This is a genomic window from Nonomuraea guangzhouensis (genome assembly GCF_019396345.1).
GTDB lineage: Bacteria > Actinomycetota > Actinomycetes > Streptosporangiales > Streptosporangiaceae > Nonomuraea > Nonomuraea guangzhouensis.
The window spans coordinates 227,306-275,112 of the sequence record NZ_JAHKRM010000018.1; the positions used below are offsets into that span (position 1 = coordinate 227,306).

45 protein-coding genes and 1 tRNA gene (1 of these 46 cut by a window edge) are annotated in these 47,807 nt (G+C 70.1%); 13 read left to right on the forward strand and 33 right to left on the reverse strand.

Annotated features, from left to right (window positions below; genetic code table 11):
- A protein-coding gene (locus tag KME78_RS34510) for an ANTAR domain-containing response regulator (protein WP_219533667.1) crosses the window boundary here: on the reverse strand, nucleotides 1-504 show its 5' portion. 63 nt of this gene lie to the left of the window's left edge; the window shows 504 of its 567 coding nt (coding positions 1-504); the start codon lies at nucleotides 502-504; its stop codon lies beyond the left edge, outside the window.
- Between the two features lie 134 nt (nucleotides 505-638).
- Between KME78_RS34510 and KME78_RS34515 the strand changes: the two genes are divergently transcribed.
- Nucleotides 639-712: transfer RNA gene (locus KME78_RS34515), tRNA-Leu, on the forward strand.
- Nucleotides 713-803: 91 nt separating this feature from the next.
- On the opposite strand, the gene KME78_RS34520 is transcribed toward KME78_RS34515, so the two are convergent.
- A complete protein-coding gene (locus KME78_RS34520) occupies nucleotides 804-1,205 on the reverse strand; it encodes an ACT domain-containing protein (protein WP_219533609.1) in 402 nt (133 codons plus the stop codon).
- Nucleotides 1,206-1,441: 236 nt separating this feature from the next.
- Here KME78_RS34520 and KME78_RS34525 point away from each other — a divergent pair, with 236 nt between their 5' ends.
- From KME78_RS34525 to KME78_RS34535, 3 genes are all read left to right on the forward strand, one after another.
- Entirely contained in the window at nucleotides 1,442-1,627 is a 186-nt protein-coding gene (locus tag KME78_RS34525; protein ID WP_219533610.1) for a hypothetical protein, read from the forward strand.
- A gap of 249 nt (nucleotides 1,628-1,876) precedes the next feature.
- The gene (locus tag KME78_RS34530; protein ID WP_219533611.1) at nucleotides 1,877-3,109 is read left to right on the forward strand and encodes a hypothetical protein; all 1,233 of its coding nucleotides are present in this window, start codon (nucleotides 1,877-1,879) and stop codon (nucleotides 3,107-3,109) included.
- A gap of 114 nt (nucleotides 3,110-3,223) precedes the next feature.
- Nucleotides 3,224-3,667 (forward strand): hypothetical protein, encoded by a 444-nt coding sequence (locus KME78_RS34535; RefSeq protein WP_219533612.1) that lies wholly within the window; start codon nucleotides 3,224-3,226, stop codon nucleotides 3,665-3,667.
- A 239-nt stretch (nucleotides 3,668-3,906) separates the two neighbouring features.
- On the opposite strand, the gene KME78_RS34540 is transcribed toward KME78_RS34535, so the two are convergent.
- From KME78_RS34540 to KME78_RS34550, 3 genes are all read right to left on the reverse strand, one after another.
- Nucleotides 3,907-4,503, reverse strand: coding sequence for a helix-turn-helix domain-containing protein (locus KME78_RS34540; protein ID WP_219533613.1), 597 nt, complete (start codon nucleotides 4,501-4,503; stop codon nucleotides 3,907-3,909).
- 240 nt (nucleotides 4,504-4,743) lie between these two features.
- On the reverse strand, nucleotides 4,744-5,340 hold the full coding sequence (locus KME78_RS34545) for a TIGR03086 family metal-binding protein (RefSeq protein WP_219533614.1): 597 nt from the start codon (nucleotides 5,338-5,340) through the stop codon (nucleotides 4,744-4,746).
- Nucleotides 5,334-6,077, reverse strand: a complete 744-nt coding sequence (locus KME78_RS34550) for an SDR family oxidoreductase (RefSeq protein WP_219533615.1) — start codon at nucleotides 6,075-6,077, stop codon at nucleotides 5,334-5,336. Before KME78_RS34550 ends, KME78_RS34545 begins: the two co-directional genes overlap by 7 nt.
- A gap of 70 nt (nucleotides 6,078-6,147) precedes the next feature.
- Between KME78_RS34550 and KME78_RS34555 the strand changes: the two genes are divergently transcribed.
- Both KME78_RS34555 and dapD read left to right on the forward strand, forming a co-directional pair.
- Nucleotides 6,148-7,065, forward strand: coding sequence for a LysR family transcriptional regulator (locus KME78_RS34555; RefSeq protein WP_219533616.1), 918 nt, complete (start codon nucleotides 6,148-6,150; stop codon nucleotides 7,063-7,065).
- Between the two features lie 171 nt (nucleotides 7,066-7,236).
- On the forward strand, nucleotides 7,237-8,199 hold the full coding sequence (dapD, locus tag KME78_RS34560) for a 2,3,4,5-tetrahydropyridine-2,6-dicarboxylate N-succinyltransferase (RefSeq protein ID WP_219533617.1): 963 nt from the start codon (nucleotides 7,237-7,239) through the stop codon (nucleotides 8,197-8,199).
- Between the two features lie 559 nt (nucleotides 8,200-8,758).
- Here dapD and pyk read toward each other — a convergent pair.
- From pyk to gltB, 8 genes are all read right to left on the reverse strand, one after another.
- On the reverse strand, nucleotides 8,759-10,186 hold the full coding sequence (gene pyk, locus KME78_RS34565) for a pyruvate kinase (RefSeq protein WP_219533618.1): 1,428 nt from the start codon (nucleotides 10,184-10,186) through the stop codon (nucleotides 8,759-8,761).
- 35 nt (nucleotides 10,187-10,221) lie between these two features.
- Nucleotides 10,222-10,572, reverse strand: a complete 351-nt coding sequence (locus KME78_RS34570; protein WP_219533619.1) for a DUF2784 domain-containing protein — start codon at nucleotides 10,570-10,572, stop codon at nucleotides 10,222-10,224.
- Nucleotides 10,569-12,329 carry a S8 family peptidase gene (locus tag KME78_RS34575; RefSeq protein WP_219533620.1) on the reverse strand — a complete coding sequence of 587 codons (1,761 nt, stop codon included), beginning with the start codon at nucleotides 12,327-12,329 and terminating at the stop codon, nucleotides 10,569-10,571. The genes KME78_RS34570 and KME78_RS34575 overlap by 4 nt, the downstream gene beginning before the upstream one ends.
- A 127-nt stretch (nucleotides 12,330-12,456) precedes the next feature.
- The gene (locus KME78_RS34580; RefSeq protein ID WP_219533621.1) at nucleotides 12,457-12,669 is read right to left on the reverse strand and encodes a hypothetical protein; all 213 of its coding nucleotides are present in this window, start codon (nucleotides 12,667-12,669) and stop codon (nucleotides 12,457-12,459) included.
- Complete coding sequence (locus KME78_RS34585) at nucleotides 12,651-13,727, reverse strand: MDR family MFS transporter (protein ID WP_219533622.1); 1,077 nt, start codon at nucleotides 13,725-13,727, stop codon at nucleotides 12,651-12,653. Before KME78_RS34585 ends, KME78_RS34580 begins: the two co-directional genes overlap by 19 nt.
- Before the next feature lie 174 nt (nucleotides 13,728-13,901).
- Nucleotides 13,902-14,483 carry a TetR/AcrR family transcriptional regulator gene (locus KME78_RS34590; protein ID WP_219533623.1) on the reverse strand — a complete coding sequence of 194 codons (582 nt, stop codon included), beginning with the start codon at nucleotides 14,481-14,483 and terminating at the stop codon, nucleotides 13,902-13,904.
- Between the two features lie 284 nt (nucleotides 14,484-14,767).
- Nucleotides 14,768-16,237, reverse strand: a complete 1,470-nt coding sequence (locus KME78_RS34595) for a glutamate synthase subunit beta (protein ID WP_219533624.1) — start codon at nucleotides 16,235-16,237, stop codon at nucleotides 14,768-14,770.
- 14 nt (nucleotides 16,238-16,251) lie between these two features.
- A complete protein-coding gene (gltB, locus tag KME78_RS34600; RefSeq protein WP_219533625.1) occupies nucleotides 16,252-20,760 on the reverse strand; it encodes a glutamate synthase large subunit in 4,509 nt (1,502 codons plus the stop codon).
- A 211-nt stretch (nucleotides 20,761-20,971) separates the two neighbouring features.
- Between gltB and KME78_RS34605 the strand changes: the two genes are divergently transcribed.
- Nucleotides 20,972-22,504, forward strand: a complete 1,533-nt coding sequence (locus tag KME78_RS34605) for a bis-aminopropyl spermidine synthase family protein (RefSeq protein ID WP_246652570.1) — start codon at nucleotides 20,972-20,974, stop codon at nucleotides 22,502-22,504.
- 157 nt (nucleotides 22,505-22,661) lie between these two features.
- Here KME78_RS34605 and KME78_RS34610 read toward each other — a convergent pair whose 3' ends face one another.
- The 14 genes from KME78_RS34610 to KME78_RS34675 all read right to left on the reverse strand — a co-directional run bounded on the left by KME78_RS34610 (nucleotide 22,662) and on the right by KME78_RS34675 (nucleotide 37,967).
- Nucleotides 22,662-23,255, reverse strand: coding sequence for a hypothetical protein (locus tag KME78_RS34610; RefSeq protein ID WP_219533626.1), 594 nt, complete (start codon nucleotides 23,253-23,255; stop codon nucleotides 22,662-22,664).
- Nucleotides 23,255-24,073 carry a hypothetical protein gene (locus KME78_RS34615; protein ID WP_219533627.1) on the reverse strand — a complete coding sequence of 273 codons (819 nt, stop codon included), beginning with the start codon at nucleotides 24,071-24,073 and terminating at the stop codon, nucleotides 23,255-23,257. Before KME78_RS34615 ends, KME78_RS34610 begins: the two co-directional genes overlap by 1 nt.
- Nucleotides 24,070-24,774, reverse strand: coding sequence for a VIT1/CCC1 transporter family protein (locus tag KME78_RS34620; protein ID WP_219533628.1), 705 nt, complete (start codon nucleotides 24,772-24,774; stop codon nucleotides 24,070-24,072). The genes KME78_RS34615 and KME78_RS34620 overlap by 4 nt, the downstream gene beginning before the upstream one ends.
- A complete protein-coding gene (gene lgt, locus KME78_RS34625; protein ID WP_219533629.1) occupies nucleotides 24,771-25,982 on the reverse strand; it encodes a prolipoprotein diacylglyceryl transferase in 1,212 nt (403 codons plus the stop codon). The genes KME78_RS34620 and lgt overlap by 4 nt, the downstream gene beginning before the upstream one ends.
- Before the next feature lie 26 nt (nucleotides 25,983-26,008).
- Nucleotides 26,009-26,758, reverse strand: coding sequence for a DsbA family protein (locus tag KME78_RS34630; RefSeq protein WP_219533630.1), 750 nt, complete (start codon nucleotides 26,756-26,758; stop codon nucleotides 26,009-26,011).
- A gap of 23 nt (nucleotides 26,759-26,781) precedes the next feature.
- The gene (locus KME78_RS34635) at nucleotides 26,782-27,369 is read right to left on the reverse strand and encodes a MauE/DoxX family redox-associated membrane protein (protein ID WP_308127243.1); all 588 of its coding nucleotides are present in this window, start codon (nucleotides 27,367-27,369) and stop codon (nucleotides 26,782-26,784) included.
- Nucleotides 27,370-27,500: 131 nt separating this feature from the next.
- Entirely contained in the window at nucleotides 27,501-31,361 is a 3,861-nt protein-coding gene (locus KME78_RS34640; protein WP_219533631.1) for an endo-alpha-N-acetylgalactosaminidase family protein, read from the reverse strand.
- Nucleotides 31,362-31,499: 138 nt separating this feature from the next.
- On the reverse strand, nucleotides 31,500-32,300 hold the full coding sequence (gene trpA / locus KME78_RS34645; protein WP_219533632.1) for a tryptophan synthase subunit alpha: 801 nt from the start codon (nucleotides 32,298-32,300) through the stop codon (nucleotides 31,500-31,502).
- Nucleotides 32,301-32,412: 112 nt separating this feature from the next.
- Complete coding sequence (trpB, locus tag KME78_RS34650) at nucleotides 32,413-33,618, reverse strand: tryptophan synthase subunit beta (protein ID WP_219533670.1); 1,206 nt, start codon at nucleotides 33,616-33,618, stop codon at nucleotides 32,413-32,415.
- A gap of 38 nt (nucleotides 33,619-33,656) precedes the next feature.
- Nucleotides 33,657-34,496, reverse strand: a complete 840-nt coding sequence (gene trpC / locus KME78_RS34655) for an indole-3-glycerol phosphate synthase TrpC (protein WP_219533633.1) — start codon at nucleotides 34,494-34,496, stop codon at nucleotides 33,657-33,659.
- A gap of 119 nt (nucleotides 34,497-34,615) precedes the next feature.
- Nucleotides 34,616-35,047, reverse strand: coding sequence for a DUF2752 domain-containing protein (locus tag KME78_RS34660; RefSeq protein ID WP_219533634.1), 432 nt, complete (start codon nucleotides 35,045-35,047; stop codon nucleotides 34,616-34,618).
- On the reverse strand, nucleotides 35,047-35,640 hold the full coding sequence (locus tag KME78_RS34665; protein ID WP_219533635.1) for a CD225/dispanin family protein: 594 nt from the start codon (nucleotides 35,638-35,640) through the stop codon (nucleotides 35,047-35,049). The genes KME78_RS34660 and KME78_RS34665 overlap by 1 nt, the downstream gene beginning before the upstream one ends.
- A 126-nt stretch (nucleotides 35,641-35,766) precedes the next feature.
- On the reverse strand, nucleotides 35,767-36,333 hold the full coding sequence (locus tag KME78_RS34670) for a DUF4190 domain-containing protein (protein ID WP_219533636.1): 567 nt from the start codon (nucleotides 36,331-36,333) through the stop codon (nucleotides 35,767-35,769).
- A gap of 89 nt (nucleotides 36,334-36,422) precedes the next feature.
- Complete coding sequence (locus KME78_RS34675; protein ID WP_219533637.1) at nucleotides 36,423-37,967, reverse strand: MFS transporter; 1,545 nt, start codon at nucleotides 37,965-37,967, stop codon at nucleotides 36,423-36,425.
- A gap of 62 nt (nucleotides 37,968-38,029) precedes the next feature.
- Between KME78_RS34675 and KME78_RS34680 the strand changes: the two genes are divergently transcribed.
- Nucleotides 38,030-38,395: a MerR family transcriptional regulator gene (locus KME78_RS34680; RefSeq protein WP_219533638.1), complete on the forward strand. Its 366-nt coding sequence runs from the start codon at nucleotides 38,030-38,032 to the stop codon at nucleotides 38,393-38,395.
- 52 nt (nucleotides 38,396-38,447) lie between these two features.
- On the opposite strand, the gene KME78_RS34685 is transcribed toward KME78_RS34680, so the two are convergent.
- From KME78_RS34685 to KME78_RS34695, 3 genes are all read right to left on the reverse strand, one after another.
- Nucleotides 38,448-39,143, reverse strand: coding sequence for a Trp biosynthesis-associated membrane protein (locus KME78_RS34685; RefSeq protein ID WP_219533639.1), 696 nt, complete (start codon nucleotides 39,141-39,143; stop codon nucleotides 38,448-38,450).
- Between the two features lie 125 nt (nucleotides 39,144-39,268).
- On the reverse strand, nucleotides 39,269-39,619 hold the full coding sequence (gene hisI, locus KME78_RS34690; protein WP_219533640.1) for a phosphoribosyl-AMP cyclohydrolase: 351 nt from the start codon (nucleotides 39,617-39,619) through the stop codon (nucleotides 39,269-39,271).
- A 56-nt stretch (nucleotides 39,620-39,675) separates the two neighbouring features.
- Entirely contained in the window at nucleotides 39,676-40,011 is a 336-nt protein-coding gene (locus tag KME78_RS34695) for an STAS domain-containing protein (protein ID WP_219533641.1), read from the reverse strand.
- Nucleotides 40,012-40,165: 154 nt separating this feature from the next.
- Here KME78_RS34695 and KME78_RS34700 point away from each other — a divergent pair, with 154 nt between their 5' ends.
- Nucleotides 40,166-40,972, forward strand: coding sequence for an MEDS and STAS domain-containing protein (locus tag KME78_RS34700; RefSeq protein ID WP_219533642.1), 807 nt, complete (start codon nucleotides 40,166-40,168; stop codon nucleotides 40,970-40,972).
- Nucleotides 40,965-41,369: an ATP-binding protein gene (locus KME78_RS34705; RefSeq protein WP_219533643.1), complete on the forward strand. Its 405-nt coding sequence runs from the start codon at nucleotides 40,965-40,967 to the stop codon at nucleotides 41,367-41,369. The genes KME78_RS34700 and KME78_RS34705 overlap by 8 nt, the downstream gene beginning before the upstream one ends.
- Nucleotides 41,370-41,371: 2 nt before the next feature.
- On the opposite strand, the gene KME78_RS34710 is transcribed toward KME78_RS34705, so the two are convergent.
- Both KME78_RS34710 and KME78_RS34715 read right to left on the reverse strand, forming a co-directional pair.
- Complete coding sequence (locus KME78_RS34710; RefSeq protein WP_219533644.1) at nucleotides 41,372-43,156, reverse strand: ABC transporter ATP-binding protein; 1,785 nt, start codon at nucleotides 43,154-43,156, stop codon at nucleotides 41,372-41,374.
- Complete coding sequence (locus KME78_RS34715; protein ID WP_246652616.1) at nucleotides 43,153-44,934, reverse strand: ABC transporter ATP-binding protein; 1,782 nt, start codon at nucleotides 44,932-44,934, stop codon at nucleotides 43,153-43,155. The genes KME78_RS34710 and KME78_RS34715 overlap by 4 nt, the downstream gene beginning before the upstream one ends.
- A gap of 114 nt (nucleotides 44,935-45,048) precedes the next feature.
- Between KME78_RS34715 and KME78_RS34720 the strand changes: the two genes are divergently transcribed.
- The 3 genes from KME78_RS34720 to KME78_RS34730 all read left to right on the forward strand — a co-directional run bounded on the left by KME78_RS34720 (nucleotide 45,049) and on the right by KME78_RS34730 (nucleotide 47,434).
- On the forward strand, nucleotides 45,049-45,678 hold the full coding sequence (locus tag KME78_RS34720) for a TIGR03085 family metal-binding protein (protein WP_219533646.1): 630 nt from the start codon (nucleotides 45,049-45,051) through the stop codon (nucleotides 45,676-45,678).
- Nucleotides 45,679-45,849: 171 nt separating this feature from the next.
- Entirely contained in the window at nucleotides 45,850-46,011 is a 162-nt protein-coding gene (locus KME78_RS34725) for a hypothetical protein (protein WP_219533647.1), read from the forward strand.
- Nucleotides 46,012-46,072: 61 nt separating this feature from the next.
- Nucleotides 46,073-47,434, forward strand: a complete 1,362-nt coding sequence (locus tag KME78_RS34730) for a glutamine synthetase family protein (protein WP_219533648.1) — start codon at nucleotides 46,073-46,075, stop codon at nucleotides 47,432-47,434.
- Here KME78_RS34730 and KME78_RS34735 read toward each other — a convergent pair.
- Nucleotides 47,431-47,807: HisA/HisF-related TIM barrel protein (locus KME78_RS34735; RefSeq protein WP_246652571.1), on the reverse strand; the 377-nt coding region annotated here is incomplete at its 5' end. The two genes, KME78_RS34730 and KME78_RS34735, sit on opposite strands and share 4 nt — an antisense overlap.

Below are 47,807 nucleotides of genomic sequence, written 5' to 3' on the forward strand. Positions count from 1 at the left end.
ATCCATCGACGCTTTCTGGATCCACCGGAACGCCTGCGGCTCGCTCCAGCCGTGCGCGGACATCAACTGCCCCTTGGCCCGCTCCACCAGCTTCCGGGTCTCCAGCCTGTCGGACAGGCTCGACACCTCGGCGGCCAGCGCCACCATCTCTTCGTGCCTGCTGACCGCCATCTCGATCGCGGGCACCAGGTCCGCCTTGGTGAACGGCTTGACCAGGTAGGCCATGGCCCCCGCGTCCCTGGCCCGCTCGACCAGGTCACGCTGGGAGAAGGCGGTCAGGATGAGGCACGGGGCGATGCGCTCGGCCACGATCCGCTCGGCCGCCGAGATGCCGTCGAGAACGGGCATCTTGACGTCGAGAATCACCAGGTCGGGCCTCAGCTCGGTGGCCAGCTGGATCGCCCGCTCGCCATCACCGGCCTCGCCCGCGACGATGTAGCCGTCTTCCTCGAGCATCTCCTTGAGGTCGAGGCGGATCAGTGCCTCATCTTCCGCGATCACCACTCGCCGCTGCGTACTCACGAGCAAGAGAGTACCGATGTCCGCTAGATTAGAGCGACGCCGGTGGTGGGTGGCCATGGATTTCGGCTACCCTTTCGCCGTGCGATAAGGACGGATCCGGATATTTCCGGATCTTTGCCTCGGTATCCCAATTGGCAGAGGAAGCGGATTCAAAACCCGCACAGTGTGGGTTCGAGTCCCACCCGGGGCACCTGACCACCCGCCCGGTCTTCACGACCGGGCGGTGGCATGTCTGACGTGGTTCCTCCTGCCCGGCTCCGCGACACTCCTCGGCACCGTGTCTAGTGCTGTGTCCAGAAGGGTTCACCGGCCGCGCCGCTTTCTACCTGGTGTCCAGCTTCCTCCAGGACGATGACGGCCTGCCGCTCTCTCTGCTGGGGAACCAGAACCAGGTCGGCGTGGGAGGTCGAGGCGACGAACACGGGTATCGCCGCCTCTGCCAGCGGCTTGACGATAGCCGCCAGCATTCCGGGAACCTCCAGGCCGTGGGCTGTGGCGCCACCGTAGAAACCGATCCACCGCTCCCCTGAGTCCAGAGGCCGGGCCGCACGGACAACGGTCAGTCCTTCAGGCCCGCGGACCAGCACGACCCAGTCGTCCCCGGGCGACGCCGCATGCGGCAGCTGCTCGACGGCGAACACCGGGGAAACGATGCGCAGGTGTTGAGCCGTAAGCGGGTTCATGGATGCGTGTCTACCAGAGATCCCGCGCCCGCAGTTGTTCGATCAGCGGCACCCGGCGAACGTTTCCGGTCACGGCACCACCAGGAGACATCCATCACAGGCTGGACCGCCACACGGGCCAGATCGCGTGGCGCCCCCTACCGTTCGGCGTCGAACTCGTCCAGGTACGTCATCCGCGTCGGCGGCTCGGCTGTCCACGGGGGCTCGGCCGGCCACCCGGCAAGGAAGTACTCGCCATGGACACGCCCAACCTGCCCGCCAGGCGACCCGTGGAAGAACACGCCGACCGACGGCGGCGGCTGACCCGCCGGCTCGCCGACCGGCCGCGCATCCAGCCCTACCCACCAGCCGGGCAGATCGTCGGCGAAGGCCCCGCCCGGCTGCTCCGCACTCTCGTCACTCACCTCGGCGGCATGCAGTAGGCCTCGTCGCTCGAAATACCACCGCCAGTCGCCACGAGCGGGCAACTGGCTCCCCTGACCGCTTCGGCAGTCCGATTCCCGACGACCGCTGTCGGCTCGCCGCACAGCAAAACGCGGGCCCGCTCGACGCCACACCCCTGACGCTCGGGTGATGCCGGGACCGGCGGAGCCATCAAGCCCGCCACCGCCCGCAATTGCCGCAAACTCCGGCGGCTCTGCCGTGCATAGCGGGTCAATGTATTTGCGCGAATGATCAATGACACTATCCGTATTCGTCGGCATTATTGTCCACGCCTCGATGTCCGGGGGAATGGGGAAAGGGCAATAATGCGACTGAGTGGAGCGCTCGTATTGGCGATGTCTATCGCCATGCTCATCACCGGTTGCTCCTCGGGCCGCGGCGGCGAAGGCGCCACGGGCCCGGTCGAGGTGTCGCGTCCGCCGCGAGTCCTGGACGCGAATGGCGGTGGGGCCCTGGTCTTCGATCCCATGACGGCGACGATCAGCGGATTCGACCGTGTTCACGGCCGGGTATGGCGGGACCGGGAGATCGCGAAGACGGCGACAGACATCGTCTGCCTCGCGCAGTGTCCCGCGGTCGTCGTATCGACCGGTATCGCGGCAGGTCGGCCGAGCCCGGTGGAGGGCGGGAAGGGGACTGCGGCAGCGGTGCCGGAGGTATCGCCGTTCCGGCTCACGGAGCGCGGACCGGCGCCTTTTCCCGTCTCCAGCCTGCCGGGGGCGCGCGTACTGACCGCCGTCTCACCTGATGACGCGGTCGTAGAGGAGGTAGGCGCCGATGGGCGCACCTGGATCAAGATCATCCGACCTGATGGGAAGGGGGAACGTCGCCAGGTTCCCTACTCCGGCTACCAATGGGTGGAGTCGGCGAACGGGAGTGCCGCCTTGGCCTTCACCGGCCAGCCGAACGCGAAGAACGCCCGGCTTCTCAGATTCATCCGTGAAGCGGATGGTTGGCAGCCGGTCGGCAGAGGAACCGCGTGGGGTTCCGTCTCGAACGCCTGCATAGCCGGAGATGGCGAAACCGTCCTGGTGATCGGGCCGGAGACGATCCTCATGCGTGGGACGTCCGATCGGCGCCGGGTGGAGCCCGCGCCACCCGAGGCGCGTGAGTGCGCGCTAGGGACGAGTGCGGCGGCGCTGGTCTCTCGTGCGATGAGCAGTCGTGGCGAGTCCCGGACGATCGTGTACGGAGTGGGGCTGGACGGCCGCTTGTCGTGGCAACGCGAGATCTCCGCCGAAGCAGGTGTCACGGTACATCCGACCAAGCCTTATGTCGGCATTTCGGATGGCAAGACTTTTGTCCTCGTGGACGGCCACGGCCGGACCGTGTGGAGGCGAGACGGGGTCGCCACCGCCCGGTTCACCGCCGACGGGCAACTCGTCGTCGTCACCCCGGACAAGCGGGTGGCATGGCTCCCAGCCGACCTCATCGGCCAGGCCATAGCGGCACGTTCCTGAGCGCTTCTCCTGCCTTTGCGGACCATCGCCGGTTATGCAGAGAGGTGATAAGAAGCTGCATTAAAACATTTCTCCACAAATCTTATTTGTGCGAATCCTACTTCAGGAGTAAGAATGCTTAAGAAGATCGTCGGTAGTTCCGTTCTCGCTTCCGCATTGGCGACGGCGGCCATCGTCGGAACCGCAGGCACGGCTCACGCCGCCTCCGCCTCTGGCGGGTGCACCAAATCCGGCAAGAGCGGGAGCGGATGGGTTTACTACACCTACGTCTCCAGCAGTGCCCGAGACAGGATCGACAAGTTCACCTGGCAGATCAACGGTCAGGCGGGCTCGACCAAGAACGACGTGATCCTCGAGCTCAAGCAAGACAAAACCGGCTCGGACCCCGTGCTCTACTCATGGTCGACCCCAAATGCGACCAACGGTGCCGGCACCCACGTTCCCAGCCAGGCTCTGAGCGTGCCGGCGAGCTACAAGACCTACGGGCGGTTCCACTTCATCATCGACATCAACAACGCCGACGACCCGGAATGCACCGCGGAGACCAACCGGTTCTAGCGACATAGCCGCCAGGGCCTGACGTCACCGATGGCGGAGCTTCGATGGCGTGCCTTCAAACCACGAAGGCCGCACGAGGCTCCGCCTGTTCGCGCGCCCGGGAGCCGGACGGTCCGGTGCCCGGCGTGATACGCCCCTGAACCGCGCAGCCACCGCGCACTGCCTCGGGGATCGATCTTCAGTCGAGCCGACTGCTCCTCGACGCGGACGGAGTCGGCGTAATCGCCGTCCTGAGCACGCTACCGGCCTCTGCGCACTTGCCGGTAGGTGGCCGGAGGCACCCCGTAGGCGGCGCGAAACGCGCGGTTGAAGTGTGCGTCGCTGAGAAAGCCCCAGCAGGCGCCGATGGAGCGGACGGGCACGTTGGCTTTCGTGGGATCCACCAGATCGCGACGGCATCGCTCGAGTCGCCGTTCGCGTATCCATGTCGCGACGCTCAGGCCGTTCCGCTGGAACAGGCTCTGGAGATGCCGAAGGGATACGTGATGGGCCGAGGCGATCGTCGCGGGCGACAGGTCGCGGTCTCCCAGTCGCTGCTCGATGAATCGTTGAATGCGCAGCAGCGGGACCATCTGCGAGTCATCGGTCGCCGGCGTGGTGCCCTTGCCGAGTTCGGAAACCAGGTGGTCGGCCACCGCGGCCTGCAGCGTTGTCGAGATCCGTACCGCGTCCTCGGTGGTCACGGCGCCTTCGTCGACCAGGTGGCGGAGGAAGACGGCGATCTGCGCCCCGATGTCGTCGCAGGCCTCGAGGAGCCGGTCCGGCGCCGTCGCGCTCGAGGCGACCGCACCATCGATGGCCGATGCGATCGCGACTCCGCAAGATGTCAGTCCCATGCCGCCGTGGTGGTCCACGCTGACGTGTCAGTGGCCGGCCGGCGGGTATGTCGCGGCCGTTGTCGTCCTTGGCCTGGTCGTCGAGCGGGGTGATCGAGGCGATGGTAAATGCTGCGCATGTCTCTCCCGGTGACTGTCGTCGGTCAGCGCGGAGATGGTGACGCACTTGTTTGGCAAATCTCTGGCACGGCACCTCCTCCCATCGGAGCCGTGCCTGATCGTCACCGCCGGCGAGCGGCCTCAGCTCGGCGACCAGGCCGGTGAGCGGCCGAGGAGTGCCACCACCCGGTCCAGGACCGGAGCGTCGTCCGCCACCGCCACCCCGGTCACGAACGCTCTGCCCGCACCACGCGTCTCCGGCGTGTCGGGCACCTGGGCGGCCACCGGCAGCGCGGCCTCGGCCAGGTCCTCGTCCACGTTCGCGGGGACGCCGAGCGCCTTGGCGAAGTCCCAGTCATGCACCACGCAGTCGACGAAGTGGAACCTGATCGCCAGCTTCGCGGGGAACGGACCGCCGTCACGGATCTCGGGCAGGTAGAACCTGCGATCAAGCACGCCCTCCTGGGCGAAGGCGGCCATCACCGCTCGCGCCGACGCCGCGTACTCCTCCACCGGGTCATCCCCCACCGGCCGCGGCTCCCACATGTCCAACCCGGACCGCTCCCCCGAGGCGGCGAAGGCGAAGCCGTGGTTCTGCACGATCTGGTGGGCGAGCAGATCGCGCACCGCCCAGCCGTCGCACGGGGTCTGCAGGTCCAGATCACCGGGCTTGATGGTCGCCACCAGGTCCACGGTCGCCCGCACGGATCGCCGGTTGAGCTCAATGATGTCTACCACGGCATTGTCCCCTCATCGTCGAAAAATCCCCCCGTGGGCCCATCAGGACCCAGGGTGGCCAATCTGACGATAATGGCCGCCCCGTCGGCCGCAGTACGAGTGATGCGCAGCCCGAGATCCTTGGTGAAGTCCGTCGCACAGGCTCCGGGAGCCGCGGCGTTGACCAGGATGCCGTCTTCGCCGAGCTCCTTGGCGTACTGGATCGTCAGCGCGTTGAGCGCCGTCTTGGACGGTGGATACACGGCCGAGGCCGGGAGTCCTGACATGTAGTGATCTGGGGTCGTGTGGTGGGTCAGGGAGCCGACACCGCTGGAGACGTTCACGATGCGGGCGGCGGGTGCGCGCCTGAGCAGGGGCAGGAACGCGTTCGTCACCATGAGCACACCGACGACGTTCGTCTCGAACACCTCGCGCACCAGCTCGGGCCGGGTGGTGCTGGGCGCATCGCCGGCTTGGTGGCCGGAGATGCCGGCGTTGTTGACGAGCACGTCCAGGTGCCCGAAGCGGTCGGCCACGTGGGCGGCGGCCGTCTGGATGGCGACGGGGTCGGTGACATCGAGGACGAGCGGGTGGACGTCGGCGGAGGCGGAGCACAGCCTGGCGGCGGCCGCCTCGCCGCGCTGGGCGTCGCGGGCGGCGAGCAGCACGGTCATGCCTCTGGCCGCCAGTTGAGCGGCCACCTCGAAACCTATGCCCTTGTTCGCCCCGGTCACCAGGGCGATCGTCGTTGCGGTCATTCCCCGAGCACACCACCGCCGGCCGTCGCCGGGCCAACACCATCTGAGTCAGTCTCGATACCCTACGGGTATGGAGACGCGTGAGCTGGCCTATTTCGCCGCCGTCGCCGAGGAACTGCACTTCGGCCGGGCGGCCGAACGGCTGGGGATCGCGCAGCCGCCACTGTCGAGGGCGATCCAGAAGCTCGAACGGCGACTCGGCGTGCTCCTGTTCGACCGCTCGGGACGCCGGGTGGCGCTCACCCCGGCGGGCGAGGTGCTGGCCAGGGAGGCCGCCAAGGCCCTGGACGCGATGGCGGCGGCCGAACACCGCACCCGCAGGGCGGGGCTGACCGAGCCTCGGCTCGTGGTGGCCCTGAAGCCGGGCGGCGACGGCGCGCTGCTCCCGGACATCCTGGCCGCCTACCAGGAGTGCCCGGACGCGCTGCCGGTGGAGGTGGTGCTGTGCGGGGTGGCGGAGCGGGCCCGGCTGCTGCGTGACGGCACGGCGGACGTGGCGTTCCTGCACAGCCCCTGGGAGGACCTGACGGGGTTCGACACGGAGCCGCTGCTGGTGGAGGGCGGGGTGGCCGTCGTGCCGGCCCGGCACCCGCTGGCGGCGCGGCCGTTCGTCCACCTCGCCGACCTGGACGCCGAGCCGACTCCGCGCTGGCCCGATCCCCGCACCTCCGAGGCGTCTGTCGCGTCCCGGTCGGCGGGCGGGTTCGAGCCGCACGTCGCTTCGGGGCTGCGGGCGGGTGATGCCGCTCAGCTCATGCAGCTCGTCGCCCTCGGCAGGCTGATCGCCGTCGTCCCCGAGTCGGTCAGGGAGCAGGTACGCCGCGATCTGGCCTGCGTGCCCGTCGTCGACGCCGCCCCCACCACGGTCGTCCTGGCCTGGCCCGAACAGACCCGCTCCCCCGCCCTGGCCGCCTTCGTCCGCACCGCGGCGGACGTCGCAGCCGGAGCTGTGACACGGCGACCCGCGGTCGCCCCAGGGACCAGATGACCGACCACGCGACGGGGACCACATGACCGACCACGGCACGCGTGACCTATGCGATGCCGTCCGGTTGGACGCGCGGGGACCGGGCGGCGCGCGCCCGCGCTCTGGCGGGTTGTCGGTGACACGGAGGGCTCGGCGCTCAGGGGCCAGCCCGGATGACGATAGTTTGTGCCTGTGACAGCTATCGATCCCACCGTGACCGGCGCGCACGCCATCGGGCTCGCGACCATCGCCACTGACGGCACCGTACTTGACACCTGGTTCCCCGCCCCGCAACTGGGCGACCCGCCCGTGACGGGCACCGAGCGGCTTTCCGCCGAGGAGGCCGGTGAGCTGGCCTCGCTGGTGGGGCCCGACCCGGCCAGGGGCGTCGAGGTGGTCGCCGTGCGCACCGGCATCGCCAAGCTCTCCGAGCCGCCGGCGGACGCGCACGACGCCTACCTCAGGCTGCACCTGCTCTCCGCCCGCCTGGTCAGGCCGCACGGGCTGAGTCTCGACAACCTGTTCTCCCTGCTGGCGAACGTCGTGTGGACCAACTTCGGGCCGTGTCCGGTAGAGGGGTTCGAGCAGGCCCGGCTGAGGTTGCGGGCCAGGGGCGCGGTGACGGTGTATGGGGTGGACAAGTTCCCGCGGATGGTCGACTACGTGCTGCCGACGGGCGTGCGGATCGCCGACGCCGACCGAGTACGCCTCGGCGCGCACCTGGCCACCGGCACCACGGTGATGCACGAGGGCTTCGTGAACTTCAACGCCGGCACGCTGGGCGCCTCGATGGTGGAGGGCCGCGTCTCGGCGGGGGTGCTCGTCGGCGACGGCTCCGACGTGGGCGGCGGCGCCTCGATCATGGGCACGCTCTCGGGCGGCGGCAAGGAGGTCATCTCCATCGGCGAACGCTGCCTGCTGGGCGCGAACGCGGGCGTCGGCATCTCGCTGGGCGACGACTGCGTGGTGGAAGCGGGCCTCTACATCACGGCCGGCACCAAGGTCGCCCTCCCGGACGGCCGCATCGTCAAGGCGAAGTCCCTGTCCGGCACGAACGGCCTGCTGTTCCGCCGCAACTCCCAGACGGGCGCCGTGGAAGCCGCTCCCCGCGCCGGCGGCCCCGTGGAGCTCAACGCCTCCCTCCACGCCAACTAACTCGAGCTCAGTCAGTTACTGCGCCTCGGACACGCTCCTCCGGCGGAGGCGGCGCCGCACTTCACTGGACCGCATTTTTCCGATCCATTACGGCCAGCCCGGTGAGCCCCACCCGCCACACGGGGCTGAGCCCTGTCCAGGGACACGCTCCTCCGGTGGAGACGGCTGGCCGCCGTGACGTGCGCATGGTCGGCCATGGCTTCCGTGTGGTCGACCAAGTGCGCGATCCCGTCCACAGCGGCACTCCCCGTGGACACGACCCCCCGAAATCCTGTCCACGGCGGCCCACCCCCGTGGGACAGTTCCTCGGAAGACCTGTCCACGGGCGCACTCCCCCAGCGGACAGGTCCGGACACCATGACGTGCACCCCCACCCAGCGCAGCAACCCACCACCCACCGGCACACACCGCCCACGGAGACGGCCAAGAATGCGCACGTCACGGCGGCATGCAGGTGAAGCGGAGGAGCGTTCCCCTGGAGGGCCCTCAGCCGATCACCCAGGGTGGGTCTTACCGGGCTGGCCGTAAAAAATAGCCCTAAAAGGTTTTGCCCAAATAATCAGTGGTGAGAGACCGCCGAGCCGATCGTGTGGACGCGGAGGGCGTTGGTGGAGCCCGGGGTGCCGGGAGGGGAGCCGGCCACGATGACCACCTTGTCGCCCTTCTCCAGGCGGCCCAGCGTCAGCAGCGACGCCTCCACCTGACGCACCATGTCGTCCGTGTGATGGACGAACGGCACGTGGAACGTCTCCACCCCCCACGTCAGCGACAGCTGCCCCCGCACGTGCGGCGCCGAGGTGAAGGCCAGCAGCGGGATCGGGGAGCGGTAGCGGGCCAGGCGGCGGGCCGTCTCGCCGGACATGGTGAACGCGATCAGCGCCTTGGCGCCGACGATCGCGCCGACCTCGGCGGCGGCGCGGGCGATGGCGCCGCCCGTCGTCTCCGGCAGGCGCTCCAGAGAGTGGGTGGCGTGCAGCGAGTGCTCCTCCGCCGCGCGGGCGATGCGGTCCATGGTGGAGACCGACTCGATGGGATAGTTGCCCACCGAGGTCTCGCCCGAGAGCATGACCGCGTCGGCGCCGTCCATGACCGCGTAGGCGACGTCGGACGCCTCGGCGCGGGTGGGCCGGGGCGCGCTCATCATCGAGTCGAGCATCTGCGTGGCGACGATGACCGGGCGGGCCTTCTCGCGGCAGAGCTCGATGATGCGCCGCTGGACGATCGGCACCTGCTCCAGCGGCAGCTCGACGCCCAGGTCACCGCGGGCGACCATGATGCCGTCGAACGCCTCGACGATCTCGGGCAGGCGGTCGACCGCCTGCGGCTTCTCGATCTTGGCGAGCAGCGGGAGCCGGACGGCCTCCTGCTCCATGATGTTGCGCACCACGTCGGCGTCGGACGGGCGCCGGACGAAGGACAGGGCGATCATGTCGAAGCCGGTGCGCAGTGCCCAGCGCAGGTCGGCCTCGTCCTTGTCGGTGAGCGCCGGTGCGCTGACGTTGATGCCCGGCAGGTTGAGGCCCTTGTTGTCGGAGATCATGCCGCCGATGACCACCCGCGTGATGACGCGGTCACCCTCGACGGCGGTGGCCTCCAGGACGAGGCGGCCGTCGTCGACCAGGATGGTGTCGCCGGGGCGTACGTCACCCGGCAGGCCCTTGTAGGTGGTCGAGACCTGCTCCCGGTCACCCGGCACGTCTTCGGTGGTGATCGTGAAGACGTCGCCGAAACCGAGCCGGACCGGGCCTTCCTCGAACCTGCCGACACGGATCTTGGGTCCCTGCAGGTCGGCGAGCACGCCTACACCGCGGCCGAGGTCGGCCGCCACCTCCCTGACGCGGTCGTATACCTCTCGGTGCATGTCATGGTCGCCATGACTGAGGTTGAACCGGGCCACGTCCATGCCGGCGGCGATCAGCTCGCGCAGGCGTTCAGGGGAGGACGTGGCGGGACCTAGGGTGCAGACTATTTTCGCGCGACGAGTCACGAGTCCTACCTTAATTGGTACAGACCACTTGGCTGTCATTGACGACGCAGAACGTACCCGACGTAGGAGAACAACACGAGAATGGCAACCCCCAGGCGCGCCAAGTTCGCGTATTCCTCCGGGTAGATCACGCCTTCGATGTAGTGGTCGATGAAGCCGGTGGGTGGGAGGCCCTGGAGGCCGGCGCCGCGGCGCCCCCAATCCTCTACGACCGTAAGCGGGCACTCTACACCTGTGGCCAGCGAGAGCAGGCCCCAGGCCACGACCGCCAGATGGACCCAGATCGTGCGCCGCCAGCGCCACGCGACATACCCGCCCACGGCCATGTAGGCCAGAAAGGCGAAGTGCACCACCATCGCGGCATCCGCGATGAGGCGATACATCATGGTCTGACGGTAGCCGCCTTCCAGGCGTCGACGATGCCGCGGCCGTAGAACCCGTTCTTGGACTTGCCGCCCTGGCAGGTCTGCTTGTCGCTCTCGCCGAAGACCTCGTAGGTGTACGTACGGGGCGACGGGCACGCCTTACGGTCGGCGGTCTGGTACAGGAGCTTCTCGACCGTGGCAGGGGAGAGCGTCAGGCCGCCCTTGCCGGGCTTGCCGAAGCGGCTGATCAGGATCGCGGCGACACCGGTCACGTGCGGGGACGCCATCGAGGTCCCGTCGAGGTACTGGTAGTAGGAGCAGGTCCCGCCGGCGCAGGAACGGACGACCGCGCTGCTCTTCGGCTTGCCCGACTTGTCGATCATCCCCGTACGGCGGAGCACGGCCTCGGGGGCGGCGGCCAGGATCGACCTGGTGGCCGAGGAGCCCTTGCCGTCCCCCGCGTCGCCGCCGGGTGCGGCCAGGTCGTTCTGCTCGATCCCGTAGTCGCTGTAGCTGGCCTTGCGGCCGGACGGGCCCACCGCGGAGACCGCGATGACGCCCTTGGACTCGGCGGGCACGTTGATGCAGGAGTTGTCGATCTTGCGGGTCTTCTCGTCGCCGCGCGGGTAGCCGGGGCTGCTCTTGTCGACCTTGGGCTTGCCCAGGTCGGTGGAGCCGTTGCCGAGCGCGGAGATGAGCGTGACGCCCTTCTTGCGGGCGTAGTCGAGTGCCCGCTGCATGCCGGTGATGATCGCGCGCTGCTGCAGCTGCTGCTTCTTGCTGTCGGCCTTGTTGTGGGCGCAGTTGAACAGCCACGGGTCGACGTAGTAGCTCATGTTCACCACGTCCACGCCGATGTCGGCCGCGTACGTGAGCGCGTCGAGGCTGGGCTTGAGGAAGAAGAACCCGGAGTCCTGCCCCGCCCTGATGTTGACCAGCTGCACGTCCGGCGCCACGCCCGCGATGCCGATGTGGTTCAGCGGGGAGCCGATCGTGCTGGCCACGTGGGTGCCGTGGCCCTCGTCGTCCTCGTCGACCGGGTCCTTGCAGCTCGCCACCTCGCACGGGCCGTCGAGGGTGTCGCCGTTCTCGTCTTTCGGCTTGTCGGTGACGAAGTTGCGGCTGAGGGAGCGGTTGAAGTTCGGGGCGATGTCGGGGTGCTTGCCGTCGATGCCGGTGTCGATGACGCCGACGAGCACCTTCTTGGTGCCGGGCGCCTTCTTGTTGGCGCGGTCGGCGCCGATCATCCTCATGTCCCACTGACGGCCGGCGAGCGGCTCTCCCACGATGGCCCTCATGGCCGACGCGTCGGGAAACGCCCGCGGCACCAGCGAGCCCCGGACACCGGACGCGAGCGCGCCCGCGCCCGTCATGGTGTGGTCAGCGGAAGCACCCGTCGCGCGCCGGTCGCCGGAAGCGAGAGCGCCCGCCGTGTTCCGGGCGCCCGACGCGCTCACACCCGCTGTGCTCGGGGCACTGGAGGCGGGCGTGGTCGCGAAGCCGATCTCGCGGTCGGTCGTGACGCCGACGACGGACTGGTCCGAACCGAGGGCGTCGACGAACGCGTCGCCGCCGCCCTTGGCCAGGACGTAGCCGAGCTTGGTGTCGGTGGTGACGATGTGGCCGCCCGCGTGCTCGACCGCGGCGAGCGCCGCCGGCGCCCGCCCGTCGGCATAGAAGACGAGGTACTCCTTGTCCGGTCCGGTGCCCGCCCCCGCCTTGGGAGAAGCTGCAGAAGGCGCGCACGACGCGAGCGAGACTGCGACCGTCAAAGCCATGAGACCCGAGGCGAATCGCCTCATTGTTCCCCCATTCACCACGTCACCCCAGAAAATGCATCTTCCCGACCCAAGTCGCCAGATGCAACTTTGTCGCAAAATTTCGGTCCTTGTGGGGCAAAATTGGTCAGCTCTGTGAACTGTGTTGAGTCAGGCGGACGTTCTTGAGCGCCACCAGCAGCCCCGCGCCGAGCAACAGGATCGGCACCAGCCAGGCGAACACCCCGGTGACGGCCCCCGAGAACGCGACCTGAGTGGCGTGCCGCGCCGCCTCCGGCAAGGCCTGGATGGCCTCGGGCGTGACCGACGCCTGCCCCACCCCTAACCGCCCAGTGAACACGGCGCCCAGCACCGAGACGCCCACCGCCCCGCCGATGCCACGCGCGAAGGTGACCGCCGAGGTGGCCGCTCCCCTGTCGGCCACGGGCGTGGTCGTCTGCACGGCCAGCAGCAGGTTCTGCAGCACCATGCCGAGCCCGGCGCCGAACAGCACCATGTACGCGCTGGAGGCGAACGTGCTCGTCCCGAGGTCCATGGTCGAGAACAACGCCGCCGCGACGGCCGCGAGCAGCGTGCCCGGAACAGCGGCAGGAACGTGGCCGCGCCCAGCATGGCCGTGGCCAGCAGCGTCACCGCCGCCGCCCCGAGCGTGAACGTCCGGTCACGGAACAGCCGCAACGGCAGCACCGGCTCCGCCGCGGTCCGCTCGACCAGCACGAACAGCGCGGTCAGCAGCACCGCCCCCGCGCCGAGCCCGATGATGAGCGGCGAGGACCAGGCGTAGGAGGTGCCGGCCCAGGAGGCGAGCAGCGTCAGGCAGGTGAGGACGCCGGAGATCAGCGCGGCCCCGAGCCAGTCCACGCGGTGCGGCGACGTGCGGCGCGGCAGCCGCAGCACGGCGAAGGCCACGGCCAGCGCGATGGCGCCGAGCGGGAGGTTGATGTAGAAGATCCACCGCCACGAGACGTGCTCGGTGAGATAGCCGCCGATGATCGGCCCGGCGATCGAGGCCACGCCGAAGACGGCGCCGAAGATGCCCTGGAACTTGGCCCGTTCGCGCGGTGTGGCGAGGTCGGCCGAGATCGCCATGGTCAGCACCATGAGCCCGCCCGCGCCGATGCCCTGGAAGGCCCGGAACAGAATGAGCTGCGTCATGGACCGCGCGATCCCGCACAAAGCGGAGCCGATGAGGAACAGCACGATGGCCGACAGGTAGAGGCGACGGCGGCCGTACATGTCGCTGAGCTTGCCGTAGAGGGGCGTGACGATGCCGCTGGTCAGGGCGAATGCCGTGACCAGCCAGGAGAGGTCGGCCAGGCCGTGGAGCTCGCCCACGATGGTGGGCATGGCGGTCGCCACGACCGTCTGGTCGATGGCGGCCAGGAACATTATCAGCATGAGCGAGCCCATGCTGATCCAAAGGTGCCGTTGTGGTGGGGACTCGGGGACGGTTGTCGATAGCATGGATCGACTCCTTGCTTCTTTCGCGAGGGCAGGAGGAATCGGCGGCGATCGGGGGTGCCACCCCGGTCGCCGCTCTCTGTGGGTTGTGTGTGGATCGTTGCGTGTGGCTCAGAGTCCGTGTTCGAGCAGCGTGAACGCCTCGTCGAGCAGCTCTTCGACCGGCTCGCCCGTGTCCAGTGACTCCTGGATGGCCGAGATCATCGCCCCGAACGATCCGATGACCAGCAGCCTGGCGTGCAGCCCGCTCTTGATGCCCGGCTGCCGCCTGACGATGTCGAGGGTCTGCTCCATGACCTTCGACTGGCCGATGGCCCTGGCCTTGGCGGACAGCTCCGGGTGACGGTTGTGCAGCTCTATGAACGGCTGCATCTCCTCCCACACTGGCCGCTTCCGGACGCCGAGCTCCTTCGACACCGCTTTCAGCGACTGGAAGACCGGCTCGTCGTCGGGCCGAGCCTGGAGCAACTCCATCAGCTCTTCGGACTGCCAGACGGGCTCCATGACGAGCGCTTCGTCCTTCGAGGCGAAGTAGTTGAAGAACGTGCGCGGCGAGATGTCAGCCGCCGCGCTGATGGCCTCCACGGTCGCGGCCTCGGGCCCGCCGTCGAGCGCCATCCGAACGGCGACCCTCCGGATGACCTGCCGCTTCTCCCGCCGCCGCCGCTCCCGCCGCTCCTGCGGACTCTCCATACCGTGCACTCTACGCAAGACTTGCACAGTCTGCAACGATTACACAGGATGCAATTCTTGCGGGGTATGCAAAAGAGCAGGCATGGCCAAGTGGGCGCACGTCACGGCGCCCAGCCCCGTAAACCGCAGGAGCGTGCCCCTGGACGGAGCCCGGCCACGTATGGCGGGTGGGGCCCACCGGGCTGGCCGTAAAGGAGAAAAGGCCGTAAAGGAGAAAAGAAAGCGCCCGCCCGGGCGAGCCGGACGGGCGCTTCCGAAAACGGACGCGTCAAAAAGCAGACGGATCAGACAAGCGGTCTCGCTGTCGGAAGGATCGGGTACGGCAGCGAGGTCTCGCCGGAGAGGAACCGGTCCACTCCGGAGGCGGCCGCGCGGCCCTCAGCGATCGCCCAGACGATCAGCGACTGCCCGCGGCCCATGTCGCCGGCCACGAACACCCCCTCGACCTTGGACATGTACGACTTGTCGCGAGCCACATTGCCCCGCGCGTCGTAGAAGCCGTCCACAGCGAGGTCTTCCAGCAGCGCGCCCTTCTCCGGGCCGAGGAAGCCCATCGAGAGGGTGACGAGCTCGGCCGGGATCTCCCGCTCGGTGCCCGGGATCGGCTTGAAGCCGTTCTGCGGCCCCTCGACCTCGACCAGCCGCAATGCGCGGATATTTCCGGACTCGTCGCCGACGAACTCGGTCGTCGAGACCGCGTACACCCGCGCGCCCCCGCCGTCCTCCAGCTCCTCGTGCGCGCTCTCCATCTTGAACAGGATGGGGAACGTCGGCCACGGCTGGTTGCCGGCCCGCACGGCCGGCGGCTGCGGCATGATCTCCAGCTGGGTGACCGATGCGGCCCCTTGCCGGATCGCGGTGCCGATGCAGTCGGCCCCGGTGTCGCCGCCGCCGATGACCACGACGTGCTTGCCCTTGGCCGAGATCGGGGACTCGTCGAGGTCGCCCTCCTGCACCTTGTTCGACAGGGGCAGGTACTCCATCGCCTGGTAGACGCCGCCCAGCTCGCGCCCGGTGATCGACAGGTCGCGCCACTGCGTGGCCCCGCCCGCCAGCACCACCGCGTCGAACTCCGCGCGCAGCTGAGCCGCCGTGATGTCGACGCCGACGTTCACCCCGGTGCGGAACTCGGTGCCCTCGGCCCGCATCTGGTCCAGGCGCCGCTCGATGTGGCGCTTCTCCATCTTGAACTCGGGGATGCCGTAACGCAGCAGGCCGCCGATGCGGTCCGCGCGCTCGAACACCACCACGTCGTGACCCGCCCTGGTCAGCTGCTGGGCCGCGGCCAGCCCGGCGGGACCCGAGCCGACGACCGCGACCTTCTTGCCCGTCTTGACCAGGGCCGGCTGCGGGGTCACCCAGCCCTCGTCGAACGCGCGGTCGATGATCTCGACCTCGACCCGCTTGATCGCCACCGGGTCGGAGTTGATGCCGAGCACGCACGCCGCCTCACACGGCGCCGGGCAGAGCCGGCCGGTGAACTCCGGGAAGTTGTTCGTGGCGTGCAGCCGCTCGATCGCCTCCCGCCAGTCGGTGCGGTAGACGAGGTCGTTCCACTCGGGGATGAGGTTCCCGAGCGGGCACCCGTTGTGGCAGAACGGGATGCCGCAGTCCATGCAGCGAGCCGCCTGCTTGGTCAGCTTGTCCTGGGAGAAGTCCTGGTAGACCTCCCGCCAGTCGCCGATGCGGACGTCGATGGGGCGGCGCGCGGGCAGCTCCCGGTCGTGCGTGAGAAAACCCTTGGGGTCAGCCATCGGTTACGCCTCCCTTAACCCTGAACCGCAGCGGCCATGACCGCCTCGTCGATGTCCCTGCCTTCGATGCGCGCGGCCTCGGCCGCCGCCATGACCCGCTTGTAGTCGGTCGGCATGATCTTGCCGAACCGGGCGAGCGCCGTCTGCCAGTCGGCGAGCAGCTCCTTGGCGATCGGCGAGCCCGTCTCGGCGAAGTGCTTCTCGACCGTCTCGCGCAGGAACTCGCCGTCCTCTTCGGTGAGCTCCTCGATGGCGACCATCTCGCGGTTGACCCGCGCCAGGTTGAGGTCGAGCAGATAGGCGATGCCGCCGGACATGCCCGCCGCGAAGTTGCGTCCCGTCGGGCCGAGGACGACCGCCTTGCCGCCGGTCATGTACTCGCAGCCGTGGTCGCCGACGCCTTCGACGACCGCGGTGGCGCCGGAGTTGCGGACGCAGAAGCGCTCGCCGACGACGCCGCGGATGAACGCCTCCCCGGACGTGGCGCCGTAGAGGGCGACATTTCCGGAGATGATGTGACCGTCGAGTGGGGCCTCCTCGTGCGGCCGCAGCGTGATGCGCCCGCCGGACAGGCCCTTGCCCAGGTAGTCGTTGGCGTCACCGGTCAGCCGCAGCGTGATGCCACGCGGCAGGAACGCCCCGAAGGAGTTGCCCGCCGAGCCGGTGAAGCCGATGTCGATCGTGTTCTCGGGCAGGCCCGCCCCGCCGTACCGCTTGGTGACCTGGTAGCCGAGCATGGTGCCGACGGTCCGGTTCACGTTGCGGATCGGCAGCTCCAGCGTGACCGGGGTGCCCTCGTTCAGGGCGCCTTCGGCGAGCTGGATCAGCGTGTTGTCGAGCGCGTGCTGCAGCCCGTGGTCCTGCTCCACCGTGCGGCGCAGCGGGGTGCCCGCCGGCAGCTCGGGCTGGTGCAGGATCGGCGACAGGTCGAGGCCGCCGGCCTTCCAGTGGTCCTCGGCGGCCGTCATGTCGAGCAGCTCGACATGCCCGATCGCCTCGTCGAGCGAGCGGAAGCCCAGCTCGGCGAGGTATTCGCGGATCTCCTCGGCGATGAACTCGAAGAAGTTCACCACGAACTCGGGCTTGCCGGTGAAGCGCCTGCGTAGCTCGGGGTTCTGCGTGGCGACGCCCACCGGGCAGGTGTCGAGGTGGCAGACCCGCATCATCACGCAGCCGGACACGACCAGCGGAGCGGTGGCGAAGCCGTACTCCTCGGCGCCGAGCAGCGCCGCGATGACCACGTCGCGCCCGGTCTTGAGCTGGCCGTCCACCTGCACCACGATGCGGTCGCGCAGCCCGTTGAGCAGCAGCGTCTGCTGCGTCTCGGCCAGGCCGAGCTCCCACGGCGCGCCCGCGTGCTTCAGCGACGTGAGCGGCGAGGCGCCGGTGCCGCCGTCGTGCCCGGAGATGAGCACCACGTCGGCGTGCGCCTTGGACACGCCCGCCGCGACCGTGCCGACCCCGACCTCGGCCACGAGCTTGACGTGCACGCGCGACTCGGGGTTGGAGTTCTTCAGGTCGTGGATGAGCTGGGCCAGGTCCTCGATCGAGTAGATGTCGTGGTGCGGCGGCGGCGAGATGAGGCCGACGCCGGGCGTGGAGTGCCGGGTCTTGGCGATCCACGGGTAGACCTTGTGACCGGGCAGCTGGCCGCCCTCACCGGGCTTGGCGCCCTGGGCCATCTTGATCTGCAGGTCCGCGGCGTTGACCAGGTATTCGCTCGTCACGCCGAACCGGCCCGACGCCACCTGCTTGATGGCGCTACGCCGCGTCGCGTCGTGCAGGCGCTCCGGGTCCTCGCCGCCCTCACCGGTGTTGGACTTGCCGCCCAGCCGGTTCATCGCGATGGCGAGCGTCTCGTGCGCCTCCATCGAGATCGAGCCGTACGACATGGCGCCGGTGGAGAACCGCTTGACGATCTCGGAGACCGGCTCGACCTCGTCGATCGGGACCGGGGTCCGCCCTTCCTTCAGCTTGAACAGCCCGCGCAGCGTCATCAGCCGCTCGGCCTGCGAGTCCACCAGGCCGGTGTACTCCTTGAAGATCTCGTAGCGGCGCGTGCGGGTGGCATGCTGCAGCTTGAAGACCGTCTCGGGGTTGAACAGGTGCGGCTCGCCCTCGCGCCGCCACTGGTACTCGCCGCCGATCTGGAGCCCGCGGTGCGCGTTCGCCACCCTGGGGTAGGCGTGCGAGTGCCGCCGGGCGGCCTCCTCGGCCAGCACGTCGAAGCCGACGCCGCCGAGCCGCGAGGTGGTGCCGGTGAAGCAGGCGTCAACGACCTCCTGGCTCAGGCCGAGCGCCTCGAAGATCTGCGCACCGGTGTAGGAGGCCACGGTGGAGACGCCCATCTTGGACATCACCTTGATGACGCCCTTGCCGTAGGCCTTGATGAGGTTCCGTACGGCCTTGTGCTTGTCGACCTTGAGCGCCCCGGTGTCGACCAGGTCCTCGACGGTCTCGATGGCCAGGTACGGGTTGACCGCGCCCGCGCCGTAGCCGATGAGCAGCGCCATGTGGTGGCACTCGCGCGCCTCACCGGTCTCGACGACGAGACCGATCTTGGTGCGGGTCTTCTCCTGGATCAGGTGGTGGTGGACCGCACCCGTGAGCAGGAGCGACGGGATCGGCGCCAGCGTGTCGGACGAGCCGCGGTCCGACAGCACGATGATGCGGGCGCCGCTGGCGATCGCCTCCGACGCCTCGGCGCGGATCTCCTCCAGGCGGTGCAGCAGCGCCGCGCCGCCGCCCGCGACCTCGTACAGGCCGGAGATCACGTGCGGGTGGAAGCCGGGCAGGTCATGCTCGTCGTTGATGTGGATGATCTTCGCGAGCTCGTCGTTGTCGATCACCGGGTACGGCAGGACGAGCTGACGGCACGACGTGGGCCCGGGGTCGAGCAGGTTGCCCTCAGGCCCGAGCACGCTGGCCAGCGAGGTCACCAGCTCCTCGCGGATGGCGTCCAGCGGCGGGTTCGTGACCTGCGCGAACAGCTGCGTGAAGTAGTCGAACAGCAGCCTGGGCTTCTCGCTGAGCACCGCGACGGGCGTGTCGGTGCCCATGGAGCCGATCGGCTCGGCACCGACCCTGGCCATCGGCGACAGGATGATGCGCAGCTCTTCCTCGGTGTAGCCGAAGGTCTGCTGCCGCTTGACGAGCGCCTCGTGCGTGGGGATCTCCCGCTGCCGCGCCGGCAGCTCCTCGAAGCGGACCAGGCCGGCGTGCAGCCAGTCCTCGTACGGCAGGGCGGCCGCGAGCTCGGCCTTGATCTCGTCGTCCTCGATGATCTTGCCGCGGGCGGTGTCGATGAGGAACATCCGGCCCGGCTGCAGGCGGCCCTTGCGTACGACGTCCTCGGGCTTGAAGTCGAGCACGCCCGCCTCGGAGGCCAGCACGACCAGACCGTCGGCGGTCACCCAGAAGCGGCCCGGGCGCAGGCCGTTGCGGTCGAGCACCGCTCCGGCCAGCGTGCCGTCGGTGAAGGTGATCGACGCGGGGCCGTCCCAGGCCTCCATCATCGAGGAGTGGAACTCGTAGAAGGCCCGCCGCGCGGGGTCCATCTCGGTGTGGTTCTCCCACGCCTCGGGGATCATCATCAGCACGGCGTGGGGCAGGCTCCGGCCGCCGATGTGCAGCAGCTCCAGGGCCTCGTCGAAGGATGCGGTGTCGCTGCCGTCTGGGTCGCAGATCGGGAAAAGTCGCGACATGTCGCCCGGGATCTGGGCGGATTCGAGCATCGCCTCGCGGGCCCGCATCCAGTTGCGGTTGCCCTTGACCGTGTTGATCTCGCCGTTGTGGGCGATGTAACGGTACGGGTGGGCCAGCGGCCAGCTGGGGAAGGTGTTGGTGGAGAAGCGCGAGTGCACCAGCGCGATCGCGGTCTCGTAGCGCTCGTCCGACAGGTCGGGGAAGAACGGCTCGACCTGGTCAGGGGTGAGCATGCCCTTGTACACGATCGTACGGGCGCTCAGCGAGGGGAAGTAGACGTCCACCTCGTGCTCGGCCCGCTTGCGCAGGCAGTAGGCCAGCCGGTCCAGCTCCAGTCCCGACTCACCGTTGGGGCTCGCCACGAACAGCTGCGTGAAGTGCGGCATGACGGCCCTGGCGCTCGGCCCGGGCAGCGCACGGTCGACCGGCACCTCGCGCCAGCCCAGGACGTTCAGGCCTTCCTCGGCGGCGATCTCCTCGATCATGCGGAAGGCGATGTCGCGCGCCTCGCCGTCGAACGGCAGGAAGGCCATACCGACCGCGTAGTGGCCGGGCTCGGGCAGCGCGAAAGTCACGTTCGTACGGAAGAAAGTGTCCGGGATCTGGGTCAAGATCCCGGCTCCGTCGCCTGTGTCAGGCTCGCTACCCTTGGCCCCCCGGTGATCTAGATTGCACAGCGCCGTCAGCGCCTTCACCACGATCCCGTGCCCGCGTCGGCCGGCGACGTCGGCCACCATGGCGACACCGCAGGCATCATGCTCGTTGGCGGGGTGGTAGAGGCCCTGGGGCTCGGGGAACCCGAGGTGGGCAGCAGGCATTGAATCCCTCCCGTCGTCATCGTCTGTCAAGAACTGCTCTACAGGCGGGGACGACGTTGGCCCTGCTGCGTGTGGGTAGAGGTTACAACACCCTGCCGGAATAGTTCCCGCCTGGTCCGCATTGCGAACATTGGCGACAATCCCGACATCCGGACTGCTATGTCCCAAACACCGGACCGGGGGCCCGGAATTCCCTCGATAGGGTTGGGCCATGGACCGTGACGGGGTGGAACGCCTGCTCGACGAGGCCGGAGTCGACGGCAGGCGGCTGCGGCACGCCCTGACCCTCCTGTGCGACGGGCAGTGGTGGACCCTGGCCGATCTGGTCAGGGAGACGGCCACGTCCCGGCGGACGATCGAGGCGCTGCTACGCGAGGTCTCGCCGGAGCGTTCCGGCGACAGATTCCGGGTGCCGCTCGCGCACACGCCCGACTTCCAGGACCTGCTGGCCATGGCCCCGCCGCCGGAGGATCCGGTGGCCCACCTGCTCCCCCACTACGCGCCGGTGCTGGAGCGGCTGCGCCGCCTCATCGACGAGGCGCCACGCGCCCGCCACGCGCTGGACCACGTGGCCGCCACCCCGGAGACCGTGCTGCGCAGGGCGTTGCTGCTCGGCGCCCGCTTCTGGCTGCGCGGCGCGAAGCTGCTGTGCGTGGGCGACCACGACCTCACCTCGCTGGCGGTCAAACTGGTCCACCCCGAGACCGACGTCACCGTGGTCGACGTGGACGAGCGCATCCTGGCCTACCTCGACGCCCAGGATCTGGGCGTACAGACCCGGTGGGCCGATCTGCGGCTGTCGCTGCCGCCGTCGGCCCGCGGCCACGACCTGGCCATCACCGACCCGCCGTACACGCCGGAGGGGATCGGGCTGTTCGTGGCGCGCGCGGTCGAGGGGCTGAAGGACGACGGGCGGGTCCTGCTGGCGTACGGGGCGAGCGAGCGCACCCCGATGCTCGCCCTGAAGGTCCAGGACTCCCTCTCCGCGCTCAACCTCGCGTATGAAGCTATTTACCCAGATTTCAATCGTTATTTTGGGGCGGAAGCCATCGGCTCCGCCGCCGACCTCTACATCCTGCGGCCCACCACCAAGACCCGCCCCGCCGTCACCGCCCGCCTCGACCGCCTGACCACCGCCATCTACACCCAGGGCCCCCAGTCGATCGAGTCCACCGGCTCCCCGGCGGCTGCCGGTGGGCCTGGCGAGGCCGACCTGCTGGTGGGCGACTGGCCGAAGGAGCTGCCGCAGCCGCGGGTGAAGCTGTCCACGTGGCTGGCCAAGCCCTACGCCGCCGCGGTGGAGCGGGTCGCGATCGCACTGCCCGCCGGCCTTGAGGCGGCGCTCCCCCGCGTCCTGCTGGCCACGCGCGCCGCCCGGGTGCGGGTGCTGCTGTCCGCCCCGTCTTCTCTCCCGGACGCGCTGAGGCCCGTCTACGAGCTGACGTCCGACGGCAGCGTGCTGGACGCGGTACGCCTCCCGCAGCCGATCGGCGACGAGGCCACGGTGCTGCGGCGGATCCTCGACAACGGGCACGGCAAGCTGGCCAACACCTGGCGCGAAGGGCTCATCGCGGTGGCCCGCTCCCAGGGCACCACACTCACGAAGAACGACGCCCGCTCCCTGATCCGGCAAGCGGCCCCCTGGGCCGAGGGCGTCACCCCCCTGGAGACCCCCCTGCACCGCCTCGCCGACCTCCCCACCACGGTCTCCGCCACGGTCACGGCCCTGTCCAAAGCCACCTGACCCCGGCCCGCTCCCGCAGACGTTCGTCCCGCAGATGTCAGGTCCGCGCACGCCAGACCCCTGGATGTCAGACCTGCGCGCGTCAGACCTCTGGACGTCAGACCCCCGACGTGCAAGCCTGCGCGCGTCAGACCCGTCCACGTCAGACCTGGGGGCGTCAGGTCGCCGCGACCACGCGTTTCTGGATGATGTGGCCGAGCCCGTCAAGGGCCAGGAGCTGCGACACCAGGTCCCCCGTCTCCCCCGGCCGCACCGGCCCCGCCCAGGCGACCGTGACGTAGTGGCCGAGCGCCCGGGCCTGCGCGCGGCTGTGCTCGGCGTTGAACGCCACCGCCTGCCGTACGAAGCCGTCCTGGGACAGCGCCTTCACCAGCGCGTTCGCCGCCCGCCCGTCGGTGAGGTTGAAGATGACGAACTGCCCCGCCCCCGAGCCGCCCGTGTACGTCCCCCGCAGCGCCTGCGTGCACCCCGCCGCCGAGGCGCCCCAGAGCGCCTCGTCGCAGTCGGCGAGCTGCTCCGCCGACTCGCGGCGCAAGGGGCCGAGCGTCTCCGTGGCGGGCGTGAACACCTCGCCCACGGTCAGCGGAGCCGCGTCACGCTGGCGGGAGTCGATGAGCGAGTAGAGCGCCGAGGTCGGCTCGCCGCGGAAGGTGGCCGGCCGGGGCTGGGGCCGTACGAACAGCAGCCAGCTCCCCACGGCGAGCACCGCCAGCACGGCGACGCCCAGCGGGATCGCGACGCGGGCCCGCATCACGACGCCGGCCCGGTGATCGAGACGACCCGGCGGTAGACGGCCTTCTCGGCCCCCCTGAGCGTCAGTGACAACGAGACGAAGTCGTCCTTCGTCGTCGGGTCGGCGCCGTCGGCCCGGCCGATCCAGACCAGCCCGACGTAGTGGCCCAGGGCGTAGCCGCCGCCCTCGGTGTAGCCGCCCGGTGGGAAGGCGGTCTTGCCGGTGCCGACCGGGCGCGACCAGCCACCCCGGTAGAGGGTCTTGAGCGCGTCGACCAGCTCACTGGCGGCCTTGCCGTCGCGCAGGTTGAGCAGGGTGTACTGGCCGATGTAGCGGCCGTCGGTGCTGGTGTAGACACCACGGGCCGCCTGGGTGCACTCGCCGTCGGCGACGAGTTCGAGGAGGTTCTCGCCCCAGACGGCGGCCGAGCAGTCGGCGTCGAGCTTGCTGCCGGCGAGCTTGAGCGTGAGCTTCTTCTCCCCGGCGAGGGTCTTCTGCCCGAACACCTCCTTCTCGGTGAGCGGCGCGCGGTCCTTGGCCCGGTCGGCGATCGGCTGGAACAGCTTGGGCGAGGCCCAGCTGTGGTAGACCTCCGGCAGCGCCGAGTCGCCCTGCAGGATGGCGGCGCCTTCCCGCTGCTCGGGCGTGTATTCGCCCAGCGAAGATATGACGACGACCAGCGCGAACGCCACGGCCAGCGCGCCCAGCACCGACGAGATGATCACGATGAGCTTCTGCTGCTTGGGCTGGAGTCCCAAGTGGCTGAGCAGGGGGAATTCCCAGTCGGAGGGTGGGGGGCGCCGGCGCTTGCGGGTCGCCGTTCTGGGGGCCGTCACAGGCCGCTACCCCCGATCAGGTTGCCGAGCCCGAACGTGAGCCCGGCCGCCACCACGCCGACGATGAGCTGCCGCAGCCCGGAATACAGCCACGAACGCGCCGTCACCCTGGAGACCAGCGCGCCCGCCCCGAACAGCGCCAGGCACGAGAGGATCGCCGACACCCACAGGCTCGTCACGCCGACCAGGTACGGCAGCAGCGGCAGGAACGCGCCCACGCCGAAGGACAGGAACGACGAGCCCGCCGCCACCTTGGGCGAGGGCAGGTCGTGCGGGTCGACGCCGAGCTCGCTCTGGGCGTGGACCTCCAGGGCCTCGGCGGGGTTCGCGGAGATCTGCCGGGCCACCTCGGCGGCGAGTTCCGGGGTCACGCCCCGGCTGACGAAGACCTGGGCGAGCTCTTCCTGCTCGGCCTCGGGGTGGCGTTCGAGCTCGCGGCGCTCGACGGCGATCTCGGCCAGGGCCAGCTCGCGCTGGCTGGCCACCGAGACGTACTCGCCGCCGGCCATCGAGAAGGCGCCGGCCGCCAGCCCCGCGATGCCCGCCAGGGCGATGACCTTGGTGTTGTCGGTGCCGCCCGCGACACCGGCGATGAGCGCGAAGTTGGACACCAGTCCGTCCATCGCCCCGAACACCGACGGCCGCAGCCAGCCGCCGGTGACGTCACGATGCTGGTGGTGCTGCTCCGCGCCCTCGCTCATCGCGAGTTCTTCTCCTGTTGGACGGCTGCTTCGGGGGTCTCCTTCTGCGCCGCGACCGCGCCGTCGTCGCCCGCGGGCTCGTCTGGGGACTCCGCGCGTACGACCTCAGACTCCGAAGCGTCCGCGGAATCCTCCGGTACGGACGCGGACTCCTCCTGCACGGACGCGGACTCCTCCGCTACGGACGCGGACTCCGACGGCACGACCTCAGGGTCCGCGGAATCCGCCTTGACAACCTCAGGGTCAGGGGCGTCGTCCGGAGCCGCATCCGCGTCCCCAGCCACCGAAGCGGCGGCGACACCGTCATCCGAGTCGGCCTGGTCGGCCCCGTGAGCCGGATCCGGCGAGGCCGCATCGCCTCCGGCCGCGCGTTCGGCGGCCGGGAGGATGAACTCCTCGCTGTCCTTGTTCCGGGTCGCCCAGAAGTAGATCAGTGCCCCGATGAACACCACGATCGAGGTCCACTGGTTCAGCCGCAGGCTCACGAACGTCACCGCGTGGTCCACGCCGCCGACCGGGTCGATCCGCAGGCCCTCGATCCAGAACCGCCCCAGCGTGTAGCCGGCCACATAGAGGGCGAACAACCGCCCATGGCGCAGCGCGAACTGCTTGCCCGCCCAGAGCAGGGCGAAGCCCAGCAGAAGATCCCAGATCGACTCGTACAGGAACGTCGGGTGGTAGAGCACCCCCGGCTCGCCCCCGTGCATCTGGTCGATCTCCAGCCCCCACGGCAGCGTGGTCGGCCCGCCGTACAGCTCCTGGTTGAACCAGTTGCCCCAGCGCCCGATCGCCTGCGCGAAGGCGATGCCGGGCGCCACCGTGTCGGCCACCGCGCTGAGGGACAGGCCCCGCTTGCGGCAGGCGAGCCAGACGCCGACGCCGCCGAGCGCGATCGCGCCCCAGATGCCCAGCCCGCCTTCCCAGATGAACAGGGCCTTGTACGCCGGCTTGATCGCGCGGTCGCCGAAGTAGGTCTGCCAGTCGGTGATGACGTGGTAGAGGCGTCCGCCGATGAGTCCGAAGATCACCGCCGGCACCGAGATGTCGATGATCGTGCCCTTCTGGCCACCACGGGCGCGCCAACGGCGCTCGCTCAGCCAGACGGCGAAGATGACACCGAGCACGATGCACAGGGCGTAGGCCCGGATCGGCACGAATCCGAGATACCAGACCCCTTGGGAAGGGCTGGGAATCGAGGCAAGGGGCATGTCAGGTGAGGGTAGCGGAAGCGGGACTACTTGGCCGCCTTCGTGACCGCATCGCGAAGATCCTTTGGCGTGAAGACGACGTTGTTGTCCATGGCCGTGCCGTTCAGCTTGACGGTCGGCGTGCCCTGCAGCTTCTGCTCCTTGCTGACCTTGACGCTGTAGTCGAGCTGGGCCTGGGCGTTCTTCTGGCCGGTGATGCAGGTGTCGATGCCCGCCGCCGTGGCGCCGGCCGTCGTGGCCCAGGTCACCATCTGGTCGGTCTTGAAGCCCTGGACCGTCTCGCTGGGCTGGTTCTTGTAGAGCAGGTCGTGGAAGGCGAGCCACTGCTTGCCGTCGGTCAGGCAGCGGGCCGCGGCGCCGGCGCGCACGGAGTTGCCCTTCGTCGGCTCGGTGCTGAAGATGGTGATGGGGTGGTAGACGACCTTGGCCAGGCCCTCGGCCGCGAGGTTCCGGAACGTGCTGCCGCTCACCTCCTCCATCTGCTTGCAGGCCGGGCACTGGAAGTCCTCGAAGATGTCGATCACCGGCTTGGTGACCCCGCTCTTGGCCATGACGACCGAGCCGTCGGACTGCACGGTGGTCGGCGCCGTGTCACCGGCCAGCTCCGCCTGCGACTTGCTGGCGGCGTACCAGGCGCCGAGACCGACCGCCGCCACCGCGACCACGCCCACGGTCATGTAGGTGACGACGCGCTTGCGCTGCTCCCGCGCGCGGTCGGCGGCCTGCTGAGCTCTGATCTTCTCCCGCGCGGACTTCGCACGCTCCCCCTTGCTCATCACGCGCTCCCCCTTACTCATCATCAGCCCATTTCCCCTTGTCCGTGAACGCCTTGTCCGTGAACGCCCTGCTCGTGAACGCCTTGTTCGTGAACGTCTTGTCGGTAGACACGCTCGCCACCCGCCAGCCCGAGAGCCGAGTCGAGCGCGAAGTGCCCCGGCGCGAAGCGCACGGTCCAAGCGCCCAGCACCACGAGACCGAAGTCGCGCAAGATGTCGAGCAGGTAGGCCGGCTGCTGTCCCGCCCCCAGCTGGCCGCCGCCGCCGAAGCAGCCGCAGTCGATCCGCAGGCCGTGCGCCCACGCCCAGGCGATGCCGAAGACGAAGGCGAACATGAGCAGCGCGCCGACCACCCCGGCCACCCTGGTCATCAGGCCGACGACCAGCAGCACCCCGACCACGATCTCCAGGATCGGCAGGCCGTAGCCCACGGTCGTGGCGAGCGAGTCGGGCAGCAGTTGGTAGGCCTTGACCGCCACGACGGAGTCGGACGGATTGCCGATCTTCAGCCAACCGGCCGCGATCAGCACCCCGCCCAAGACCAGCCGGGCGACGGTCGTCACCCAGGGTACCGCCGAGCGGACGTTACGTGACGGTTGCGACGCGACCACGGCTAGGGCTCCTCTTTCTCTGCGCTGGAAAGCGCACAGTACCGGGAACTCATCTGACCACGCCCGGCATAAGACTCGGTTAAGACAGTTTTCGCGTACTCCAGCCGTACACGATGCTCACTGAACCGACGTTACCCGCAGGTCAGCCTGGCGGCTCCCCAGTCCGCATGGTCATTGCTGTTGCCGTCACCGCCGTCGCCCGCCACGAGGTCCACGTAGCGGGCGCCGGTGAGGTCGGCGGTCAGTTCGTAGGCCGGGTCGGCGGCGCGCAGCACCGGGCTGTGTGCCTTGACCACCCCGTCGGCGACCACGCTGTACTCCACCGAGCCCCTGGTGGCCTGGACGTCGTCCACGCCGACGGAGGCTGTGAAGGCTTTACACCGGCCGCCGAGGTAATAACGGACGTCGGCGGGCGCGTGCGTGCCCAGCCCCTTGGCGAACGTCTGCCCGCCGATCACGATCGGCGTGCCGTCGCCCGCGCCGAGGTCGCCGTTGGAGCGGTCGCGTTCGACCGGCCCCCAGCCGTTGGCGGCACTGACCCACTCCAGGTCGCTCGCCCAGGCGTCCGCCGTGGGCGGCGGCGGCAGCGTCCGCACCGTCGCCACCGCGCCGAGCGACTTGGCGGCCCCCGCCGCGGTGTAGACGGCACTGGCCTTCAGCTCGTAGGTGTCGTAGGACGCGTTCGCGGGCGGTGTCACCTTCCAGGTGGTCACCAGCTTGCCGCCGGGCTCCACGGTGCCGGTCCCGTCCCCGGCGACGTCCCATCCCCCGGGTACGGCCAGCGTCACCTTGACGTCCTGGGCCGCCACGTCCTCCAGGTTGACGAACGTGGTGGTGACGTCAGAGGCCACCCCCTGCTCGAACGCGGGCGAGGCGGGCACCACGTCCAGCGACCCGCACGCCTGAGCCTCGGGATCGGCACCGAGATCCTTGACGGCGAAGTCGTCGAGGACGAAGTCGGCCCCGGCCTGCTCGGGCAGCAGCGAGCGGAGCCCCACCCAGACCTCGCCGCAGCCCGCGACCACCCGCTCGGCGAACCGGCCCGTGGTACGCCGCTCGGGCACGGGTGTCCGCCGGGTCTCCACACTGGCGCCGCCCTTGTCGTACCCGGTCACCCAGGCGTAGGCGCCGGCCAGGGCGCTCTGGTAGCCGAACGACACCTCATAGGCGTGTCCCGGCTCGAAGCGGACGCTCTGCGGCACGGTCCGGTAGACCAGCCCCTTCCGCTCCTCGTGCGCCTTGAGCGACCAGTCGCCGCTGATCACGTCGTCGACGGTCTTGCCGTTCCAGCCCGCCCGCGTGTACGGATCATGCCGCTCCGACAGGTGCGTACGAGCGTCGAACGCGCCCCCGGCGTCACCCTTGACGAACGGCCCCCACCCCGGCTCAGCCGACTCGAACGTCTCGGTCTCACCCGCCGGATCGCTCCTGATGAGCCGTACGTCGTCCACCCGGACCTTCGCCGCACCCGCGGCGGCGGTGATCCGCAGCGTCACCGGGTCGCGCGGCGCGGTGAAGGTGACCTTGACGCGCTGGAAGTAGGTGTCGTGCTTCTCGTCCGAGGCGATGTAGTTCTTCGCCGTCGAGCGCTGGATCGTCACCTTCTGGCCACCGGCCTCCAGGGTGGTCTGCCTGGCTTGCCCGGGTTCGACCTCGACAAAGGCCGAGGCGGTGTAGGTGCGGCCCGGCTGGAGGCCGGTCAGCCGCTGCTCCAGCCGGGCCTGCGGGCCGGAGCCGAGCAGGGCCATGCGCTGGCCGCGCTCGTTCTGCTGGATGCTCACCGGGCCGGTGACCTGCCAGTCGCGCAGGCCGTCGCCGTTGAAGCCGGGATCGCGGACGCCGCTCCCCTCGCCCCACCGGGGCGCGGCCTGGGCGGGCGCCCTGCCGGGGTAGAGCACGTACGGCACGCCCGCCTCGGCCCGCAGAGTGATCTTGCCGTCGGCCGGCGTGGCCACGCCCACCCGGACCCGGCCCTGGTCGGTGAGCTTGTAGACGGTCAGCGGCCGGGTGGCGTCCCAGGTGGTGGTGCCGCCGGCCGGGTTGTAGTGGTAGTACTTGCCCTCCCACGGCAGCAGGTACGTGCCGCCGTCGAGCACCTTGTGACCGCCCGCGAACAACTGGCGCCTGCCGTCCGCCAGCGTGCCGCGCACGCCGCCGGTGAAGACGATCTCGTCGGTGTTCCAGTCGGTGATCTGGTAGTGCTGCAGGAACTTGGCCGGCAGGTTGTACTCCCAGATGTTGCGGTAGAAGGCGGTGAAGTCGTTCTCCGCGGTCCAGCCCTCGAACTCCACGATCCGGGCGTTGCCGAGGATGGGGTGGGTGTTCCAGACGTCCTTCTCACCGTTGCGGATGAACCGGATGATCTGCGAGTTCAGCCCCTTGTTGGTGGCTCCGCCGTAGTTGAGGTCGTTGGCCCAGTGTGACCAGAGGGACGAGCGCTCCAGCTTGTCGGCCCATTCGGTGGCCACCTGCCAGCCCTGCCCGCGTAGCTCGGTGAGCAGGCGGTCGGCGACCCAGCCGTGCGGGCGGTACACGTCCACGTACAGGACGGCCAGGTTCCGGTCGGTCTCGGCGCGCAGCTGCCGGAACCGCTTGGCGAGGGTGCCCCTGGTCAGGTCGCCGCGCTGGTCGATCAGGTACGACTGGTCGAGCCAGTTCCAGCCCTTGGTGTCCTTGTTGACGAGCTGCTCGCTGAAGTTCTTGGCCTCGGGGTAGGACTCGGTGGCGTTGACGTGCACGCCGAAGGTGGCGTTCCACTCCTTTCCGGTCTTGAGCAGGGCGTTGAGGTCGGCCAGGCCGCCTGCGCGCTTGTTGTAGTTGCCGCCGTAGTCGGGGTGGGCCGAGTCGTGGCCCTCCGACTGGTAGCCCTTGAGCAGGGCGAGCTGGCCCAGGCCGTCGGTGGCCAGCGAGATCCGCTTGACGTCGTCGAGCGTGCGCAGGAACGGGTGGGTGGCCTGGCTGGAGAAGTTGAACGGGATGTGCGCGATCACCCGGTCCTTGGTCTGGTCCGCGCCGGGCGCCTTGACGCCGATGCTCCTGAACGCGACCGCCCCGTCCTGCCAGTCGAGGGCGCCGTCGCCGTTGGCGTCGGGGGTGACCACGACCTTGGCCCACGGCAGCTCTTCGGTGAAGGGCGCGCCGGTGCCCCGGTAGGTCCACTGGCCGCTCCACACGCCCACCCTGACCCGGCCGCCGTCCTCCTGCCTGGCCTGGTGCCAGAAGCGGGCCGCGTCCTTGTCGGTGCTGCCTGAGGGGCCGTCGTAGGTGGAGTTCGACTCGACGGCGGCGGCCAGGGAGCCGGTGTTGACGATGGCGTACGAGGCGCCGACCGGGGCGGCGTCGGGCGCGGTCCGCGGGGTGACGGCGGCGAAGACGTCGGCCGTACGGGTGGAGTTGGGGTCGAGCCTGGTGAACGCGGTCGCGGCACCCGGCTGGTCGCTCGACACCGACACCAGGTCGTGGCCCGGCAGGTCGATCGTGTTGACCCGGAACGCCGCGGTGTCGGTGACCGCGTCGATCGCGAAGGTGGTCACCCGGCCCTTGACCCGGATGCTGGCGTCCAGCGTGACGCCCGCCTCGACGGTCAGCCGGTAGCGGGCCGAGGCGCCGTCCGTGCCGCGCAGGGCGACCGTGGCCTGGTACGGCGTGCCGTTCAGCACCACGGCGGGCACCGCGGTGCTGCCGTCGAGCACGGCGCCGCTCGCCTTGTCGGTGTAGCGCAGGATCCTTGGGAAGGCCGGGTCGAGCGCGACGGCCAGTTGCCCGGAGGAGATCGTGAGCGGCTCGGCCACGGTGGTGGGCTCGGGGGCCAGGTTCTGCTGCGTGGGCGGCGGGGGCGTGGGGCCGGTGGGCGACTGATCCGGCGAGGACAGCTCGTAGGTCGGCGTGGGCTCGGGCGCCGGCGAGGGGGTGGGGGCGGCCTGCGCGGGGGCGGTCAGGGTGATCGCCGATAAGGCGAGGGCGGCCGCGAAGGCAACAGGACGTCGACGCATATATGTCCTTTCAAAGGTATGCGTCGCACTAGGTGTGGCCCCGATACCCACACCCGCCGCCGCGACACGTGACCATGGACCGACGCCAGAAATACTGACACTTGTCCGGTTACGAGTCGCGGGATTTGACGGAAACAGTTAGGCGCGGGCGCGGACGCCTTCGGCCATCTCGCGGGCCAGCACGGCGATCGACTCGCGGCCCGCGGCCTCGTCGGGCGCGTCGAGCATCCGGCGGATGAACGCCGACCCCACGATGACGCCGTCGGCGTAGCCGGCCACCTCGGCCGCCTGCTTGCCGGTGCCGACGCCCAGGCCCACGCACACCGGCAGCGCGGTGTGCGCGCGGGTGCGCTTGACCAGGTCCTCGGCCGCCACGTTGACGGTCTCCCTGGCGCCCGTGACGCCCATCAGCGAGGCCGCGTAGACGAACCCGGTGCAGCAGTCGACGACGGCCTTGATGCGCGCCTCGGTGGAGCTGGGCGCCACGAGGAACACCGTGTCGATGCCCGCCGCGGCCGAGGCCGCCCGCCACGGCTCCGACTCCTCCGGCGTCAGGTCGGGCGTGATCGTGCCGACGCCGCCCGCGTTGGCCAGGTCACGCGCGAACCGCTCGGCGCCGTAGCGGTCGATCGGGTTCCAGTAGGTCATGACCAGTGTGGCCGCGCCGGTGGCGGCGACCCCCTCGACCGTCCGCATGACGTCGGCGATCCGGGTGCCGTTGAGCAGCGACCGGTGCACGGCGTCCTGGATGGTCGGCCCGTCCATGAGCGGGTCGGAGTAGGGCAGGCCGATCTCGATCACGTCGCAGCCGGCCTCGACCAGGGCGGCGGCCGCGGCGACGGCGCCCTCCTTGGACGGGAAGCCCGCGGGCAGGTAGCCGACGAGCGCGGCCCGGTTCGCCGCCTTCGCCGTGGCGAAAACCGTCTGAAGAGTAGTCATGATCGTCCGTTCTCAGTGGTCGAGGGCCGCATCGCCGCCGTCCTTGCCATGGTGCCATCGGCCGCTGTGCTCGGGCATCTTCCAGAGCCGGTGCGGCGCGAACCCCGGGCCGTCAGAGGTTGAAGTACTTCATCGCGGTGCCCATGTCCTTGTCGCCGCGCCCCGACAGGTTGACCAGGATGGTCGCCTCGGGCCCCAGCTCACGGCCGAGCTCCAGCGCGCCCGCCAGGGCGTGGGACGACTCGATGGCCGGAATGATGCCCTCGGTCCTGGCCAGCAGCGAGAACGCCGCCATCGCGTCGTCGTCGGTGACCCCGTGGTAGGCCGCCCGCCCGCTGTCCTTGAGCCAGGCGTGCTCGGGCCCGACGCCCGGGTAGTCGAGGCCGGCCGAGATCGAGTGCGACTCGATCGTCTGGCCCTCCTCGTCCTGCAGGACGTAGGTGCGCGAGCCGTGCAGCACGCCGACCGAGCCGGCGGTGAGCGTGAGCGCGTGCTCGCCGCTCGCCAGGCCGTGGCCGGCCGCCTCGTAGCCGTGCAGCTGGACGCCCTCGTCGCCGATGAAGGCGTGGAAGATTCCGATCGCGTTGCTGCCGCCGCCGACGCAGGCGCAGACCGCGTCGGGCAGCTTGCCGGTCAGCTCCAGCATCTGGCGGCGGGCCTCGACGCCGATGATGCGCGCGAAGTCGCGCACGATCTCGGGGAACGGGTGCGGGCCCGCGACGGTGCCGAACAGGTAGTGGGTGGTGTCGACGTTGGTGACCCAGTCGCGGAACGCCTCGTTGATGGCGTCCTTGAGCGTCTGGGAGCCGTTGGTCACCGGCACCACGGTGGCGCCGAGCAGCTTCATCCTGGCCACGTTGAGCGCCTGGCGCTCGCAGTCGACCTCGCCCATGTAGATGACGCACTCCAGGCCGAGCAGGGCCGCCGCCGTGGCCGTGGCCACGCCGTGCTGGCCCGCGCCGGTCTCGGCGATCACGCGCTTCTTGCCGAGCCGCTTGGTCAGCAGCGCCTGGCCGAGCACGTTGTTGATCTTGTGCGCGCCGGTGTGCGTGAGGTCCTCGCGCTTGAGGATGATCCGGGCGCCGCCGGCGTGCTCGGCGAAGCGCGGCACCTCGGTCAGCGTGGTCGGCCGGCCCGCGTACGTACGCAGCAGGTGATCGAACTCGCGCAGGAACTCGGCGTCGTTCTTGGCCTTCTCGTAGACCGCGGCGACCTCGTCGAGGGCCGGGATGAGCGCCTCGGGAACGTAGCGCCCGCCGAAGATGCCGAACTTGCCGTGCACGTCGGGGTCGTTGCCGTAGGCGCCGTTGCCCGCCAGGTCGGCGGCGGTGAGGATGGTGCCGTCGTTTGCCACTGCTATCCCTCTGCTCCGTGGTCGGGGCGCGTCGCGGGGTGAGCGCCGGCGGTCACCAGCGCCTCCACGGCCTTGCGTGGATCCTTGCCGGTGACCAGGCTCTCGCCCACCAGGACGGCGTCGGCGCCGACCCGCGCGTAGGCGAGCAGGTCATGCGGACCTCGAACGCCCGACTCCGCGATCTTGATCACATTATCGGGGACCTTCGGCGCCAGCTTCGCGAACACGTCGCGGTCGACCTCAAGTGTTTTCAAATTGCGGGCGTTGATCCCGATGATCCGGGCGCCCGCCGCGACCGCCCGCTCCAGCTCCTCCTCGGTGTGCACCTCGACCAGCGGGGTGAGCCCGATGGACTCGGCCCGCTCGATCAGCGACACCAGGGCCTCCTGCTCCAGGCAGACCACCATCAGCAGCGCCAGGTCGGCGCCGTGGGCCCTGGCCTCCCAGAGCTGGTAGGAGGTGAGGATGAAGTCCTTGCGCAGGATCGGGATGTCGACACGGGCACGGACCGCGGCCAGGTCCTCGAGGCTGCCGCCGAACTTGCGCCGCTCGGTCAGCACACTGATGACGTGGGCGCCGCCCGCCTCGTAGTCGGCGGCCAGCGCGGCCGGGTCGGCGATCGCGGCCAGCGCGCCCTTGGACGGGCTGGAGCGCTTCACCTCGGCGATCACCGAGATCCGGTCGCCGCCCAGCGCCGCGATCGCGTCTTTGGGCGCGGCAGCCCGGTCGGCCCGCTGCTTGAGCTCGTCAAGCGACACGGCCTGCTGGCGGGTGGCGAGGTCGGCACGCACCCCGTCGAGGATGTCGTCGAGGACGCTCGGCCCTTCGGTCCGCTCACTCACGCGCTTGGGGTCCCTCCGGTCGGCAGTTGGGGGCGGCAGAGAGTTCGCATCGCGTCCGCTCCCGGCCTGTCCTGCGATGGTATCGGCCCCGCACCGGTCACCTCACCACAGACCCCCGACTACGGCGCGAGGAACGCCCCGAATGGCAGGTTACGGACCACCCAGTACACCAGCACTATGCCGAGAAACGCCCAAAGCCAGGCGGGATGAGCAAGTGTCGTCCGCCGGGGCCTTCCCTGCCAGGCGCGGACCAGCCAGCGCCCCCACCAGAACAGCAGGAAGGGGATCATCACCATGGCGAGCGGGTTGAGGCCGAGCGCGGCCACCGGGTCGAGGTGGGCCAGCGCGTGGATGGTGCGCAACGTTCCGCAGCCCGGGCAGTACAGGCCGGTGGCCCACAGGAACGGGCAGGTCGGATAGTGGCCCGGCTGGTTGGGGTCGATCGTGCCGACCACCGCGAACACCGCCCCCGCCGCGGCGGCGACGCCGAGCGGCGCGAGCACGGACCTGAGCCGGTCTGTGCCGCGCCGCTCGATGTTCGCGGTGCCCATCAGTAGCTGGAGGACGGTGCGTTCGCGGCGACGATCACGAACAGCAGGATGTAGCCGATGACGATGAGGATGTTGATGATCGCGCCGAAGATCAGCGCGCGCTTCCACCATGTCTTGGCTTCTTCCGAGGACTGGACGGCGCCCTGGTAGTCACCGGCCTGCCACTTCGAGTTGACCTGTGACGACTTGACAATCGACACGATACCGAAGGGGAGGCAGCAGAACAGCGTCGTGAGGATGGCCGCGACCAGGTGGTTGTCCGGCGGGGTCTGCGGCGCGCCGTAGCCGCCGGGCTGACCGTAGCCGCCACCGGGGGGCGGGCCGTAGCCGGGAGGCTGCTGACCATAGCCGCCACCGCTCGGAGGCTGCTGGCCGTAGCCGCCGCCACTGGGCGGCTGCTGACCGTAACCGCCACCGCCACTCGGGGGCTGCTGACCGTAACCACCACCACCGCTGGGCGGCTGCTGGCCATAGCCACCACCGGCGGGCGGCTGCTGACCGTAACCGCCACCGCCGCTCGGCGGCTGCTGACCGTAACCGCCGCCGGGCGGCTGGGCGCCGTAACCGCCGTCGCCCTGGTTTCCGTAGCTCATGCTAATTGCTCCTCATGTGGTCATTCTGTGGCGAGTTGCGCGCGGCAGCCTAGCGACAAACCGCTAACGACGTGGAATAACGTCCACGTTGCGGACAATTTGTGACCGGACTGAAAGTCCTGCCGGTCAGTAGTTCCCGGCCGTGGCGGCGCTCGAGAGCCCCACCAAAGTGAGCCACAAGCCGCCGAAGAAGATCCAAAGGATCACCCAGAGCACGATCGTGATGTACGAGGTGATCAGGCCGCCCATGGCCATGCCCTGACCTTCCTCGCCGGTGCGCTTGATGCGGCTGAGCGCCATGTGGCCGACGACGGCGCCGGGGATGCTGGTCAGGCCGCAGAACAGCAGGCCGACGATGCCCAGGACGAGCGAGGTGATGGCCAGCCCGCTGGTGGACCGCTGCGGGACCCCGTACGCGCCGTAGCCGGGTTGCCCGTAGGCGCCCGGCGGCTGCTGACCATAGCCGTAGCCGGACTGCTGGCCGTAACCGTAATCACCGGATGGCTGCTGACCGTACCCGTAACCACCGGCGGGCTGCTGACCGTAACCGCTCTGCCAGCCGTCGGAGCCGCTGGGCGGCTGCTGGCCATAACCGCTCGGGGGCTGCTGGCCGTAGCCGGGCGGCTGGCCGTAGCCCCCGCCGGGCGGCTGCGCGCCGTAACCCCCGCTGTTGCCCTCGTCCCCGTAGCTCATGCCCGTGGCTCCTCGTCCCCTCTTGACCCGTTGCAGAGGAAGCTTATTGACAAAACGTCCGCCGGTCCGGCAACGGTTCAGACCGTGGATTATTTGTGATGAGCCCGCGACAGAGAGGGATCGGCCGAGGCCGGGACCGAGGCACTCGATCGTCCGCGCACCGCCGCCAGCACGCCGCCGAGAGCCGCCGCCGCGGTGGTGAGCAGGAACGCCGTACGGAAGTCGCCATGACCGGGCGACACCCCCAGGACGAGCGTCAGGACGGCCACGGTGACGGCACCGGAGAGATACTGCGACGTGGTCAGCAGCGCCCCCGCCGTGCTCTGATGGGCGGCCGGCACGTCATGGGTCCCGATGATGAACATGGACGTGTAGATGACCCCGTGCCCGAACCCGCTGAGCAGCAGCCCGGGAAGCAGATCGGCGGCGTACGAGTCCCCGTGCAGCGCCAGGGAGAGCCAGAGCAGACCCACGGTCGCGACGGCGAACCCGGCGACGAGCACGTTCGCCGCCCCGAACCTCCGCACCGCGCGCCCCGCCGTCGTGCTGCCGACGGTCACCATGACCGCCAGCGGCAGGAACGCCAACCCCGCTTGTACCGGCGCGTATCCCTTCATTTCCTGCAGAAGCAGGGTGAGCAGGTAGAACTCTGACCCGACGCTCGCCATGTAGAGCGCGGTCGCCGCCGCCCCGGCACGCAACGATCTCGTACGCCGCAGAACAGGCTCGATGAGGACGTTGGGCGAGACCCCCTCGTTCCGCACGAACCCGACGAACAGCACCACCGCGAGGCCGAGGCAGACGAGCGTCGCCGGCGACCCCCACCCGTGGGAGGAGCCGAGCGTCAGCCCGAGAACCAACGTGAGCACGGTGCCGGTGCCGAGCACCGAGGCGAGCACGGGAACGCGCCCAGCGCCCACGCCGGCCCCGTCCGCCGCGCCACCACCGTCCGCCGCGCTGCCGTCGGCCACCGCGCTGCCGTCGGCCACCGCGCGGCCGGGCGTGCCGTCGCCGCCGGTGGCGGGCCGAGCCGAGGCGATCCAGAGGGCCGCTCCCAGCGCGCACAGCAACGTGAGCGGGACGTTGATGACGAACGTGAGCCGCCACGACGCCGCCGTCAGCAGCCCGCCGAGTATCGCCCCCGCCGCCAGCCCCGAGGCGCCGACCGACCCCCAGACCGCCAGCGCCCTGGCCCGCGACGCCCCCGGCGGGAACGTCGTCCCGATCAGCCCGAGCACGGCCGGCTGCAGCAGCGCCGCCCCGAGCCCCTGCACCCCCCGCGCGGCCAGCAGCAGCGTCCCGTCACCAGCAGCCCCGCCCACCGCGCTGGCGACGCCGAACAGCACGATGGAGACGACGAAGAGCCGCTTGGCCCCCACCCGATCCGACAGGCGCCCGCCGACCACGAGGAACCCGGCGAAGAGCACGGCGTAGGCGCTCACGATCCACTGGGCGAGCGCCGGTTCGAGCCGCAGGTCGGCGGCGATGCTGGGCAGGGCGATATAGATGATCGAGTAGTCGAGGGCGATGAGGAACTGCGCCACCGACAGCACGGCCAGCGTGGCGGACGCGCGCCCGGCCGTCGCGACCGCCCCCGCGGCGGCAGGCGCCACGGTCAATTCCCGAGATGTCATGCGGCCATGATCGAACCTTCACACTAGTGTGAAGGAAAGCCGTGTCGGGAGGAGTCGTTCCGGTGAGGATCGGAGAGCTGGCCGAGCGTACGAACGTGCCTACCCGGCTGCTGCGCTACTACGAGGAGCAGGGGCTGCTCTCCCCCAACCGGGCGGCGAACGGCTACCGCGACTATCCGGAGGAGCTCGTCGACCGGGTGACGCAGATCCGCGGCCTGCTCGACTCCGGCGTTCCGACGAGGATCATCAAGCAGATCCTCCCGTGCCTCGACGATCCGTGCACGATCCACGTCACGGACGCCACGCCGGAGCTGATCGCGAGCCTCGAACAGCAGCGCGACCAGATGGACGCGCGCATCCGCTGCCTGGCCAGAAACCGCGACGCGATCAACGCCTACCTCGACGTGGTCCGCCGCGACACGCACTAGATCGTTCCACTCATCGCGACGCACGCCAGATCCAGGCGCCGCCGGGCTCGCGTCAGGTCGGGTCGTCGCCGCGGTCCAGGGCGTCCCACAGGGCGCGGTCGTCGGTGGGCGGGGGCGGCTCCCGGGTGTAGCGGGCGGACATGCCGGCCCATCCGCCACCTCGTACGACGGCCACGACGCCGCCCGCCACCATCAGCACCGCCCCGAGACCGCACACCACGGGCCACAACGCCACCGCGTCCCACTGGATCGCGCCGGTCACCCGCGTGACGTTCCGCTCACGCAGCCAGCTCAGCACGCCGCTGCCACCGGCCGCCTGCCACGCGCCGAGCCCGGCGCCCACTCCGCACAGGGCCAGCAGCACGCCGATCACCCGGCGCCCGATCCCCTTCGTGGCCAGCACGGCCACCACTCCGGCCAGCCCCGCCAGCGCCAGCGGCGTCAGCACCGGGCTGAGGTCACCGCCGGTCGGCGCGGCCACCACTCCCGTCCCGGCGCCCCGTACGTTCGTCACCCAGGCCCGCCCTGCGGCGACCAGCACCAGCACGCACCCGAGCGCCGTCCCCACCAGCCACCCGCCCAGCTCCCGCCGCCCCCGCCGAACAGCGGCGTCGGCCCCGGACCCGGCCTGCTCCCCGGACCCGGACGCGACATCGGCCGGGGAGGCGGCCGCCGCGCCGGGCACACGGCCCGGCCGTTCCACCGGCTCCGGACCACCTGACCCGGGCGCGGCATCCAGCCGGGACACGGACGCCGGACCACCCGACCCAGACGCGGCGTCCGGCTCAGGTCCGGTGCCCGATCGAGACGCGGTGCCCGACTCAGGTCCAGTGCCCGACTCAGGAGCGGTGTCCGGCTCTGGTCCGGTGTTCGTCATGGGGTGATCGTCACCTCGAGCGGGTCGGCGTCGAAGCACGTGTGGTCGCCCGTGTGACAGGCCGCCCCCACCTGATCCACCTTCAGCAGCACCGTGTCACCGTCGCAGTCGAGCGACACCGCCTTGACGTGCTGCACGTGTCCCGACGTATCCCCCTTAACCCAGTACGCCCCCCGGCTGCGCGACCAGTACGTGGCCCGCCCCGTGGTGAGCGTGCGATGCAGCGCCTCGTCGTCCATCCAGGCGAGCATCAGCACTTCGCCCGAGTCGTACTGCTGGACGATCGCGGGCACCAGCCCGTCGCCGTTGCGCTTGAGCCGCGCGGCGATCTTGGGGTCAAGGGACATGCCGTCATTCAACCAGCCGGAGCGGTCACTCCCCGAATCGGCTGACGGCCCAGCCGCTAGTCGAGTGCCTGCGACAACGTCTCATAGATCGGGAACAGCGGTGCGATGTTGGTCCGGCGCAGGCGTCGCATCACCTGTCCGTCCGTGGCCACCAGCGCCATGGTGCCGTCGCGGTCTCGCAAGGTGGCCAGCTGGCGCACCAGCACCCCCAGGCCCGTCGTGTCGATGAAGGTCACATTGCTCAAGTCGACGACCAGACGCGGTCCGTGGGTCGCGACCGCCTCGTCGAAGCATTTGCGGACCTTTGACACATTGTCCGCGTCCACCTCACCCGCGAGGCTCACAACCACGCGCTCGCCATGCCGGCGTCGCGTCATTTCCAGCACATCCACGCCCATGCTCCTCATGACTCCGCCATCAGCGGGCCCCCGCGTGAAAAGGTACACGGGGCCGCGACGAGTTACCGAGGGTTTTGTGAAGAACGCATTACGTGATGGCGCGAGTCGGAGTAGTTTCCTGTGCTACGCGCGGCAGGGAGGGACGATCGTGGTGGACGTCGCGGGTTCCGTCCTCGATCCCGACCTGGGAGATCACGTCTGTCTGCCGTTCCACGGGGATCGGGAGCGGATGGCGACGACCAGGGACTTCACGGTGAACGGGCTGCGTCGCCACACCAAAGTGGTGATCATCACCCACACCGACACACCGGAACGGACACGGGAGTGGCTGGCGCCGCTCGTACCGGGACTGGCGGCGGCGGAGGCGGCCGGTCAGGTCGAAATCAAAGCCTGCGAGCCCCAGGGGCTGCTGCATGAGCTGGTCGCGGCCGGCGAGCGGGCCCGCGAGCACGGGCATCACGGCGTCTACGCGCTGGTCGACGCCGCGTGGGGGGTGCACGACGCGGTGGGGCTGGAGGGGTTCGAGGCGGCGGCGAACGCGTTGTTCGGCGAGCGGTGGCTGGCGGCCGTGTGCCAGTACGATCGCGGGCTGTTCTCGGCAGAGGCCGCGAACCGGGCGGCGGCCATCCACCCGATCGCGCCCGGGCAGGCGCTGCTGCGGTTCGCCAACCTGTGCCCGCCGCCGGGGCTGCGGCTGTCGGGTGACGTCGACGTCACCAACAGGCAGGCGTTCGCCTCGGTGCTGGCGCAGTTGGAGGCGGTGGCGGCCGAGGTGGTCATCGACGCGACGGCGCTCGACTTCATCGACGCCGGGTCGGCCCAGTTGCTGGCGGTGACCGCGCTGGCCAGGACGGACCACCGCACGGTGGTGGTGTGCCGCGGCACGGTCGCGCGCGTGCTGCGGTTGATCAGGGCCGACGAGGTCGTCACCGTCCGCCGGGCCGGCGATGTATAGGCAGGTGCTCTGTACGGGATTCGCGCAAGGGCGGATCACGGCTCTGCGGAGGCTGGTCGCCGAGCACGCGGCCGAGGAGGGGCTGGCGGGCAAGCCGCTGGAGGACTTCGTGCTCGCGGTCAACGAGATCACCACGAACGCCGTGCTGCACGGCGGGGGCAGCGGGCTGCTGCGGCTGTGGCGGCACGACGACCGGCTGTGGTGCGAGGTGGCCGACAAGGGGCCCGGCCTGCCGCCGGGCTGGGTGGGCGCCTCGTGCACGCCGCCGGGGCACGAGTCGCGCGGGCGGGGGCTGTGGCTGACCCGCCTGCTCTGCGACGAGGTCACGCTCCTGTCCGGCCCTGGCGGCACCAGCGTACGATTCGCCGCCAGGGACGCCAGAGCCGGCCAGGAATGAGCCTACGAGTGCGCGGCCGACACCCAGGAGGCGTGCAGGTCGGCGTAGACGCCGGGCTCGGTCACCAGTTCGGCGTGCGACCCCCGTTGCACCAGCCGTCCCGTGTCGAAGACGAGCACCTCGTTCGCGTTCTCGGCCGTCGACAGCCGGTGCGCGATCGAGATGGCCGTCCGCCCGCGGGTGACGCCTTCCAGCGCCCGGGCCAGCCGTACCTCCGTCGCCGGGTCGACCGCCGAGGTGGCCTCGTCCAGCAGCAGCAGGTCGGGGTCGGCCAGGTAGGCGCGGGCGAGCGCGACGAGCTGGCGTTCGCCCGCAGAGAGCGACTCGCCGCGCTGGCCGACCGGGGTGTCGAGACCCGCGGGCAGGCCCTCCAGCCAGTCGGCCAGGCCGAGTTCGGTCATGGCCAGCAGGATCTCCTCGCGCGTGGCGGCGGGCCGGCCGTAGCGGATGTTCTGCTCCAGGGTGCCGTCGAACAGGAAGCCGTCCTGCGGCACCATCACGATGCGCTCGCGCAGTGAGGAGAAGCGCACGTCGCGCAGGTCGTGGCCGTCGACGGTGACGCGGCCCGAGACCGGGTCCATGAGCCGGGTGAGCAGTTTGGCGAACGTGGTCTTGCCGGAGCCGGTCTCGCCCACGATCGCGATGCGCGAGCGCGGCGGGATCGACAGCGTGACCTCGCGCAGCACGGGGACGCCGCCGGGGTAGTTGAAGTGCACGTCCTCGAAGGCGACGGAGATCGGGCCGCGCGGCAGTTCCACGCCGGACTCGCCGGGGTCGGCCACGTCCGGCGGCGTGTCGAGGACGCCGAGGATGCGCCGCCAGCCGGCGACCGCGTTCTGCGCCTCGTTCAGCACCTCGGTGGCCGTCTGCAGGGGCGAGACGAACAGCGTGACCAGGAACAGGAACGCCACCAGCCGCCCGGCCGTGATCTCGCCCGACAGCCCGAGCCGGACCCCGAGCAGGACGATCCCGGAGATGGCCACGGCGGCCACGATCTCGGTCAGCGGGAAGACGAACCCGACGATCGTCTGCGCCTTGGTCTGCGCGGCCCTGTTGGCGTCTACGGCCGTGTCGATGCGGTCGGCGGTGCGCCGCTCGGAGGCGTACGCCCTGATGACGGTGGCGCCGACGACGGACTCGCTGACGGCGGCGAGCATGTCGCCGGTCCGCTCGCGGACGGTGGTGTACGCGCGCGACAGCCAGCGCTGGAAGCGCGGCAGCGCGATCACCAGCGGGATGAAGCAGACCCAGACCAGCAGCGTGAGCTGCCAGGAGTAGACGAACATCAGCACGCTGGCCACCAGCACCTGGCCGAACGCCACGATGATCATCAGCCCGCCCCACTGCATGAACGTGCTGATCTGGTCGACGTCGTTGGTGACGCGCGAGACCAGGGCGCCGCGGCGCTCGGTGTTCTGGGTGAGCACGGACAGGTCGTGCACGTGACGGAAGCCGCGGACCCGCAGGGTGGCCAGTGAGGACTCGGTCGCCTTGTAGAGGCGAACGTTCATGACATATCCGGCGATGGCGGTCAGGATCACGGCGGCGGCGCACAGGGCGACGGCCCGCCAGATGTACGGCATGTCGGGGGCGCTGCCCTTGAGGCCGGTGTCGATGGTCTGCTGCACCGCGATCGGCACGATGATCTTGCCGACGGTGGCGATCACGGCCAGCGCCAGTGTCCCCGCCAGGCCCCTGCGGAACTCCGGCGTGAGCGAGAGCCCCTGACGGATGGTGGCCAGCGCGGATCGCTCGGCGTTGCCGCGGATCCCCTGCTCCACGCTCATGCGCTGACCTCTTCCTCGGTGATCGGTTCGATCTCGATGGCGGCCCGTTCGGCTTCCTCCCGCTCGTAGGCGGTCACCAGGTTCCGGTAGCCCTCGCAGCGCTCCAGCAGCTCCTCGTGGCCGCCCCGGTCCACGACCCGGCCCCGGTCCAGGTAGACGATCTCGTCGGCCAGCGCGATCGTGGCCATCCGGTAGGCGACGACCACGACGCTGGACGCCGCGTCGCGCAGGCCGTACAGGATCTTGGCCTCGACCTGCGGGTCGACGCTGGAGGTCGCGTCGTCGAGGATGAGCAGGCGCGGGCGGCGGACGATCGCGCGGGCCAGCGCGAGCCGCTGGCGCTGGCCGCCGGACAGTGACGTGCCGCGCTCGCCGACGCGCGTGTCGAGGCCCGAGCCGAGCCTGCCGACGAACGCGTCGGCCTGGGCCACGCGCAGCGCCGCCCACACCTCCTCGTCGTCGACGTCCAGGCCGAGCGCGATGTTGCCGCGCACGGTGTCGTCGAACAGGAACGTCTGCTGCGGCACCAGCGCGACCGACCCGGCCAGCGCGCCGTAGGCGAGCCGCCGCACGTCGACGCCGTCGAGCAGCACCTGTCCCGAAGCCGGGTCGACCAGCCGTACGAGCAGCTGGACCAGCGTCGACTTGCCGGACCCGGTCGGTCCCACCAGCGCGACGGTACGGCCGGCGGGCACGCCGAAGGTGACGTCGTGGAGCACCGCGTCCGTGCCATAGGCGTAGGAGACGCCCGACACCTCCAGCTCGGCGGGCCGGGCCTCACTCAGCTCGGCCTCGCCGTACTCCATCGACCCCTCGGCGTCCAGTACGGCCTGCACCCGCTCCCAGCCGACGACGCTGCGCGGCAGCTCGGCCAGCACCCAGCCGAGCGCCCGGATGGGGAAGGACAGCAGGGTGAACAGGTAGGCAACCTGCACCAGCTCACCCGAGTCGATCGACCCAGTGGACAGCCGGAGCGCGCCGACGCCGAGCACCGCGAGCACGCCGAGCGTGGGCAGCGCCTCCAGCATGGGGTCGAACAGCCCGCGTACCCGGCCGACCGCGATGTTGGCGTCCCGCAGCTCGTGCGCGCGCCGCCGGAAGCGCTCGGTCTCCGTCGCCTCCCTGCCGAGGGTCTTGACGACGAGCGCGCCGTCGAAGCTCTCGTGGGCGATCTCGCTGACCTCCGCGCGCAGTTGCTGGGCGCGGGTGGCCAGCGGGCTCAGCCGGCGCTGGTAGACCAGGTTCAGCACGGCGATCGCCGGGAAGATGAGGAAGCCCACCAGGGCGAGCATGGGATCGGTGAGCAGCATCCCGATCGCCGCGGTGAACAGCATGACGATCACGCCCACGGCCATGGGCAGCGGCGCCAGCGGCGCCCAGGCCGCCTCGGCGTCGGCGCTGGCGTTGGACAGCAGCTGCCCGGTCGGGTGCCGGTGGTGCCACGACAGCGGCAACTGCAGATACTGCCGGGTGACCCCGCGCCGCGACCGGGCCTGCATGCGGTACTGCATGACCCCGGCCAGGATGCGGCGGCCCGCCACGCCGATCGACTTGAGCAGCGCCGCGCCCATGATCAGCAGCGTCCCGGTCCACAGCGCGCCCGCGGTGGTGTCGCCCTTGTCGAAGGCGGGAAGCACGACGTTCTGCGTGGCCCAGCCGAGCGCCCAGGCGGAGGCCACGGTCATGCCTCCATACAGCGCGCTGGCCAGTACGGCCCCGGCGAACACCGTCTTCTCCGTGCGGACGGCCACCCCAAGGACGCGCAACCCTTGACGCATGACAGCCGAGGTGACCTTGCTCGCCACTCGTAAAGTTTCCTTTCCCCGTCTATTTCTACATATGTGACTATCACGGCTGATCATCACGTTATTCCCGCGGGTAGGGTTGGCGAGGTGACTCACGCTCGCAGCGAACGCGCCGCGCTATGCGACCTGCTCGACCAGCTCGGCCCAGACGCCCCGACGCTCTGCGAGGGCTGGAAGACCGCCGATCTGGCCGCCCACCTGGTCCTGCGCGAGCGCAGGCCCGACGCGGCGGGCGGCATCGCCCTCAAGCCACTGGCCGGCTACACGGCCTCGGTGCAGGAGGGGCTGAAGGCCAAGCACCCCTACCCCGAGCTGGTCGACCTGGTCCGCACACCGGGCGGCGTGTACGGCCTGCTCCCCTTCCTCGACGACGCCGTCAACACCCTGGAGTACTTCGTCCACCACGAGGACGTGCGCCGCGCGCAGCCGGAGTGGGAGCCACGCGAGCTGCCGGCCGACCTGGAGCAGATCATGTGGAAGCGGGTCGCCAGCGGCAGCCGGCTGATGCTGCGCCGATCACCCGTGGGCGTGGTGCTGCACCGCCTGGGCGGCGGCGTCACGCTGGGCGGAGCGCGCCAGGGCCCGAAGGTGGAGGTGACGGGCCGGGCGGGCGAGCTGGTGCTGTTCTGCTTCGGGCGCCAGGAGCACGCGAGGGTCGAGCTGACCGGCGATGCCGACGCCGTCGCCCGGCTCAAGGACGCCCGACTGGGTATGTGATCGGTACCCCAAGTTTCAGGGTTCGGTTAGGGGACCGGCCGGCACCTCTTCCTTTACCATGGCGTGAGAAACGAGCCCCCCGGTTAGGATCAAGGAACGTCTTCATAGAAGATGCCAAGGATCGCCCAGATCCGGGTATATACGGCTGGGAATGGACTGCAGGAGGCCCCCATGCAGGTCAAGAAGGTGATCACGTACGTTGCAGTGGCGTTCGTGATCTTCTACCTTTTCACCAAGCCGACCCAGGCCGCAGCCGCGGTCAACGGCGTGTTCGACGGGATCGTCCATGGCGCCAACCAGTTGGCCGTCTTCTTTACCAATGTGTTGACCTGACGTGTGGTTCTGTCTGCGTTAGACGCTTCCCCACGATGCCAGATCGTGTTACGCAGGCAGAATGAGAGATCGCCCGAGCGTCACCAAGATCAATCCGCCTGATCCCCACGTCCGGCGCATCCTCGAACGCGCCGAGATCGAGGGGATCGAGCTGATCCGCTTCCTGTACGCCGACCACGGAGGCGTCATCCGTGGCAAGGCGGCATCCCGGTCGCGACTCGCTGAGCGGCTCAACACCGGGATCGGGCACACGGTGGCCATGATGGCGATGAACATGCTCGACCAGTTGCAGGAAGTCGAGCACCTCGGTCCGGTGGGCGAGGTGCGCATCGTCCCCGACCCCTCCACCTTCGTTCCCCTCCCCCACGCTCCCGGCGCCGCGGCGATGCTGTCCGACCTACGCAACGCCGACGGCTCCCCCTGGGACGCCTGCGCCCGCACCTTCCTCAAGGACGCCATCGCGACGCTGGCGGACGAGGGCTACACGCTGCTGGCCGCCTTCGAGCCGGAGTTCACGCTTGGGCGCCGGCTGCCCGACCCGGCGGGCGGCTTCGACCGGCTGGTGCCTCTCGACGACGCTCTCTGCTACGCCGGCACCGGCTTCGACACCGCCCACGACTACACGATCAAGCTGATCCGCGCCCTGGAGACGCAGGGCCTGCGGGTCGAGCACTATCACCCCGAGCTGGGCCCGGGCCAGCAGGAGCTGTCCGTACGGCACGCGCCCGCGCTGCGCGCCGCCGACAACCACGTCCTCTACCGCGAGACCGTGCGCGGGGTGGCGATGCGCATGTCGATGTGGGCCTCGCTGGCCCCCAAACCGCTGGCCGACCAGGCGGGCAACGGCGCCCACCTGCACCTGTCGCTCTGGAACGACACCCAGAACGTGTTCGCCGAAGACGGCGAGCTGCTGGAGTGCTTCATCGGCGGGCTGATCGCGCACCTGCCCGCCCTGACCGCGCTGACCTGCGGCAGCGTCAACAGCTTCCGGCGGCTGGCCCCGCGCACCTGGGCCAGCGCGTACGCCGTCCACGGCCCCGACAACCGGGAGGCCGCGATCCGGATCTGCTCACCACTCGGCGAGAGCGGCGAGCCGAACCTGGAGCTGAAGCCCTCCGACTCCTCGGCCAACCCCTACCTGTCGCTCGGCGCGGTCATCCACGCCGGGCTCGACGGGATCCGCCGCAAGCTGGACCCGGGCGAGGCCGTCGACGTCGACCCCGACACGCGGCCCGGCCGCTACCGGCGCCTGCCCGCCTCACTGGACGAGGCCCTGGACGCCCTGGAGGCCGACGAACTGCTCATGGAGGCGCTCGGCCCGCTACGGCGCAGCGCCTACCTGGCCGTCAAGCGGTCCGAGGCCGCCGCGTTCGCGGCCCAGGACGCCTCCTATGAGCTGTTCCACCACATGCGGGTGTTCTAGCGGACCGGATACCCGGCCATCCGCAGCGTGTCCTTGACCTCGGAGATCTTCAGCGTCCCGAAGTGGAACACGCTCGCCGCCAGCACCGCGTCGGCGCCGGCCGCGACCGCCGGAGGGAAGTCCTCCAGCCGCCCGGCGCCGCCGCTGGCGATCACCGGCACCCGGACCGCGGCCCTGACCGCGTGCAGCATCTCGAGGTCGTAGCCGTCGAGCGTGCCGTCGCCGTCCATCGAGTTGAGCAGGATCTCACCGACGCCGAGCTCCTCACCGCGCGCGGCCCACTCGACCGCGTCGATGCCGGTGCCGCGCCGGCCGCCGTGCGTGGTCACCTCGAAGCCGCTCGCGGTGCCCGGCGCCCGGCGGGCGTCGACCG

Excerpts from the sequence above, each read along its gene's own strand:
- KME78_RS34520 (WP_219533609.1), bottom strand. The coding sequence starts at position 1,205 with ATGAACCCGCTTACGGCTCAACACCTGCGCATCGTTTCCCCGGTGTTC.
- KME78_RS34525 (WP_219533610.1), top strand. The coding sequence starts at position 1,442 with ATGGACACGCCCAACCTGCCCGCCAGGCGACCCGTGGAAGAACACGCC.
- KME78_RS34530 (WP_219533611.1), top strand. The coding sequence starts at position 1,877 with ATGATCAATGACACTATCCGTATTCGTCGGCATTATTGTCCACGCCTC.
- KME78_RS34535 (WP_219533612.1), top strand. The coding sequence starts at position 3,224 with ATGCTTAAGAAGATCGTCGGTAGTTCCGTTCTCGCTTCCGCATTGGCG.
- KME78_RS34540 (WP_219533613.1), bottom strand. The coding sequence starts at position 4,503 with ATGGGACTGACATCTTGCGGAGTCGCGATCGCATCGGCCATCGATGGT.
- KME78_RS34550 (WP_219533615.1), bottom strand. The coding sequence starts at position 6,077 with ATGACCGCAACGACGATCGCCCTGGTGACCGGGGCGAACAAGGGCATA.
- KME78_RS34555 (WP_219533616.1), top strand. The coding sequence starts at position 6,148 with ATGGAGACGCGTGAGCTGGCCTATTTCGCCGCCGTCGCCGAGGAACTG.
- KME78_RS34570 (WP_219533619.1), bottom strand. The coding sequence starts at position 10,572 with ATGATGTATCGCCTCATCGCGGATGCCGCGATGGTGGTGCACTTCGCC.
- KME78_RS34575 (WP_219533620.1), bottom strand. The coding sequence starts at position 12,329 with ATGGCTTTGACGGTCGCAGTCTCGCTCGCGTCGTGCGCGCCTTCTGCA.
- KME78_RS34585 (WP_219533622.1), bottom strand. The coding sequence starts at position 13,727 with ATGCTGATAATGTTCCTGGCCGCCATCGACCAGACGGTCGTGGCGACC.
- KME78_RS34590 (WP_219533623.1), bottom strand. The coding sequence starts at position 14,483 with ATGGAGAGTCCGCAGGAGCGGCGGGAGCGGCGGCGGCGGGAGAAGCGG.
- KME78_RS34595 (WP_219533624.1), bottom strand. The coding sequence starts at position 16,237 with ATGGCTGACCCCAAGGGTTTTCTCACGCACGACCGGGAGCTGCCCGCG.
- gltB (WP_219533625.1), bottom strand. The coding sequence starts at position 20,760 with ATGCCTGCTGCCCACCTCGGGTTCCCCGAGCCCCAGGGCCTCTACCAC.
- KME78_RS34605 (WP_246652570.1), top strand. The coding sequence starts at position 20,972 with ATGGACCGTGACGGGGTGGAACGCCTGCTCGACGAGGCCGGAGTCGAC.
- KME78_RS34610 (WP_219533626.1), bottom strand. The coding sequence starts at position 23,255 with ATGCGGGCCCGCGTCGCGATCCCGCTGGGCGTCGCCGTGCTGGCGGTG.
- KME78_RS34620 (WP_219533628.1), bottom strand. The coding sequence starts at position 24,774 with ATGAGCGAGGGCGCGGAGCAGCACCACCAGCATCGTGACGTCACCGGC.
- lgt (WP_219533629.1), bottom strand. The coding sequence starts at position 25,982 with ATGCCCCTTGCCTCGATTCCCAGCCCTTCCCAAGGGGTCTGGTATCTC.
- KME78_RS34630 (WP_219533630.1), bottom strand. The coding sequence starts at position 26,758 with ATGAGCAAGGGGGAGCGTGCGAAGTCCGCGCGGGAGAAGATCAGAGCT.
- KME78_RS34640 (WP_219533631.1), bottom strand. The coding sequence starts at position 31,361 with ATGCGTCGACGTCCTGTTGCCTTCGCGGCCGCCCTCGCCTTATCGGCG.
- trpA (WP_219533632.1), bottom strand. The coding sequence starts at position 32,300 with ATGACTACTCTTCAGACGGTTTTCGCCACGGCGAAGGCGGCGAACCGG.
- KME78_RS34660 (WP_219533634.1), bottom strand. The coding sequence starts at position 35,047 with ATGGGCACCGCGAACATCGAGCGGCGCGGCACAGACCGGCTCAGGTCC.
- KME78_RS34665 (WP_219533635.1), bottom strand. The coding sequence starts at position 35,640 with ATGAGCTACGGAAACCAGGGCGACGGCGGTTACGGCGCCCAGCCGCCC.
- KME78_RS34670 (WP_219533636.1), bottom strand. The coding sequence starts at position 36,333 with ATGAGCTACGGGGACGAGGGCAACAGCGGGGGTTACGGCGCGCAGCCG.
- KME78_RS34675 (WP_219533637.1), bottom strand. The coding sequence starts at position 37,967 with ATGACATCTCGGGAATTGACCGTGGCGCCTGCCGCCGCGGGGGCGGTC.
- hisI (WP_219533640.1), bottom strand. The coding sequence starts at position 39,619 with ATGTCCCTTGACCCCAAGATCGCCGCGCGGCTCAAGCGCAACGGCGAC.
- KME78_RS34705 (WP_219533643.1), top strand. The coding sequence starts at position 40,965 with ATGTATAGGCAGGTGCTCTGTACGGGATTCGCGCAAGGGCGGATCACG.
- KME78_RS34710 (WP_219533644.1), bottom strand. The coding sequence starts at position 43,156 with ATGAGCGTGGAGCAGGGGATCCGCGGCAACGCCGAGCGATCCGCGCTG.
- KME78_RS34715 (WP_246652616.1), bottom strand. The coding sequence starts at position 44,934 with ATGCGTCAAGGGTTGCGCGTCCTTGGGGTGGCCGTCCGCACGGAGAAG.
- KME78_RS34725 (WP_219533647.1), top strand. The coding sequence starts at position 45,850 with ATGCAGGTCAAGAAGGTGATCACGTACGTTGCAGTGGCGTTCGTGATC.
- KME78_RS34730 (WP_219533648.1), top strand. The coding sequence starts at position 46,073 with ATGAGAGATCGCCCGAGCGTCACCAAGATCAATCCGCCTGATCCCCAC.